This is a genomic window from Pseudomonas sp. W5-36, from assembly GCF_046540455.1.
GTDB classification, from domain to species: domain Bacteria; phylum Pseudomonadota; class Gammaproteobacteria; order Pseudomonadales; family Pseudomonadaceae; genus Aquipseudomonas; species Aquipseudomonas graminis_B.
The window spans coordinates 1-44,624 of the sequence record NZ_JAXCIQ010000030.1 but is presented as its reverse complement, the minus strand read 5'-3'; the positions used below and the strand labels follow the sequence as shown (position 1 = coordinate 44,624).

Here is a 44,624-nt window from a genome sequence, read left to right as displayed (position 1 = left end):
CTTTTGATCGTATGCTTTTTCATGGGCTCGCCCTCGCTGTCGTTGGCTTCTTAAGAATGCCACCGTGGCGCTACTGACGCCTCGGCTTGGGCGAGTCCATCCAATTACGAAATGCGCGCGCGGTGTCAGTAGGACCGGCTTCAGCCGGGAAGAGGCCAGTGCATTAGCTGCATCTCCAGTGGCAGATACGCCAGCTTCACGCCCCTTCCCACACTCATTTGCTAGGCTGCTCTCACCACTTCCGAGAGCGCCGCTTTGTGCCCACTGCCCATTCCGACACTGCCTGCACGCATTTCCTGCGTGAATTCTGGCTGGCCCTCGCTGGCGAGCCTCGCTATCTCGATCATCTTCAGATCAGCGGCGAAGGCGCGCTGGTCTCGGCATTTCCGGTCACCGATTTCGCCACAGCGGCCATCGCTGCCGCGCATCTGGCGGTAGGCGAGTTGATCAATCAGGCCCACGGCACGTTGCCGCCGATCACGGTTGATCGGCGCCTGGCCTCGTTCTGGTTCGCCACGTCTCTGCAGCCCCAAGGCTGGTCGCTGCCGGCGCAGTGGGACGCGATGGCGGGGGATTACCCCGCGGCGGATGGCTGGATTCGTTTGCACACCAACGCGCCGCACCATCGTCAGGCCGCGCTTGCCGTGCTGAACACCGCCCCCGAGCGCGATGCGGTGAGTCAGGCGGTGCTGCGCTGGAAGGCCAGTGAGCTGGAAAGCGCGGTAGTGGGCAACCAGGGTTGTGCCGCCGCGATGGCCAGTGCGCTTGCCTGGCGCGAACATCCCCAGGGCCGTGCCGTCGCTGCCGAACCCTTGCTGCATCGCACCGAAGCGCCAGTGGGACCGGGTGGGCCGCATCAGTCCAAACCTGCGCGACCTGAATGTATCGCCCCACGCGAACGCCCCTTGCGCGGCATCCGCGTGCTCGACCTCACGCGCATTCTGGCGGGCCCGGTGGCGACGCGGTTTCTCGCCGGTTTCGGCGCTGAGGTCTTGCGCATCGATCCCCCTGGCTGGGACGAGCCTGGCACAGTGCCCGAAGTGGTGCTGGGCAAACGCTGCGCGCGGCTGGACCTGCGCGACCCTGCCGATCGCGCAGTGCTGGAGGGCCTGATCAGCGAAGCGGACGTGATGGTTCACGGCTACCGTGCCGATGCCCTCGCGCGGCTGGGCCTTGATGCTGAACGCCGGCGCGCGCTCAATCCCGGTCTGGTGGATGTCTCGCTGAACGCCTACGGCTGGACCGGCCCGTGGCGGGAGCGACGGGGTTTCGACAGCCTGGTGCAGATGAGTTGCGGCATCGCCGACGCCGGCATGATCGCGGCAAGAAGTGATCGACCCGTGCCGCTGCCGGTGCAGGCACTGGATCACGCCACGGGGTATTTGATGGCGGCGGCAGCGGTGCGCGGGTTGACTCAGCGACTGATCACCGGCGACGGCGTTCAAGTCCGGGCATCCCTGGCGCGAACGGCGTTGTCGTTGCTGTCGTTCACGCCCGCCGAGGCGCCGCCTGCAGCCCTGCACCCGCTGAATCCGAGGGATTATTCCCCTGACATTGAGCACACCGCGTGGGGCCCGGCGCTGCGCTTGAAGCCCGCCGGAGTGATTGAAGGTACCCCGACGCAGTGGGATTTACCGGCGAGCGCGCTGGGCAGCGTCGACGCGAGATGGCTGTAACGCACGACGGGTCGAACGTCAGTCAGCCACCCGCAATCATCAAATCCAGGTTCTGCACCGCCGCCCCGGCCGCGCCCTTGCCCAGGTTGTCGAACACGGCGGCGAGCAAAACGTGGCCCTCGTTCTCGAACACCATCAGCCGCAGGTTATCCGTGCCGTTGAGCTGGCGCGGGTCGATCCCGCTCAGCGCGCCTGATTGTTCCATCGGCATCACTTCCACACACCCGCTGCCCTGATAATGCTCAGCCAGCGCAGCATGCAGCGTCTTGCCGGTCACGGCGTGGGGCAGCAAGCGCGTTTGCAGCGCGACGGTCAGCACGATGCCCTGACGAAACGCGCCATAGGCCGGAATGAACACCGGCCGCTCGCTCAAGCCGCTGTATTGCTGGATTTCCGGGACGTGCTTGTGCGCCAGGCTCAGGCCGTAAATCTGAAACGGGATCGCCTGGGCAGCGTCCGGCCCTTCGAATTCATCGACCCCGGCGCGGCCCTTGCCTGAATAGCCTGACACCGCATGAATGCTGATCGGGTAGTCGCGCGGCAGCAGACCCGCCTCCAGCAACGGACGCAGGAGACCGATCGCCCCGGTGGGATAGCAGCCCGGATTGCTGACGCGGCGGGCGGTGGCGATGCGTTGTTTCTGCGCGTCACTCATCTGCGCGAAACCGTAGACCCAGTCGGGGTGGGTGCGGTGCGCAGAGCTGGCGTCGATAACCCGCACGTCGGGATTGGTGATGCTCGCCGCTGCGTCCCGGGCAGCATCGTCAGGCAGGCACAGCACGGCAATGTCGCAGGCGTTGATCGCGGCGGCGCGGCTTTCCGGATTCTTGCGATGCTCGGCTGGAAGGGTGACCACGTGCAGGTCAGTGCGGCCTTGCAGGCGCTGGTGAATCTGCAGGCCGGTGGTGCCTTGGTCGCCGTCGATGAACACAATGGGGGTTGGCATGAGGTTGAAATTCCGCTGAAGGTCGTCAATGACTGACATCTTCAAGCCCTATCGTTGATAGAGAAAGTTGAATTTGATGACGGTACACTTCATCTTTTCTGAAGGAAGGATGGGCCAGTGCGGGAAATCAGTCTGGATCGTTTGCGCACCCTGGTGGCCATCGCCGACCACGGCTCGTTTGCCGAAGCGGCGCGGGTGCTGAATCTCGCGCCGCCGACGGTCAGTCTGCACATTGCCGATCTTGAGCAACGGGTGGGCGGCGTATTGCTCTCGCGCACCCGTGGGCGGGTTCAGCCTTCGGCCATCGGCGATACGCTGATCGAGCGCGCGCGGCGTCTATTGGCCGACGCCGAACAGGCGCTGGAAGACGTCGAGCGTCAGGTCAAAGGGCTGGCCGGGCGGGTTCGACTGGGGGCGTCCACCGGCGTTATCGCGCAATTGCTGCCCCAGGCGCTGGAAACCCTGGAGCAGTTGCACCCCGGCATCGACGTGCAGGTCGCGGTGCTGACGTCGCAGCAGACCCTGCAAAAACTCGCGGACGGCAGCCTGGACATTGGCGTGATTGCGTTGCCCCAGGCGCCGGTCAAGGGCCTGTCGATACAGTCGTGGCGGCGCGACCCGGTGATGGCGTTTCTGCCGGCGCGCTGGGATTGCCCGCCGGTCATCACGCCGAGCTGGCTTGCCGGTCAGCCGCTGGTTCTCAACGACGCCACCACGCGGCTGTCCCGTCAGGTGGCGGAGTGGTTTGCGGGCGAGGGGCCGCAGCCGACGCCACGCATTCAGCTCAATTACAACGACGCCATCAAGAGTCTGGTGGGGGCGGGCTATGGCGCGACATTATTGCCCCACGAAGCCTCCACGCCCGCGCCGGAAAGCCGCATTGTCATGCGTCCGTTGCAGCCGGCGTTGTGGCGGGAGTTGGGCATTGCGCATCGTGCGGGAAGCGTCGAACGCTCGACCCGCAATGTGCTGGCGGTGTTGCAGGAGTTGGAAGCGTTGTAGCTCAACGGGCGGTAAAAACAGACATGTAGCCGACCGGCGCCTGACCCTCTCAGGCACCCGGTCGGCCCAGACGTTGAAGTCACGCCATCAGAATTTGAACGCCTGGCGCCCGATCAGCAGCCACTGGCCTTTCTGTTTCTGCCAGACCTGAAAGTTTTCGATCTCGGTCGGCACAACCTTCCCACTGTTCACGGCTTCGGCGGAAAAGTGATTGCGCACCAGGGCAGTGTCGCCGTTCATGTTGATTGTCTGGTTTTTCATTTCCAGGGTGTTGAAGCCGCTGCGACCGGTTTCGATGTCGGCAATGAATTCATCCTTGTTCTGCACCTTGCCGCTGGAGTGTCCGTAGGTGACGTTGTCCGAAGTCAGCGCGCCCAGGGTGGCAATGTCTTTGTGCAGCATCGCCTGGGTCATGTTGTCGACGGCCTTGGCGACGGCTTGTTCATCGGCAGAAGGGGCGGCGGCCACGAAGCCTGAAAACAGGCACAAGAAGCCGAGGGTCAGTTTGAGTCGGGTCATGAGTGCATCCTTTTTTATTGTTGATGGAAGCGGCATGCAGCGGCCATTTCTGAAGAAAGGTGGCTTTGTACGTCGTCGTACAACTGCGACGCTCAGGCTAGCCCACATCGAGCCTGTTGGAAAGGGAGCGTTTGAAAGTGGGGTGCCGTCGCGTCGCGGCGTGATACAGGCTGGCGAAATACTGCTTTACTGAGGGCTCGCTGCGGCACGTTCAGGCGCTCGGTTCTAGGCCTGCGCCCGTTGAACAATCGATGAGGATGCGCACAGATGACCCGTCTCACCGCCAAAGACTTCGCCCCGGAATTGCTTGAGCTCTACGACTATTACGTTCACGGCAAGATCAACCGCCGGGAGTTTCTCGATCGCGCGGCCGTGTTCGCTGTGGGCGGGCTTGCGGCGACGACCATTATGGCGTCGCTGAGCCCCAATTACGCGCTCGCCGAGCAGGTCGAATTCACCGATCCTGACATCATTGCTGAATACATTTCCTACCCGTCGCCCAAAGGTCACGGCCAGGTGCGCGGGTATCTGGTGCGGCCGGCAAAAGCCGACGGCAAGGTCGCGTCGGTGCTGGTGGTGCATGAGAATCGCGGCCTGAATCCTTACATCGAGGACGTCGCCCGGCGGGTGGCCAAAGCCGGTTTTATCGCCTTGGCGCCTGACGGTTTGTCATCGGTCGGGGGCTATCCGGGCAATGACGACAAGGGCCGCGAGCTCCAGCAGAAGGTTGATCCCGAGAAGCTGATGAACGATTTCTTTGCCGGCATCGAATGGCTGATGGCCCATCACGCGTCCACCGGGAAAGTCGGGATTACCGGGTTTTGTTACGGCGGCGGTGTTTCAAATGCTGCTGCCGTGGCTTATCCGGAGCTGGCGGCGGCGGTGCCGTTTTATGGCCGGCAGCCCAAGGCTGAAGACGTCAGCCGGATCAAGGCGCCGCTGTTGTTGCATTACGCGGAGCTGGACAAGCCGATCACTGATGGTTGGCCGGCGTATGAGGCGGCGTTGAAGGCGGCGGGGAAGACGTATGAGGCGCATATTTATAAAGGCGCCAACCACGGGTTTCATAACGATTCGACACCGCGTTATGACGACGCTGCGGCGACATTGGCGTGGAACCGGACGTTGGATTGGTTCAGGAAATACCTGACCTGACGGTGAAGGGGACTTGACGGTGAAGGGGACTGATTTATTTACAGCGCTTCATCGTAAATTAATCTGTCCCCGGGATACGCGGTGCGGCTGCAATGGTCGGCCTAACGGCCTCCGGTTTCGCCTTCGGCGAGTTACTTGGAAAAGCACCCCAAGTAACCAAGGGTGCTTGCTCCTGGTTTGGCTCCTCCTGCGTCGGAGTCCCCTCACTCCGGTCTCGCTCCGTGGGCCCGCCGCCATCCGCCATCCATGGCGGGGGGCGGCTCTCGCGGCATCCATGCCGCTCGGCCCACTCCGTGTCGTCTGCGTTCGGCCTGCACCCAAGTCGCGATTGGCGGTGTCTGGACTTGCTTCGTAGGAAGATCAAAAGCAGATCAAAAGCTTCCCGGCTGAAGCCGGTCCTACAGTCGAGGTCACCGCGACTCTCATGGGATGCACGCGATGCTTTTTGTAGGACTGGCTTTAGCCGGGAAGAGGCCAGCGTGTTCGCCATCACTTTTTGGTGTGACGCCGGATGCCCTCCCGGCTGAAGCCGGTCCCACTATGTGATCGTGGTGTGCGAGGCGGCACCAAAACCCTGCACGGTGTGCTTTTTTGAGGCGTGCGCTGGCGCTTCCCACGTTACGAAATAGCCTCACACCCAAGCCAATCGGACCTTTCACCCCAGTGGCCCGGCTTTTGCTTTCGTTGAATCCAAACTTGGATACAAGATGGGTGCCCCCATGCATGACCTCCAAAACGCTCATATCGGCTGGACGATCAACGAGTGGCTGATGGCCTACCAGACCGGGCAGTTGTCGCCTGACGTGCTGCTGTCGTTCGCCAGCGCCTACCCGGAAACCGACACCGCCTGGATCGCCCGTGCCAGTCAGGCGCAGATCAGTGAGCAGCTTGAAGCCCTCGCCGAGCGTCTTGCTGCAGTCAACGGCGACATCACCCAACTGCCGCTGTACGGAGTGCCGTTCGCGATCAAGGACAATATCGACGCCGCCGGGTGGCCGACGACGGCGGCGTGCCCGGAGTTTGCCTACACCGCAAGCAAGGACGCGACGGTGCTGGCCCGACTGCGCGCAGCCGGGGCGATTTTGATGGGCAAGACCAACCTCGACCAATTCGCCACCGGCCTGGTCGGCACCCGCTCGCCTTACGGCGCCGTGCCCAACAGCGTCAACCCTGATTACGTCAGCGGCGGCTCCAGCTCGGGCTCGGCGTCGGTGGTGGCACGGGGGCTGGTGGCATTTTCGTTGGGCACCGACACCGCAGGCTCGGGTCGGGTGCCCGCCGGGTTCAACAACATCGTCGGCCTGAAACCGACCAAGGGCCGCTTGCCCAACACCGGGCTGGTGCCGGCGTGCAAGACGGTGGACTGCGTTTCCATCTTCGCGCTGACCGTAGACGACGCGCAGAAAGTCGCCGGCCTGGCCGAAGGCTTCGATGGCGATGACGCCTATTCCCGCCACAACCCGGGCACGGCGCCGGTGGGCTTTCGCGCGGCGATGAAGCTGGCCGTGCCGGACACCCTGGAGTTCTTCGGCGATACGCACAATCAGGCGGTGTTCGAACAGGCGCTGCACCGATTGAGCGACATGGGCGCCGAGATCACCCGCATCGACTTCACCCCGTTCAAGGCCCTGGCCGAGCAACTGTATTACGGCCCGTGGGTGGCCGAACGCACAGTCGCCTTGACCGCGATGCTGGAAACCAACCCCGACGCCATCAACCCGGTGGTGCGTGGCATCGTCGAAAGTGGTCTGGCCTACAGTGCCTGTGACGCCTATCGGGCCGAGTACTTGCGCGCCACATTGAGCCGGCAGATCAACGATGCGCTGGTCGGTTTCGACGCCTTGGTCGTGCCCACGTCCGCGACCCTGCGCACCCAGGCGGAAATGGCCGCCGAACCGGTGCTGTACAACTCGCAGTTCGGCTTCTATACCAACTTCACCAACCTGGCGGACCTCTCGGCCCTGGCATTGCCCGCCGGTCTACGCGCCGATGGCTTGCCGTCGGGGATCACGCTGATTGCGCCGGCCTGGCACGACACTGCGCTCGCCCGGTTTGGCCAGCGCTGGCAGGAAAACGTCGGCTTGCCACTGGGCGCCACAGGTCGCTCACTTCCTTCGCCCACGGCATCGCCAGCGACTGCGCCGCGGGGCAGCGTGCGGGTTGCCGTGGTGGGCGCGCACCTGACCGGCATGCCGCTCAACGCGCAGCTGACCCGTCGGGACGCCGTGCTCGTCGAACAGACGCTCACGGCAGGCGACTACCGGCTCTACGCCTTACCCGGCACTGTGCCGCCCAAACCGGGGCTTGTGAAATCCGCAAGCGGTGCATCGATCATCGTGGAACTGTGGGACATCCCGCTGGCGCGCTTTGGCGAGTTCGTGGCCGAGATCCCTGCGCCGCTGGGCATCGGCACCCTGACGCTGAAGGACGGTCGCAGCGTCAAGGGCTTCATCTGCGAACCCTGGGCGATTGACGGCGCGCTGGACATCACCTCGTTCGGTGGCTGGCGCGCGTACATCGGCAGCCTGAAAAAAGCCTGACCCAACGCCTGACGCGGCCCCGAAACACCGTCGCGTCAGGCGCAAAGATCACCCGACGGAGCACCCCGGCCATCATCCCTTCACAGACACCCAAACGTCGCCCGGACAACATGGCCGAGCGGATCTATCAGCAGCTCAAGGACGACATCTTCGAGTTTCGCCTGCTGCCCGGGGATCGCTTTAGCGAAGGCGAGGTGGCCGAGCGCGTGCAAGCCAGCCGCACGCCGGTGCGACAGGCGCTGTATCGGCTGGAGCGCGAGGGGTATTTGGAGGTGTATTTCCGCAGCGGTTGGCGGGTGAGGGCGTTCGATTTCAATTATTTCGAAGAGCTGTACGACGTGCGCATCGTGCTGGAGTGCGCGGCACTGGCGCGTCTTGAAGCGCTGGATCTGGAGCAACACCCGGTCATCGATGAACTGAAACACACCTGGCTCGTCACCCCCTCTGAGCGCCTGCAAGACGCCCAGCAGGTCTCAGCGCTGGACGAGCGTTTCCATTGCGCGTTGCTGGAGGCGGCAGGCAACACAGAGATGGCGCGCCTGCACCTGGAGATCACCGAGAAGGTCCGCATCATTCGCCGCCTGGATTTCACCCAGGCGGCGCGCATCGAGACGACCTACGACGAGCACGGGCAGATTCTCGTCGCCGTGCTCAATCGCCAGACCGCGCAGGCCCAGCAGTTGCTCACGCGGCACATCGAAATCAGCAAGCAGGAAGTGCGCAAGATCACCCTGCACCGGCTTCACGTCGCCCGGCCTTGAGCTGACGTCTGCTCCTCACATCAACGGCAACCGAAAAAGCACTCAGCGCGGATTGCGCCGCTCTGCGACTTCGGCCAACACCGCCAGGTCCATCTCGCCTTGGCCATGGTCGATGGCATCCTGCAAGTGGGCGCGGATCATCTCGGCGCTCGGCATCTCCACCGACACCTGGCTGGCGGCGGCCAGGACCAGATCCACGTCTTTAAGGCCCAGCACTGCCTTGAATGCCGCCGGCTCGTACGTGCGGTCGCCGATCAGCGCGCCATACCCGGCGTAGACCGGCCCGGGAAAGATCGTCCCCGACGCCAGCTCCACCAGATCAGCGGATTTCAGACCGTGGCGAGTGACCAGCACGGCCGCTTCGCTCATCGCCTCGATGGCCGAGACCAGCATGAAATTCATGGCCAGTTTCATCGCGTTGGCGCTGGAAGGTTTGTCGCCCATCCGCCAGATCTTGCTGCCGATCAGGTCGAACAACGGCTGCACCCGGTCGATGGCCTGGGCAGCGCCGGCAGCCATGATATTCAGCTTCGCTGCGGCGGCCATGTTCGGCCGGCCCATCACCGGCGCGGCGATGTAGTCGATGCCCTGTGCGGCGTGCAGCTCGGCCAGCTCGTCGGCGAAGGTCACGGAAATGGTCGCCATGTTGATGTGGATCAGCGGGCCCTTGAGCTGCTTGAGCAGACCGGCATCCAGCAGCACCGCGCGCAGGGCCTTGTCGTCGGCAAGCATGCTGAACACCACGTCGACGGCGAACGCCTGGGCAGGCTCGGTGACTGCCGTGGCACCTTGCTCGACCAGTGGCTGCGCGGCCTCGGGGGAACGGTTCCATACCAGCAGTTCATGACCGCCTTTCAACAGATTGCCAGCCACGGCCTGACCCATATTGCCGAGGCCCAAAAAGCCGATTTTCATGGGGATGCGCTCCAGTAGAAGGTGGGGTGTGCGGCGCACACTCGTATCACCCACCTTGAGACAGTTGTCTTGGCGAAAACGACGCTATGGGTGACAAACGGCTGCATTGGCCCAGCATTCCAACGCATGGAGGTCACGCGCCGTTGGGTGGCCTGAAGATCGTCAGGGCTACAGGCGCCGCAAGTCAGTGCCAGGCCCTATCGATTCAGCGCGGGACGACCGTCTCTTTTCCGGGAGGCGCTAATCGTATTTTCCGGTCTTGTGGGTCTGGGCAAGAATGAAGTCCACCAAGTTGGAAAATCCCTTGTGTTCTTTACGCGCAGGGAGGTAGAGCAGGTGAACCTGCAGCGGCGTTGGGCGATGATCGCGTAGCACTTCCACCAAACGGCCGGTGGATAAATCATTGATCACTGATAGTTCGGGCTGCAGTATCAGACCTGCGCCGCCCAGTGCGGCCTGACGCAGAGCATGACTGTCGTTGGAAGCAAAGCATCCATCTCCCGTCCAGCAGTAGCCGTCAGCGTTGTGTAACGGCCATTGAATACAGCCATAGACAGACAAGTGTCCAAGACACGAGTGGCGCTCGAGGTCGCGGGGGACCTGCGGCGTGCCCCGCTGCAACAAGTAGTCCGGCGCTCCACAGATCACCATTTGGTAGGGCGGAAGCCGGCGTGCGACCAGCTCTGAATAGGGCAGCGCCCCTACCCGAACGACTAAGTCAAATTGGTCATCGATCAGGTTCACATAAGCGTTGCTCAGAATGAGTTCAATTTTCACGGCGGGATGGAGGCGTAGATAGCGGGTAACCAACGGAGCAATCCATGTGGCTCCCACGCTGTGTGGCGCGCTGATGCGGATCATGCCTCGCGGATTCGCGTGCATGGATTCAATGGTGTTTTCGGCCAGTTTAATCTGGTTGAGTACCCCGCGAGCTGTCTCGCAATACACCTTGCCCGCCTGGGTCAAGCGTTGACTGCGAGTGCTTCGTTCCAGCAATCGCATGCCGAGTAACTCCTCCAGCTGCCGTACGTGCTTTCCCACCATAACCGCAGACAAACCCAGACGGCGAGCAGCGGCACTGAAGTTGCCTGCGTCTACCACCTCAAGCAGCACCTGCATCGACTGCAATTTATTCATATTCCTAACCACCGGTTACAGATGCTCGAACGCTACAGCGCTTTTTCCTTCTTAACCAGCGCTCTAATCTTCGGTGCGTCGCCATTGTTGCCGATGAAGACCCAGGCACTTTAGCGGCCTGGAACCGAATGCTGCCTCATGGCTAGCCTTAGAAGTGTTGTGCGCAAAAAAAGGAATGGACCTGTGAAAATCGTTATTGCTGGAGTGACTGGTTGGGTCGGGCAAGCTATTTTTCGTGAAGCAATCAAAACGCCTGGCGTCGAGGTAGTCGCGGGGCACGGGCGCGAGACTCCCGTGCAGTCCGGCAACGACGGCAAACACGAAGGTCGAGACGAAGCACTGCAACCACAGGTTGGGCAGCAGGCCCAGCGCCTGCGGGTCTGGGGAGTGTTTTTGCCACAGCGTGGCGACCGCCAGTGACAGCATGCCCAGCACGGGCAGGGCGTAGGCCCATGGGGGTGCGCTGCCCCAGGCCAGCGCGTCGTGGGTCGCCAGCATCACGCCCGCCAGACCGATCAGCAATCCGATCCATACGCCGCGGGTCAATCGCTGGCGGAGCACCACGGCCGCCAGCACAGCCATGCCGATTGGCAGCAGATCGGCGAACAGCGCTGCCAGCCCGGCGGGCACACCCAGGGCAATGCCTTCGGTCACACCGAACAGATAACCGGCCATGGCCAGCAGGCCGATGCCGGCGTTTTTCAGCAGCACCGCAGGCGGTGTCTGGCGCAGCTGTCTGGCGACGAAGGGCAACAGAATCAGCGTGACCAGAAGGCAGCGCCAGAACACCACCAAGGAGGCCGGCGCGTAATCGATGGAGAAGCGCGCGCCAATGAAGCCCGAACTCCAGATGATCACCAGCCCGGCTTCGAGCAGCGGCAAGGGCATCGCCCGGCGTGGGGACGGAAGGGCGAGGCTCGCGTTGGTCAGTTCGTTTGAAGTGTTCATGGACCCAACGTAACCAACCGCCGTAATCTAATAAATCAAAATAAACGACAGCAGTGCTTCGGGATCAGTGAACCATGAGTGCCATTCTGGATATCGAACAGGTCCGCACCTTCCACGCCGGTGCGCGCATTGGCAAGTTCAGCGCGGCGGCAGAACAGCTGCACAAAAGCCCGGCGGCGGTCAGCGTGCACGTGCAGCGGCTGGAAGCGGTGGCGGGGGGGCGGCTGCTCAATCGCGACAATCAGTCGGTGTCGCTGACGCCGCTGGGCAAGCGTTTTCTGACCTCCACCGCTGCGCTGCTGAGCACCCACGATCAAGTGCTGGCCGAGCTGCAGGGCACGCAGCTGGCGGGGCGCATCACCCTTGGCGTGCCGGATGAATACGCCACGCACCTGATTCGCGACGTGCTGCCGATTTTCACTGCAGCCTGGCCGAACATTGTTCTGGAGCTGAAGACCGCGCCCAGCTTTATCCTGCGCGATCAGGTGCGGCGGGGTCGGCTGCAGGTGGCGCTCATCGCCCAGCCGGAAGGCCAGTTGGGCGCGGACGATCAGTTGCTGGTGCCGACCACGCCGGTGTGGGTCGGCGCGGCGCATCAATCGGGGGATTTACCGACCCCGTTGCCGCTGGCCGTGCATGCGGTCCACTGCTCGTACCGGCAAGCGATGATCGAGTCGCTCAAGCGCGCCGGCCACCCCATGCGCATCGTGCTCGAGAGCTCGTCCAATCAGGCGGTCAAGGCTTGTGTCGAAGCAGGACTGGGCATCAGCGTGATCGACCGCGCCCGGGTCACCGACGGCATGCGCATCCTCGATGGCCTGCCGCCGATCGCCGACCACGACATCATCGTCGTGCGCTCGTCAGCTTCCCACGGGGATGACGCGGTGGACCTTCTGCGTCGGGCGATCGGGCAGTATTTCCGGCTGTGACGGCGGTGGTCAGTCTTCCGAGCCCTCGCAGAAACGCAGACGGTTGCCGAACGGGTCGGCGATGTCCATGACCTTGCCCCAGTCGAGGTCTTGAATGCCGGGGCGTGAATAGCCGTAGTTTTTCGCCAGCAGTTCGCGCTGCAATTCGTCGATGTCGCTGACCGGCACAAAGATCGTCGAGCCCGGCGTCGCGTCGCCATGGTGCTCGGTCAGGTGGATGACCAGTTGGTCGCGACGGGCCTGGGCGTACAGCGGCAGACCCGGTTCAAAGCGGTGCTCCCACTCCAGGCTGAAGCCGAGAAAATCCAGGTAGAACTCTTTCGCCTTGGCTTCGGAAAAAATACGAATCAGCGGTATCGCCGGGGACATCTGCACAGGGTTCACTCCTTGATGATCTGAGCGGGCGATTCTAGCCCAGACCTCTAAAGGATGGTGTTCACACAGGCCTTTTCCCGGCTGAAGCCGGTCCCACTGACGGACTGCGTGCACCTGTATGACTGGCTTTAGCCGGGAAGGCGTCGGATGCAACGCTGCAAAAATTGAGAGTGTTCACACAGGCCTCTTCCCGGCTGAAGCCGGTCCCACTGATACAGCGCGTGCACTGGGTAGGACTGACCGGAAATGGGTGCAGCAGAAACAAAAACGGCGCCGTGCTGAAGATCAGCCACGGCGCGCGTCGGAGAAGCGGGGGGTGAAGCGGATTAGCTGCGCAGGTCTTTCTTGATTTCGTCTTCGTCCTTGTGAGGCGCCGCAGTCGGCAGCTCGGGAGGATAGAACTCGCCTTTGAGATTCAGTGCGGCAATGCGTACCTTGAGCTTCTCGATCACGAGGTCGATGTCCTGTTGGTCATCGAGATCGTCCACACGCAGCCACAGGTGCGGGAGATTTTCAAAGTAAACGCCGTCGATTTCCACATCGGAGGTCATCTCGCGATCCTGGCGCCACAGGCACTTGCGGTGAACCGTCGCCGGGTCCTGTGGCCAGGTTTCCGACGTGGTCAGCCAGACCTCGTGGTAATCCTGCAGATCGATTTCTTCAACTTTGTCCAGTGGGATAAACGTATTCACATATCACCTGTCAGCCAAGGGGACCGGGCGAGGTCGTTGCGCTGCAGACTGCCCCAGATCCCATACCGTTTGAAAAAGCGCATACCACTATGGCCGCCATTTGGCGGACGAGTTCAACGCCCGCGCGCTATTGCCGCACGGCCAGGCCGTCAACGCAGCGACGTTAATGCAGCGCCGGTTCGCGACTGAACGCGTCAACCGCGCGCACCAGCCCCTTGGCCGCCAGCGCCACCAGCTCTCCGCCTTTTTCCGGCGTGGCCAGCGCAGGGTCTGAGCCCATGCGGCCATCGGGGAAGCGCGCTCGAAAATCCTTTGCTTCGCGGATCGGACCGGTCGGGGCAATCTGCGGCGAGTAGTCCGCCGACTTGATCGACTCCGGATAGGCCCACTGGGTCACCGCGATCTCGGACGGCGTCGCGTGGGAGCCGTGGCCCACCGGAAACTGCCGATGGGCGAGTTCGCCGACGCCCTCCAGGTCCCACCAGTTGGTCAGCTTCAGGGCGAAACCGGCAGAACGCCCGGCGAAGCTGGCTTCTGCGTACAGCTCGGAAAACGCCGCCTCGATCGACGCGACGTTGCCGCCGTGACCATTGAGGAAGAGGATTTTCTCAAAGCCATGACCCGCCAGCGAGCGCGCCCAGTCACCGATGGCGGCGATGAACGTCGAGGGGCGCAGCGAGATCGTCCCGGGAAAGCCCAGATGATGCTGCGCCATGCCGATGTTGAAGGTCGGCGCGATCAGGATATCGGCGCTCTTCTGCGCTTCGTGGGCGATGATCTGCGGGCACATCCAGTCAGTGCCGAGCAGGCCGGTGGGACCGTGTTGTTCGTTCGAACCGATGGGCACGACAATCGTGCGGCTGCGCTTGAGAAACTGTTCGATCTCGATCCATGTGGACTGGTGCAGAAGCATGTCAGGTGCTCTCCTCAGGGAAGGGGGCTTCAGAAAAGTGGGTCATAGCGAAAATCAGTGTGCCCGCGACGCTGTGGCGCAGACGTGCCTACATCACCTGTCGGCGCTCAAGCGGGTTGCGTGTAAGGAAAGCGCGCGATGAAACAGGTGCCCAACTGAGCCGATGAGCTCACGGTCAAAGTACCGTGATGAGCGCTGGCGATCTGCGACGCGATGTACAGCCCAAGACCGAGGCCTTCGCCGCGCCCGCCCGCTTCGGACCGGGTGAACGGCTCGAACAGCAGCGGCATCAGCCGTGGCGAGATGGGCGCGCCGTGGTTCATGACGGAAATGATGACCTGATCAGATTCCTGCCAGATGTGCAGGTCAATCGGCGAGGCGAGTGAGCCATGGGTCACCGCGTTGCCCAGCAGATTGGACAACAACTGGCTGATGCGCAGCGGGTCGCAGTAGACGCTCCCGTTGAGGTCGATGGCTTCGTTGAACGTTGCCTGCGGGTGCGACGCGCGGATCTCGTCCACCGTCGCTTTCAATACGTCGGGAAGATCATCCGTGGCCTGGCACTTCACCGGAATTCCTCCGCCCATGCGGCCCCTGGCGAAGTCCAGCACGTTCTCGATCAGCGCGCCCATGCGGATCGAGCTCTGCCGTATGGCAGCGACCAGCCCCTGCGAGCGCTTGTCCTCGGTTTTGGTCGCCAGCAGGTCGGCGCTCATGCGAATCGCACTCAACGGTGTACGCAGGTCGTGCCCCAGCACCGCCATGAATTGCTCCCGCAACCGTCCGTTTTCGTTGGCGTCGTTCAGCTCGGCGCGGGCGCTGTCCAGGTGGCCCTGAGTGTCCAGACTCATCGCAATCAACTGCGCGAAGAGGGTCAGTGTCTTGACGATGGCAGGATCGCTCAGATCGGCAGGCACTGAGTCGATGGCGCACAGCGTCCCGAAGAAGCGGTCGTCGGGCAGGATGATGGGAATCGAAATGTAGCTTTCCAGCCCATAGGTGAGCGGCGTGTGATGGGTGGCGAAGTGCGGGTCGGCGCTGGCATGGCCGAACACCACGGGCTGGTGATGCTGCCTGATCTCGTGGCAGATGGTTGATTCCAGCACCAGCTCGCCGCCCGGCTTGAGGCCGAAATTGATCGAGTCATCGACGGCGCAGGCCACCCAGTGGCTTTCCGTGACCCTGGCGATCGCCGCGAATCGCATGCCTGTCATGTGCTTGACCATGCTCAGAATGACGGGCACGGCGGGGATCGCATGGATCGCCTCAACATCCAAAGCAAACTCTGGGCGGGTCATCGGATCTGGCTCTGGGGGTTATAGGCATGAAGCGTATCTAAAATCGGCCAACATGGCTAACCCCTCGGTCCCGCACGGGAGATGCCGGCGCAGATTATTGAACCCTCACGCCCCTGCCGGGGTCGTTTTATTGATGCCCTGAGGGCAAATGTCATTTGCGTCCCGTGAGCTGTTTGCTGTCGGTCGACGTGGCGATACTTGTCAGCCTTATGTCATGTCTCTCGAAGCCTGCGCTTCTCCAAGCTGCCTGTTTGTCAGCGCTTTGATTTCTCAAAACAATGGGCCCATGGATGGCCGCCGCGAGGTTGAACGATGATTGCGATGCACCGATTTGCACTGCTGATGACCACTGCTGCGATGCTCAGTGCCTGTGGCGAAACCGCCAAGCTGCCGTTCCAGGCTGGCGTAGGCGCGCAGCCGCAACTGCCCGAGCCCAATAGCACACTGATTCCGACCGTCAAGGTGTCCAAGGCCGTCGGCTGGAAGGGCACCGACACGCCCAAGGCCGCCGAGGGCTTCACCGTCAGCGCACTCGCCGAAAACCTCGATCACCCGCGCTGGCTGTACAGCCTGCCCAACGGCGACGTCCTGGTCGCCGAAAGCAACAAGCCGCCGAAGCCTGACGGCGCGACGGATGGCGGCCCGGGGGTGATGGCATGGATCAAGCGCACGGCTACCGGGATCGTCATGAGCCGGGTCGGCGCCGAAGCCGAGAGCGCTAACCGCATCAGCATCCTGCGCGATGCCGACGGCGATGGCCGGGCCGAAATGAAGAAGGTGTTCATCAGCGGCCTGACGTCGCCATTCGGCATGGTGCTGGTGGGCAACGAGCTGTTCATCGCCAACGCCGACGCAGTGGTCAAGGTCCCGTACAACGACGGCCAGACTGAAAGCACCGCCACGCCGGTGAAAGTCACTGACCTGCCGGCGGGCATCAATCACCACTGGACCAAGAACATCATTGCCAACCGCGAAGGCACCAAGCTGTACGTCACCGTTGGCTCGAACAGCAACGTGGCCGAAAACGGTCTGGAAGCCGAAGAGGGACGTGCGGCGGTCTGGGAAGTGGACGTCAAGACCGGGCAAAAACGCCTGTTCGCCAGCGGACTGCGCAACCCCAACGGGCTGGCGTGGAAGCCGGGCAGCAACGAGCTGTGGACAGTGGTCAACGAACGTGACGAAATCGGCAGCGACCTGGTGCCGGATTACCTGACCTCGGTCAAAGACGGCGCGTTCTACGGCTGGCCGTGGAGCTACTACGGCAATCACGTCGACAGCCGTTTGCAGCCGCCGCGCCCGGACATGGTCGCCAAGGCCATCGCCCCGGATTACGCCCTCGGCACCCACGTCGCGCCACTGGGCCTGACCTGGTCCGACCCGCGCGGCATGCCGGCCAAATTTGCTGACGGCGTCTTTGTCGGCGAGCACGGCTCGTGGAACCGCAATCCGCAGGCCGGTTACAAAGTCGTGTTCGTCGGCTTCAAGGATGGCCGACCTGCGGGCCTGCCGGTGGACGTCCTGACCGGCTTCCTCAACGCCGATGGCGACGCACAAGGCCGTCCGGTCGGCGTGATCCTCGACAAGCAGGGCGCATTGCTGGTCGCGGACGATGTGGGCAACAAGGTCTGGCGCGTCAGTCAGGCCAAGTGATGGCTTAGCAATGAACGGGAAATGCCGGTGATGATCACCGGCATTTTTCGTTCTGGGGATGGTTAAAAAACGTTGGGTCAGACCTGCACTGTTCAGCCGTCCTATAGACCTGCTGCTAGCGTGAAAACCGCCGCGCGCCGGCAACGCACGCGATAACCCCGACGGTCACCCCCAGCATGCCCACGCTGACCTGTTCATGCAGAAGGGTTGCGGCCAGCGTCAGACCAAAAAAGGGCTGCAGCAACTGCAGCTGTCCCACCGCCGCGATTCCGCCCTGGGCCAGACCGCGGTACCAGAACACGAAGCCGATCAGCATGCTGAACAGCGACACGTAGCCCAGACTCACCCAAGCCGGTGCGCTGATGGTGGCCAGAGCTGGCGGCGCGCTGAGCAGGGTCAGGATCAGCATCAGCGGCAACGCCAGCACCAGCGCCCAGCAGATGACCTGCCAGCCGCCGAGCGTCCGGGACAGCGTGGCACCTTCGGCGTAACCCAGGCCGCAGACGACAATCGCCAGCAGCATCAACAGATCCCCCGCCGGCGACGCCGACAACCCTTGGGCACAGGCGAACCCCACTACCAGCGCACTGCCCAGCAACGAGAACACCCAGAACACCGGGCGTGGCCGCTCGCCGCCACGCAGCACGGCGAACACAGCCGTCGCCAACGGCAACAGGCCGACGAACACGATGGAGTGCGCCGACGTGACGTATTGCAACGCCAGCGCGGTGAGCAGCGGGAAGCCGACCACCACGCCGCTGGCAACGATGAATAGCGGCATCAGTTGGTTGCGCTGCGGGCGCTTCTCTCGCAATACCAGCAGCAGACAGACCGCGACCAAGCCGGCAATCGACGCTCTGGCGACAGTCAGAAACAGCGGCGCAAACTCCAGCACGGCGATGCGCGTGGCCGGCAACGAACCGCTGAAAATGATCACGCCCATCAGGCCATTCAGCCATCCGGCAGTGGAGCGCTTTGTCGCCAGGGGCTGGACCATTGAAGAGATTTCCATGGGGTTCTGACTCCTGAGGTGCAGGCGTGAGGACGCCATTGCTGATTGAGGTTGAATTGCCAACGGGTCGATTGCCGTCAAGGCAGCGTAAGGGGCAGAATCAGTACAATCAAAGAATTGTCATGGATACAGCGTCTATGCCCCGCGCCCGCTACAAAACCCTTGTGGACCGATTTGCTGCGCAGATTGCGGCCGGTGAACTGGCGCCCGGGACGCGCCTGCCGACCCATCGTCAGTTGGCGGCGGCTGAAGGCCTGGCGCTGGTCACGGCGTCGCGGGTCTACGCCGAGCTGGAAGCCATGGGCCTGGTCAGCGGCGAAACCGGGCGCGGCACCTTTGTCCGGGAAATCGCCCTGCCGCTCAGCCATGGCGTCGATCAACAGACCAGCACGCCCGGCGTCCTCGACCTCAATTTCAACTACCCGACGCTGCCGGGCCAGGCGGATCTGCTGCGCAACGGCCTTCGCCAACTGGCGTTGTCGGGTGATCTGGAGGCGCTGCTGCGCTATCAACCCCATGCCGGCCGAAGCCATGAGCGCGCGTGCATGGCGCGGCACCTTGCTGCTCGGGGCTTAACGGTCGAGGCCGACGAGGTGGTGATCGTCAGTGGCGCGCAGCATGGCCTGTCGGTCATTGCGATGGCGTTGCTCAAACCGGGCGATGTGGTGGCGGTGGATGCGTTGACCTATTCGGGGTTCAAAGTGGTGGCCGACGCCCTCCGGCTGGAATTGCTCCCGATTTCCCATAACGATCACGGCCCCGACCTGAACGCCCTGGAAACGCTCTGCCAGCGAAGGCGGATCAAGGCCGTCTACACGATGCCGACGCTGCACAACCCCATGGGCTGGGTGATGGACCTGCCGTGGCGCGAACACTTAGTGCGCATCGCTCGGCAGCATGGGTTGCTGTTGATCGAAGACGCCGCGTATGCGTTCCTGGCCGAGGACCCGCCCGCACCGTTGAAGGCCCTGGCACCGGAGCTGACCGTCTACGTCTCGGGTTTCTCGAAAAACATCGCGACCGGGCTGCGGGTGGGTTACGTGGTTGCGCCGCTGCCATGGATTTCGGCGATGGAGCGTGCGATCCGGGCGACGGTCTGGAATACCCCAGGGGTGATGACGTCGCTGGTCTGCGGCTGGATTGGGGACGGCACCGTCGCGCGTCTGGAGGAGGAAAAACGCCTGGATGCGTGGACCCGACAGACGCTCGCCCGGGAGCTGTTAATCGGGTTGAACGTCATCAGTCACCCGGCGTCCTATTTTTTGTGGGTACAACTGCCGGAGGACGCCAGGGCCGACCAGGTGGCCATGGAGTTGCTGGCAAACAAGGTGGCGGTTTCGACTGCCGAACCCTTCGCCACCTCCAGCGTCGTCCCCCACGGAATTCGCCTGGCGTTGGGCTCTGTGGATCTAGAGGCGTTGCGGGTTGCGTTGCAGGCAGTGCGTCGGGCAGTCGGCCGCTACGTGTATTGAACAGTGCGAAAGGTGAGGGCGGCAGCGGGCTTTGTTGAGGCATCGGTAACGGTGTTTCTCAAAGTGCCTACCATTCTTGAAATCGATGGTGAACATCACGGTAGGCGAGTTCTCTTTTTCCCGGAAGGGAGGAGGATGGCCCCATACCGAACTGGCTCTAAAAGGACACCACGCGATGAAAATCTCAACCCTGCTGACCCTCGTCGCCGTGCTGTCCAGCGGATTCGTCGCTACCGGTTCTGCTGTTGCGGCAGGCACTGTTTCGGCGGCGGATGCCGAGGCGTGCCATTTGCTGCCGGTGGTTGAAAGCCGTGTGGCATTGCAGTCTTCCCAACGCGTGGGTGTGCTCTACAGCGAAAACACCGTTGGCACCCTCGAATACCTTGAGCGTTATCACGCGGTGGCGCTGAAGGGCGTCAAGAACGGCGGGCTGGATTCGCGCATTCGCGAGGCGTTCGTCAACAGCTCCGACCCAAAGCTGGCGATGGACTGGCTGAAAGGTTCGTTGCAGAAGCAGTTTGCTTCAGTGACCGTGTACGACAACCTTGACGCGCTGATGCAGGCGCGGCCTGACGTGGTGGTGATGCTCGACACCTACAGCCGTCTGGTATCCCAGCGTAACTCTCAGGTCGAAGCGCGCTTCATTGCCACGTTCTACGATTCGAACCTGCAATACATCGGCAAGGCTGAAGGCTTGGGCGCCCAGGAGCTGAGCTCGGTGTGGGTCCACGGCAAGGCCGCCCCGGAAATCGCCGCGCAGATCAACCAGCAGCGCGACCTGCAGGTCAATGCCCTGAAGCAGTTTGATGTGTCCCTCAAAGCGCTGGTGACCACCGGGAAGACGGCGGAAGTGGCGAGTAATTGATCGCTGCCTACCAGCCTAACGCGGTTTGATAGTGGGACCGGCTTTAGCCGGGAAGAGGCCGGTTTGATCACCCTCAAATTCGCAATGTGACGTCCGACGCTTTCCCGGCTAAAGCCGGTACTACAGACTGCACGCGGTCCCACTGGGTGAATCCGGCCTGAGCCTTTCCCCTGACGCAACAAAAAACCGCTGCGCCCCTCCTCAAGGCGTCAGCGGTTTTTTTTGTGAGGGCGGTTACTTGCTGGCAGGCAGCGCGTAGGCAATCACGTAATCACCGCGATCCTTCGACTGACGGGCGCCGCCGGCGGTGATGACGATGTACTGCTTGCCGGTCTTAGGCGACACATACGTCATCGGGCCGCCCTGGCTGCCCACGGGCAAGCGGGCTTTCCAGGCTTCTTCGCCGTTGGCGCTGTTGAACGCGCGCAGGTAGTAATCCTGGGTACCGGCGATGAACACCAGACCGCCCTGGGTCGACAGCGTGCCCCCCAGCGTCGGCATGCCGATCGGCAAAGGCAGGTGCATTTTGATGCCCATCGGGCCGGTGTCCTGAACGGTGCCGACCGGCACTTGCCAGGCGATCTTTTGAGTCTTCATGTCGATGGCGGTCAACGTGCCGAACGGCGGCGCCTGGCACGGGATGCCCGCCACCGACAGGAAGCGGTTCTTGTTAACGGCGTACGGCGTGCCCTTCAGCGGGACGGCGCCCATGCCGGTATTCAACGCCTCACCGCCCGACGCCGCGATGGCGTCCTTCAGCTGCGGCACCATCTGAATCCACAGGCCCAGGCGCATGTCATTGACGAAGATGAAGCCGTGAACCGGATCGGTCGACAGGCTGCCCCAGTTCATCCCGCCCAGTGATCCCGGGAAACTCAGCGAAATGTCAGTGCCCGGCGCGGTGAACAGGCCGTCGTAGCGCATCTTCTTGAACGAGATCCGGCACAGCAACTGGTCGAACGGTGTGGCGCCCCACATGTCCGATTCGGTCAGCGTCTGCGCACCGATCTGCGGCATGCCCACGGATTTTGGCTGGGTCGGCGAATACGGTTCGTTGGGGATATTCGACGCCTTGACCGGGACTTCCTTGACCTCGGTCAGCGGCTGGCCGGTGTGGCGATCGAGGACGAAAATCTGCCCGGCCTTGGTGCCAATGACCAGCGCCGGCACCTTGCTGTCGTCAGGCTTGGCGAAGTCGATCAGGCTCGGCTGCATCGGCAGGTCGAAATCCCACAGGTCGTTATGGACCGTCTGATACACCCACTTCTGCACGCCGGTGGTGGCGTCCAGTGCCAGCACCGAGGCGCCATAGGTGTGGTCAAGCTCGGTGCGTTTCACGCCATAAATGTCGGTGGACGAACTGCCCATCGGCAGGAACAGCGTGTTCATGGCCGGGTCGTAGGACATCGGTGCCCAGCTGTTCGGCGTGCTGCGCACATAGGTTTTGTCGGCGGCAGGCGCCTGTTTGTCTTCGGGATTGCCCGGATCGAACGCCCAGCGCATCTGCCCGGTGACCACGTCAAAGCCGCGGATCACGCCGCCCGGCATATCGGCCTGCACGTTGTCGGCCACGCGACCGCCAACCACCACCGTGGTCCCGGCCATCAGCGGCGCCGATGACAGTTGATAGTAGGAATCGGGCACGTTGCCCAGACCGGCTTTGAGGTCGACCTGGCCATTGTTGCCGAAGCCCTGGCAGAACTCGCCGGTGTCGGCGTCCACGGCAATCAGGCGCGCGTCGATGGTGTTGGTGACCAGACGACGCTGGCAGTTGGCGCCAGCCGGCACAGCGACCGCCGCCACAGGCGTGCTGCCATCGGTGGGTGGCGCAATGGCGGCGCTGGCATCGAAATAAGCCAGCCCGCGGCAGCGTTGCCACACGGCGGACTTGGCGTTGATGTGGTTCTTCCACAGCTGCTTGCCGGTGTCGGCGTCCAGCGCGATGACGTTGTTGTGCGGCGTGCAGATAAAGACCTTGTCGCCGACCTGCAACGGGGTCATCTGGTCTTCGGCACCATTGCCGTCGCTGATGGCGACGTCGCCGGTGTGGTAGGTCCAGGCCGGCACCAGCTTGCTGACGTTGTCGCGGTTGATCTGGTCCAGCGCGGCGAAGCGGCTGCCGCCTTCATCGTTGCCGTAGTGCGCCCAGTCTTTTTGCGCGTGGGCAGGATCGACTTTGGTCAGCCCCGGGCCAGTCCCCGTAGGCGACACTGACGCATGGGGCTGAAACATGCCCCAGGATCCGGCGACGATCGTCAGCGCCAGCACGCCGCCAACGACATAACCACCGCGACCGGCTGCGTGGCCATTGGCCTTGCGCAGGGAAGGGTAGATCAGCGCGACCAGCAGGCTCAGCACGCCGAGGGCAAACAGCCGGGAAACCAGCGGCCAGAACACCAGCCCGGCGTCCACCAGCGCCCAGATCAGCGTCAGCAGCATCACCGCTGCAAACAGCCACGCGCCTGACAGGCGACGTCGGAACAGCAGGACGGCCGAGACAATCAGGCCCAGGCCGGCCATCAGGAAATACGCACTGCCGCCCAGCGTGACGAGGTAGCCGCCGCCCGCTGCGAAGAGTAATCCGAAAACCAGCACGCCCAGCGCAACGACCCGAATGGGCCAGCGGCTGGCGGCTGCCGAAGAAGGTGAGTGATTCATGAGGCATTCCTGCTGACGCGAAGAAGGGCCGGGGACGACCGATCAAGTGATTTGAGGGCAAGGGTTCACAGCGTGATGGCTGCCAGGCGTATCGCTTACGGCATATCCGTCGTGTAATTAACCGGTTAGTTAATTGCGGCGACGATAGCAAAAAAACGCATTGCCTGCGTCAATTTGTCTCTGTCAGAGGGGCTCGCGCGGAGCGCCTTCAGGCGCTGAACCTGTCAGCGCTGCTGATCCATGAACGCTCGCAGACGCTGTTGCAGGCGGTCCACAGCGTTGTCCATCGAGAGAAACGCGTCGACCGTCATCACTTGCCAGCGCTGGCCTTCATCGCCGAACACCACCTGATCGAATAAACCCTCGGCCACCTCAGCGACGAAGAACCAGGTGTCGAGCCCGTCGACGCCCTGACCCGGGTAGACCTGCTTGTGAGTGAAGGTAGCGGGGTCGAGGACGATGCCGAATTCCTCCATCGTCTCCCGCACGGCGCATTCTTCCGGCGTCTCCTGGCCCTCACGCCCGCCGCCGGGCAGGTCCCACAGGTTCGGCCAGGGGATCTCGGGTTTGTCATCGCGTTGATAGGTGAGCAGCGTGCCATTGCACAGCATCGCGACTTTTGCGCCGGAGAAAGGAGGATGTACGGACATGATTGCGCCTTGTGAAGTCAGTGCGGATAACACTAGCAGTGTCGGCCTGAAACATGCAGCCAACGGCACCCAAACACTGCAGTCATCGAGTGAAACCGGCTTCAGCCGGGAAGGCGTCAGTCGTCGCACTGCAAAATTGATGGTGTTCACGCTGGCCTCTTCCCGGCTGAAGCCGGTCCTACTAAGCATCGCGTGCATCCATGGGTACTAACATTCATGCGAACCACCCACCCCGGGAGAAACGATGAACAACCAGACACTGAAGGACGCTTACACCGGCTATATCGACTGCCTCAATCGCCAGGATTGGGCTGCCTTGGGCGATTTCGTCGGCGAGGACGTGCATTACAACGGCCAGCGCGTAGGCCTGGCCGGCTATCGGCAGATGCTGGAACGGGATTTTCGCGCCATCCCTGACCTGCGTTTTGTCATCGATCTGCTGATCGCAGAGCCACCGCACATCGCCGCAAGGCTGACGTTCGATTGCACGCCGGTGGGCGAGCTGTTCGATGTGCCGGTGAACGGGAAGAGGGTGCAGTTTACGGAGAACGTGTTCTACACATTTGCGGCGGGGCGTATCGTCAACGTCGAGTCGGTGATCGACAAGGCGGCGGTGGCGGCGCAGGTGCTGAAGACCTGAACCGCCGAATGGCCCGGCAGCGCGGCTGACTCACAGGAGAGCCAGACGCGCTGCCGCTCCATCAATGCAACGCGCTGGCGCGATTTTTAGCGACGTCTTCGGCTTTGATCTCGCCGTCACTCTGACCGAACCGACGCAGCACGAAGGTGCTCACGGCGGCCAGTTCAGCGTCGCTGTAACTGCCGGCGAAATCAGGCATGCGCTGATCGACCCGTGCCGCCGTTGGCGTGTGACCTTCCAGCAACGTCGCCATCACGTTCCGGCCTTTGGGGTCGTTGACGGTTTTCAAGCCCGCCAACCCGCCTGCCGGGGACTGCCGGCCACTGCCGTCGATCTGGTGGCAGGCCACGCAGGTGTCGTTGAACAGCTTCTGACCAAGACCCTTTTGCAGTGCGGCATCGTTCATCACCATGCTTGGGCGGGGGATGCCTTCGCTTCGTGCCGGCGTGCTCTTGAGGTACACCGCGATGGCTTTCAGGTCCGCCGGATCGAGGTAGCGCAGGCTGTGCTCGACGGCGTCACCCATTGGGCCGCCCGCGCCGCCGAAACCGGCCGCGTAACCCTTCGACAAGTAGCTGACGATGGCGTCTTCCGGCCAGGCACCGATGCCGTATTTGGCGTCGGAGCTGATGTTGTAGGCCATCCAGTTGCCCAGTTCAGCACCTGCCAGGGAATTGCCGGAGCTCATCGCCTGGAAGAGGTTGCGTGGGGTGTGGCACTCGCCGCAATGGCCCGGGCCCTGCACCAGGTACGCGCCGCGATTCCATTCAGGCGACTGCTTGCTGTCCGGGACGAAGCGTTCGTTGCCGGCGAACATCGCGTTCCAGAACATCATTCCCCAGCGCTGATTGAACGGGAACGAAATCTTGTTCTCGGGCGGCATCTGCTTGACCGGCTCAAGGCTGAACAGGTAGCCCTTGATCGCCAGGATGTCTTCGCGGGACATCAGCGTGTACGAGGTGTAAGGGAAGGCCGGGTAGTAATGCTTGCCGTCCTTGCCCACGCCTTTCTGAAGGGCGTCGACGAACTCGTCGTCGGTCCAGTTGCCGATACCGGTCTCTTTGTCCGGGGTGATGTTGGGCGAATACAGGCTGCCAAACGGCAACTTGAATTCCAGCCCGCCGGCGTACGGCTTGCCGCCCGGCACGACATGGCAGGCCACGCAATCAGCGGCGCGGGTCAGGTATTCGCCCTTGCTCATCGCCGGGGTGTCGCTCGCGTAAACGGTGCTGGCCAGCAAACCGGCCACAAGTCCGAGCGCAGTGTTGAAAACGTTCATGACGCGCTCCTTAAACAGTGAAATAGCCAGAACGGCTCAACGGCAAACGACGCTCACGCACACCGGTCGCGGCGTACACGGCGTTAACCAGCGCGGCCGCAGCGGGCACTGCGCCGGTTTCACCGACACCGCCAGGGGTCTCGACGCTCTCGACGATGTGCACCTCCACCGGCGGCGCGTCGCTCATGCGAATCTGCCGGTACTCGTGGAAGTTGGTCTGCTGCACTTGACCCTTCTCGACAAGGATTTCGTTGAACAGCGCGGCCGACAGACCGAACAGCGTGCCGCCTTCCATCTGCGACGCCACGGAGGTCGGGTTGGTGGCAAAGCCGCAGTCGATGACCGTCACCAGCCGTTTGATGCGCAGGCCTTTTTCGCCTTCCTTCTCCAGCTCGACGATGGTGGCGACGAAGCTGCCGAACACCGCCGTCACCGCCACGCCACGGCCCGAACCGGCAGGCAGTGGCTTGTCCCACTCCACCAGTTGCGCGGCCTTGGTCAGCACCGCTTGCGCGCGGGGTTGCGACTGCATCAGCGCCAGGCGGTATTTCACCGGATCGACCTTGGCGTTGTGGGCCAACTCGTCGATGAAGCACTCGATGGCGTAGGTGCTGCGCAACGGTCCGACGCCACGCCACCACGAAACCGGAATCACCTCGGGGTCGTGACGGATGTAGCGCACCTGCAGGTTGGGCAGGGTGTAGATCGGGTCCTTCGCCACTTCGACGGCATCGCCATCGACGCCGTCAGCCGGCAATGCGCCGATGTAGGCAGCGACCACCGAAGCACCGGCGATGCGATGCTCCCAGCCCACCGGACGCAGGTCTTTGTCCAGCGCCGCATTGAGGCGATCGACGTAGTGCGGACGATAACGGTCGTGGGTCATGTCCTCTTCGCGGCTCCAGATCAGCTTGATCGGGTAGCTGAGCTGGCGCGCGATGTCCACGGCCTGGAAGATGAAGTCAGACTCCAGACGACGGCCGAAACCACCGCCGATCAACTGGTTGTGGATCACCACCTTTTCCACCGGCATGCCGCAGACTTTGGCGGCGCCTGCCTGGGCCATCCCCGGCGCCTGGCAGCCGACCCACAACTCGCACGCGTCGGCGCGCACATGGGCGACGCAGGTCATCGGCTCCAGCGGCGAGTGGGACAGGAAGGGTTGCTCGTAGATCGCTTCGAAGCGGCTGGAAGCGTTTTTCAGCGCGCCGGCGATGTCACCGGACTGGTGCGCGAACACACCATCGCCAGCGCTGACGTCGAACAGCGATTTGTCCAGCTGGGCGGAATCCAGACCGGCGTGGGGGCCGAGGTCCCAGTCGATGTCCAGCGCCTTGAGCGCTTGCTGGCAGGACCAGAAATTGCTCGCCGTTACCGCCACCGCGTTGTCCAGCCGCACGATATCGCGCACGCCAGAGATCTTGCGCGCAGCGTCTTCATTCTTCACGCCGCGCAGTTTGCCGCCGTGAACCGGGCAGGTGAGGGTGGACGCAATCAGCATCCCCGGCACTTGCAGGTCGATGGTGAATTTCGCCGTGCCGTTGACCTTGTTCGGCGTATCCAGTCGCTGGACCGGTTTGCCCAGCAGCTTGAATTCGCTGACGGCTTTGAGCGGGATGTCGGTTGGCAGCGGTAACTTCGCCGCGGCATCCACCAGCTCGCCGTAACCGGCACTTTGACCGTTCGGGCCGATGACCCGGCCGTTCTCGGCATGGCACTGGCTCGGCGCGACTTTCCAGCGCATCGCCGCGGCCTGGATCAGCACGATGCGCGCGCTGGCGCCGGCCTTGCGCAGGGGCTCCCAACTGTAGCGGGTGGAGGTCGAACCGCCGGTGGCCTGGAAGCTCAGCAGCGCGTCGGTGTACAGCGCTGCATTGGGCGGCGCCTCGGTGATGGTGATCTGGCTCAACGGCACTTCGAGCTCTTCGGCGACCATCATGGCGATGCCGGTCTGCACGCCCTGGCCCATTTCGATCTTCGGCGAAATCAGCGTGACGGCGCCGCTGTGATCAATGCGCACGAAAGCGCCATAGCCTTGCTCGGCGTTGTCGCCCAGGCTCGCGCCCTTGACCAGGTCGGCGGCGAAGCTGCGAGTGACGGTCGCCGGCAGGTAAGTGCCAATGACCAGCCCGCCCAGCAGCGCACTGCCTTTGAGCAATCCACGACGCGAGAGCATCGCGGCAGATGATTGTGATTCGGACATGATGACTTCCTTCAGGCCTGGCTGACGCTTTTGATGGCGGCGCGAATGCGGGTGTAGGTGGCGCAGCGGCAAAGGTTGCCCGACATGGCGTTGACGATCTGCTCGTCGTTGGCTTTGGGGTGTTCCTGCAACAGCGCGACGGCCGACATGATCTGCCCCGGCTGGCAGTAGCCGCATTGCACGACTTCATGGTCCAGCCAGGCTTTCTGTACCGCCTGACCCACAGCCTGCTCGCCGACGGCTTCGATGGTCGTGACCTTGCGGCCCGCCACGGCGCTGACCGGCAGCACGCACGAGCGCACGGCCTGGCCGTCCAGGTGCACGGTGCACACGCCGCACTGGGCGATGCCGCAGCCGTACTTGGTGCCGGTCAGGCCCATCACGTCGCGCAGGACCCACAACAATGGCATGTCGTCGGCGACATCCAGGTCGTGCTCCTGGCCGTTAATCATCAATTTCTGCATTGCAACCTCAGAAGGTCATCACGGTTGACGCACTGCGTCACGAGCAGGGTCGTGAGGCGGCATCAAGGCTTCGGTTTGTTTGAAAATAGCGCCGTGCCAGTGGCCAGCGCTTTATAGAGGTCTGCCCGGACATCTTGGTGTTAGACGAGTCAGGGGGATGAATGGTAGTACGTTCATCATTGGAAATGTTTGATTGCGCGGAAAATATTTCTCAGGCGCCGTTAAATGACCCGCGACAACATGACGCGCTCCGGGAAAGTGCATCGCCTGTATCTGCCGCACTCTAAAGGGTATTGGCGAAGCGTTCATCAGTGGCGCATAAAGTTGTGGGTCACGGAATAGGCAAAGGACTATTACGGGAATTGATCTAATAACTATGCGCATCGATGGCGGTGATGGGCTTTATCAATTTTAAGTATTTATCATCGGCGCGGATCACGAACAGAATGGCCCCAGAAGCAAACGACAAGCGCTTTGCTTAATTACGACTGAATGCACTTCTGGAGAATGACCATGAAAGTATTAACCTTTGCCGCCCTGTCCCTTGTCAGTGTGTTCGCCGCTGCCGGCGAACGGCCGGCTACCCACCAGCAGCCCTCGACCCAGGTTGAACAATACAACCGTCACAAAGGCATCGACGTCGCTAAAGTGATCAGCATCAAAAACGCTCAGGACCCACAGAAAGTTGATGGTCCCGTGCAATCCACCATGGTGTATGTTGACCACGCCGGCGTGACCCACAGCCTTGACTACACCATCATGGGCTACGGTCGTCAAAATGGTTAATCGCCAGTGCCCTGGCGGCTTCAATTACAAACGCTATAAAAGAAACGCTGCATTGAATGCAGCGTTTTTTTTTTGCGCGATTATTGAGCTGGAACGTTCCGTTGTATCGTTCGCCATGAACGTGTTCCAGCCGCTTATTTATTTAAAGGCTCATTACGTGTTGGCGCCGATGAGGGTTACGCACGTCGCTGGATGAAGTCCAGAAATGCTCTCAGTGGTGATGGCACATAGCGCCGGCCGGGGTAATACAGAAACGGCCCGCTGAAACGCGGCCACCAGGGTTCGAGTACCGGTTCCAGTGCGCCGCTGTCGAGATGGGGGCGCAACCAGTCTTCGAACAACGAAACGATGCCCAGGCCGTCGATGGCGGTTTGCACGGAGAGGTCCACTGCGCCGCCAATTCGCACGGTGAGTGGGCCGGTCGGGTCGACACAAACTTCTTCCCCGTCACGCTCGTATTCCCACAGTGGAACAGAACCACTGGGGAATTTGCCGCGCAGGCAACTGTGGTTCAACAGATCACGCGGATGCTCGGGCCGGCCCCGGGCGTCGAGGTACGCCGGCGAGGCCGCCGTCGCGAAACGCTGAACGCGCGGGCCGATGGGCACGGCGATCATGTCCTGTTCCAGGCGGTCGTCGTAGCGGATGCCCGCGTCGCAGCCGGCGGCGAGCATGTCGACGAAGCTTTCCTCGGTGATCACTTCCATGCGGATGTCCGGGTGCGCTTGCAGAAACGGGGTGATGATCTCCGGGAGTATCAGGCGGGCGGCGCTGACCGGCACGTTAAGCCGCAGGGTGCCGGAAGGGCGGTCGCGGAAATCGTTGACCACGTCCAGCGCCGATTCGACTTCCCCGAGCGCCGGGACAATCCGTTCCATCAGACGCGCGCCGGCTTCCGTGGGCACGACGCTGCGCGTGGTGCGGTTGAGCAAGCGCACGCCCAGCCTCGATTCCATGCGTCGAACGGCGTCGCTGAGGCTGGATGCCGACTTGCCACTCAGCCGTGCGCCTTCCCGAAAACCGCCCGCGTTGACCACGGCCACGAAGGCCAGCAAATCCTGAATGTCTGTTGCCATTGTCCGCTCACTCGTACAACCCGTGCCGATTGCACCTGATTATCAGCGCATCGGTCAACGCCTATAGTCGTCCTACATTCTTGATCACGAGGCGTTACCCATGAGCCAGGCCAGCAAGGTAGGACAGTTTTCATTCGGCGGTCGCACCGTCAACCGCATGGGCTACGGTGCCATGCAACTGGCCGGGCCGGGCGTTTACGGACCGCCGAAAGACCACGCGGCTGCAATCGCCGTGTTACGTGAAGCGCTGGCGGCCGGGGTCAACCATATCGACACTGCCGACTTCTATGGCCCTCACGTCACTAACCGCCTGATCCGCGAAGCCCTGCATCCTTATAGCGACGAGTTGCTGATCGTCACCAAGGTCGGCGCGTCGCGAGGCACCGACGCGTCATGGAACGCTGCCAATAGCCCGTCGGAGTTGGTGAGCGCGGTGCACGACAATCTGCGCAATCTCGACGTCGAAGCGCTGCACGTGGTGAACTTCAGGGCGTGGGGCACCGGGCATTCCCCGGACCAGCAGTCGATTGCCGAGCAGTTCAGTGCGTTGGCCGAGTTGCAGCGTCAGGGGCTGATTCAGCACCTGGGCCTGAGCAACGTCAGCGCGAAACAGGTCACTGAAGCGCAGAGCATTGCCGAGGTGGTCTGCGTGCAAAACCACTACAACCTGGCCCACCGGGATGACGAGCAGTTGATCGCCGAACTCGGCAAGCAGGGCATCGCCTACGTGCCGTTCTTCCCGCTGGGCGGGTTCACGCCCTTGCAGTCGCAGACCCTGTCGGACGTCGCCACACGCCTCGACACCTCGCCGATGTGCGTGGCCCTGGCGTGGCTGCTGCAGCGTGCGCCCAACCTGCTGCTGATTCCGGGCACCTCGTCGGTGGCGCATCTTCACGAAAATCTAAGCGCCACCGAGCTGGTCATACCGCTAGACATGCTCGCCGGACTCGACGGCCAGGGCGCCTGATTCATTATTGTCAGTAGGACCGGCTTTGGCCGGGAAGAGGCCGGTGTGAACACCCTCAATTTTGCGGGGTGACGACCGACGCATTCCCGGCTGAGGCCGGTGCAGTGCACCCTCAGATTTGCAGTGTGACGACCAACGCCTTCCCGGCTGAAGCCGGTCCTACATCGAGCATACGCGGTGCATCTGGATGAATGCGGTGTCCTCGTGGGACTGGCTTTAGCCGGGAAGAGGCCGGTGTGAACACCCTCAGATTTGCAGCGTGACGACCGACGCTTTCCCGGCTGAAGCCGGTCCTGCAAAGAGCACGCGGTGCTCGCAGGGGACCGGTTCAACAGCCACTCACCGCCTGGATCTTCGTCAATCCAGGTCCGACGCATCATGCCGTTCCGGCACTTGGGTGGCTTCATCGCCCCAGGTCCGGTTGACCCGCATTCCGCGAATGACCGCTGGCCGTTGTGCAACGGTTTCGGCCCAGCGCTGCACGTGGGTGTATTCGTGAGCAGCAAGGAACTCGGCGGCGCCGTACACGGTGTTGCGCACCACTTGTCCGTACCACGACCACACGGCGATGTCGGCGATGGTGTAGCTATCACCGGCCAGGTAAGCGCTTTCGCTGAGGCGGCGATCAAGCACGTCCAGCTGACGCTTGGCCTCCATGGTGAAGCGGTCGATCGCGTATTCGAATTTCTCCGGCGCGTACACATAGAAATGCCCGAAGCCGCCACCCAGATATGGCGCAGCGCCCATCTGCCAGAACAGCCAGTTCAGGGTTTCAGTGCGGCCGGCCAGGTCCTTGGGCAGCAATTCACCAAACTTTTCCGCCAGATACAGCAGGATCGAACCGGACTCGAACACGCGAAGGCCCGGCTCGACGCTGCGATCCAGCAGCGCAGGGATTTTCGAATTGGGGTTGATGTCGACGAAGCCGCTGCCGAACTGATCCCCTTCATTGATTCGGATCAGCCAGGCGTCGTATTCGGCGCCGCTGTGGCCAAGGGCGAGCAGCTCTTCCAGCAGGATCGTCACCTTGACGCCGTTGGGCGTGGCCAGTGAATACAGCTGCAGCGGGTGTTTGCCAACCGGCAGGACCTTTTCATGGGTCGGCCCTGCAGTCGGGCGGTTGATGCTGGCGAACTGGCCGCCGGAGGGCGCTTCGTGTTTCCACACGGTAGGCGGGACGTAGGGTGCCTTGCTCATTGAACACATCTCCTGAGGGTCAGTTTTTACGTGAAGGATCGAGGCGCGCAGGCCCCGATCCGTTCGGTGATTAACGGGCGGACGACAGCGGCGGCGTGCGCGGTGGAATCTGGCGCTTGCTGCCGATGGATTCGAATGCCGAAGCGAAGCGCAGCAGGGCGGAATCGTCGTAGGCCCGGCCGGCGAAGGTCAGGCCCACGGGCATACCAATGTCGGCCATCAGGCCCATCGGCACGGTGACGGTGGGCACGCCGAGGTGGCGGATCGCGAGGTTGCCGTTGGCGACCCAGACCCCGTTGCTCCATGCGATGTCGGCCGAGGCCGGATTGACATCGGCATCGGCTGGCGCGACATCGGCCACGGTCGGAAACAGCACCGCATCCAGCCCGAGCTTCTGCATCCAGTCTTCGAGGTCAATGCGCCGGGTGTGTTCCAGTCCGCGCAGGCCGTCGGCCAGTGTGTCGATCTGCTCCCACGGCGTGATGCCGCGCTCGGCCATCTTCACGTATTCGTCCATGCCGGCGGCGAGATCGCCCTCGCGGTTGGGCAGGGTGCCAGGGTCATGGGGGAAGATCAGCGGGCCGTTGACGTCGGCCAGGCGGTTCAGCTTCGGGTCGCCGTTGGCTTGCAGGAAATCATCGAAGGCCCAGGCAGTGAGGTCCCACAGTTCGTGGTGCAGAAATGCCTTCGAGACGATGCCGCGGTTGTAGACCGTCGGCGCGCCGGGACGATCGCCTTCGCAATTGGAGACCAGCGGGAAGTCCACCTCGATCACTTCAGCGCCCTGGGCTTCGAGTGCCTGGCGCGCCTGTTTCCAGAGGTCGATCACCGACGCGCGGGTGATGATGCGCTGGCCGGTGGGGCCGCCGATGCCTGGTGCTTCGGACGTTCCGGCTTCGGGGTCGGCATTGATGTACATGCGCGGCACGCCGAAGCGTTTGCCGGCCAGGGTTTGCGGGCTGGCGGCGAGCTCGGCGTAGGACGCCGGGCGCACGGTGTCGACAGAGGGAATCGGCACCCACGGCTGCAAGCGCCACAGGTCGCCGCGGGTGTCCGGGTCTTCGGCGACCACCACGTCCAGTACTTCAAGCAGGTCGGCCATGGTTCGGGCGAAGGGCACGACCACGTCCATGGTCGGCGTCAGGGGCCAGTTGCCGCGTACCGAAATCACCCCGCGCGACGGCGTGTAGGCGCACAAACCGTTGTTCGACGCAGGGCCACGGCCGCTCGACCAGGTTTCTTCGGCGAGCCCGAACGCGGCGAAACTCGCCGCCGTTGCAGTGCCGGCGCCGTTGGACGATCCGGATGCAAACGGTGCCGTCAGGAAGCCCGCGTTGTAGGGGCTTTCGGCGCGGCCATACACGCCACGCTGCATGCCGCCATTGGCCATCGGCGGCATGTTGGTCTTGCCCAGACAAATCGCGCCAGCGCCACGCAGTCGCTCGATGGTGAAGGCGTCGCGGTGGGCGACCAGTTCGGCAAACGCCGGGCTGCCCGACGCGGCCGTGAGGCCTTTAACCAGATAACTGTCTTTGGCGGTGTAGGGAATACCGTCGAGAGGCCCGAGGGTTTCGCCTCGCGCGCGACGGTCGTCGGACGCCTGCGCCTCGTCGAGGGCCTGGGGATTGCGCACGACCACGGCATTGAGCGCGGTGGCGGTGTCGGCGCCGTCGTAGGCATCGATTCTGGCGAGGTAGGCCTGGACCAGTTCGACGGCAGTGGTCTGGCCGGCTTCAAGGGCCGCGCGAAGTTGCGCGATGGAGACTTCGGTGACTTCGATCATGGCTGCTCCGACCGTGAGAGGGCCAAGCGGCGGGCAAGGGGACTGTCGAGCAGGCTTTCGAGCAGAGAGCAGGGGCGTCTCAGAAGAAGAGTGGGCATATCGCTTCCCGTTGCGCGGCAGGGCCGGGCTGGTTTGAAACCGATTGAGGCGTGGCTGTGCAACGCAGGCTCAAGTCGGCAGGCGTATTCGTGAGACGCACATTATGCCTACGCCATGTGTTTGTCGCGAGGCTTGCGCTGGGGCGCTTCACCCGGGCCTTGCAGGAAGTTCGGCGGTCGCCGGACACGCGCTATGGCGAAAGGCTTACACGTCATCGGGCAATGTCTCCCTGTACACCGAACCGCGACAAGCGCAATCTAAACACATCAACGGAGGCGCTGGATGTGCTTCTCAGGTCATGGATGATCCGCCATTTGCCGGGACGGCTGCTGACAGGATGTTGGAATGGTGTTGATAGAAAAGAACCCGCTCAGGCGGGTTTTTTATTGCCCTGGATAAAGTGGGCGGCGCTCTCAAGGCAAATTGCGCGGGGCGCCTGGGCCGACTTCTGTGGTTAACTCCTGCGCATCATTTTCGTGGCAGGCCTTGCAATGACTCCCCATCACGGCGCGCACCGGCAAGTCATCGGCATGTGGTTGATGGCGGGCGTGGCGCTGACGTTCGCCAGTCATGACGCGATTTCCAAGACGCTGATCTATTCCCTGCCGGTGATCTTCGTCGCGTGGGCCCGCTACCTCGTTCACTCAACCCTGGTGACCACCGTGCTGCTGCGCAACGGCGGCGCTAAAGTCTTCCACACCCGACGGCCCTGGCTGCACCTGCTGCGGGCGGTGGTGTTGCTCGCCGACAGCCTGTCTTTCCTGTTTGGCCTGACCCACGTGCCGATTGCCGAATCCACGGCGCTGGTGTTCCTCGCACCGGCATTCGTCACGATCCTGTCGCCGCTGATCTTCGGCATCAAGGCGGATCGCTGGCAGTGGGGTTCGGTGGTGCTTGGCTTCATTGGCGTGCTGGTGATCATCAACCCGGCCAGCGATGCCTTCTCCCTGTGGATGCTGTTCCCCCTGGCCACCGCGCTGTTCTTCGCGCTGTATCAACTGCTCACGCAACTGGCGGGGGAGACGGACAGCCCGTCGGTGTGCAGCTTTTACGTCGGCGTTTTTTGCACCCTGATCCTCAGCGCGATTGTGCCATTCTACTGGGCCGATCCCGATTGGCTGCAGTTGGGCTTGCTGCTCGTGCTCGGCGGTCTGGGTTTGTGCGCCCACTTTCTGATGGCCAAGTCCTATCGCTATGCGTCCTCGTCGGTGCTTGCACCGCTGGGTTACCTGCAAATCATCTTCGCAGTGGCTTACGGGATTCTGCTGTTCGGCAACTACCCGGGCACCGCCTCGATGTTTGGCATCGGGCTGGTCTTCCTCAGCGGCCTGATGGTGTACGCCAGACGCCAACCCGTGGCGCCTGCGAGCCAGCTCTGATCAGGTATTAAGAGGGCGTCAGGCGTTTTCATTGCCGGGACGGGTGAAGGAAAAGCGGTGGATATCGACCCGCAGCTGCCAGCCCTGATTCGCCCAATAGGTTGCCGCCGCCGGGTTGGTCTTGAGCACGTCGATGTGGCATTTGTGAATGCCTTCCGCCTCCAGGCTGACCAGGCAGCGCTCGACCAGTGTCTGCCCGATTCCCTGCCGCCGATACTCAGGCAGCACCAGCAAATGCTGCAAATACCCGCGCCGACCGTCATGCCCCGACATGACACAGCCGCAGATGCGCGAATCTTCCTCTGCGACGAAGCTCAATCCGGGGTTGCGCAGCAGATACCGCTCGGTGGACTCGCGGGAGTCGGCGTCACGCAGGGAAATCCCCGGCGTGTCGCGCATCAGTTGGGTGACGGCGTCGTAATCGTCCAGGGTCATGGGGCGGATGATGGGCATGGCTGGCGCCTGAAGTGGAGAGAGGGCAGGGAGCGTAGCAGCGCGATTGGTGGGGTGTCATGTCAGCCGCAGGGTGACGCGGAGCGTCACAGGATGCATTCCCACGCGGAGCACGGGAACGATCGGACATCTTGTGACGCTCATCCCGGCCTCTTCCCGGCTGAAGCCGGTCCCACTAACAGCAGCGGGTGCATTCAGTGAAAGCGGTGGAGACCCCCGACCGTAGGACCGGCTTTAGCCGGGAAGCTTTTGATCTGCTCTTGATCTTGATCTTCCTACACAACCAGCCCAGACACCGTCAATCGCGACTTGGGTGCAGGCCGAACGCAGACGACGGGGAGTGGGCCGAGCCGCATGGATGCCGCGAGCGCGCCGCCAGGACATGGATGTCCGTTCGGCGCGGGCCCACGGAGCGTCGTCGGAGTGAGGGAACCCGACGAAGTCGGGCCAAACCGAGAGCAGGCACTTTTGGTTATTTTTAGTGCTTTTTAAAAGTAACTCGCCGAAGGCGAAACGATCTGCCGTTAGGCAGATGCTCTTGATCTTGACGTAAGTGCGGACTCATCTGATCTGTATTTATAAGCCGTACCTGAATCTGTACTGAAACAGCGTCAGCCCTCAAAATCACTCCAACCCCGGCCGACCGATCGAGCCCGACCGGACGCTATCACCCGGCTCGAATCCTCTGTACCCCCAGCTCACATTGGAGACTCTATGGCCAAGCTCGCCATCTTCCTGTTCGGCTTTCTCGCCCTGACCCTTATGATCGGTGCCCTGGCAACCATCTCGCCCACCTGATTGAGCCGCTGGATCTGCCCACACCCGATCCTCCCCGCTGCACCCCACCCTAACGGCAGACCGACCTCTGCCGTTTTTGCGTACCCACCAAAAACGCACTACGCCGCCATTCATCCGCCAACCCCCATTCCCTCCCTTGACGGCCATTTGCAACGGGACAATACTCAGCGCAGATTCATATAGATGACTAAATAACTACAACAGCGAAGCGCCTCCATGAACCGACTCTCCAGCGATGTCCGCTTGCCGCTTTACCAACGCCTGCGCGACCAGCTCGCCGAGCAGATCGCCAACAACCGCTGGCGGCCGGGCGAGGCCATTCCCACCGAAGCTGCGCTGTCCAGCGAGTACTGCCTGTCCACCGGCACCGTGCGCAAAGCCATCGACATGCTGGTCAACGAAAACATCCTCGAGCGCCAACAGGGCCGGGGCACCTTCATTCGCCGGCCACAGTTCCAGTCCTCGCTGTTCCGGTTCTTCCGCTTTCAAAACGTTTCCGGCGAACGCCAGGTGCCCGAAAGCCGCATCCTCTCCATCGAAGCCGTCACCGCGCCCTCGGCCGTTTCCCAGGCCCTCGGTCTGCCGCTGGATGCGCCGGTGATTCGCCTGATCCGCCTGCGGCTGCTCGACGCTCAGCCCGTGCTCGCCGAAGAAATCTGGCTGCCCCAGGTGCAATTTCAGACCCTGCTGGAAATCGACCTCAGCCGCCAGGGCCCGCTGCTCTATCCAATCTACGAAGAGCAATGCGGCCAGGTGGTGGCCTACGCCGAAGAAACCCTGACCGCCGAAGCCATCAACGAGACCCACGCCCGTTTGCTGCAGGTGCCGGTCAACAGCCCGGTGGTGGTGATCGAGCGTCTGGCGCGCAACTACGCCGGCGAGCCGCTGGAATGGCGCCGTTCACGTGGCCATGCCAGCCACTTCCGCTACAGCGTCGACATCCGCTGACCCGCGCCGTCGAGCGCCAACAGCTGCACCCGAGCCCGTCACGCAGAACGGGCACCACAACACCTGCCGCTCCACCCTCATAAGGACAAAAACCATGTTCAACTGGTATCGCCACGTCACCCCTCGGGAGCGCAAAACGTTCTGGGCCTGCTTCGGCGGGTGGTCGCTGGACGCCCTGGAAGTCCAGATGTTCGGCCTGGCGATCCCGGCGCTGATCGCCGCCTTCGCGTTGACCAAGGGTGACGCCGGGCTGATCAGTGGCGTGACGCTGATCACCTCGGCCCTCGGCGGCTGGGTCGGTGGCACGCTGTCCGACCGCTACGGCCGGGTGCGCACGCTGCAGTGGATGATCCTCTGGTTCTCGTTCTTCACCTTTCTGTCGGCGTTCGTGACCGGCTTCAGCTCGCTGCTGATCGTCAAGGCGCTGCAGGGCTTCGGCATCGGTGGCGAGTGGGCCGCAGGCGCCGTATTGATGGCCGAGACCATCAACCCGAAATACCGCGGCAAGGTCATGGGCACCGTGCAGAGCGCCTGGGCGGTGGGCTGGGGCCTGGCCGTCGGCGTGTTTACCCTGATCTATTCTTTTGTGCCTCAGGACATGGCCTGGCGGGTGATGTTTCTGGTCGGCCTGCTGCCGTCGCTGCTGATCATCTGGGTGCGGCGCAACGTCGAGGAGCCGGACAGCTTCCAGCGCCTGCAGAAAGAAAACGCCATTCCGCAGAGTTTCTTCACGTCACTGGCCGGCATCTTCCGCCCGGAACTGATCCGCGTGACGCTGCTGGGCGGATTGCTCGGCCTCGGCGCCCACGGCGGATACCACGCGGTGATGACCTGGCTGCCGACGTTCCTGAAAACCGAACGCAACCTCTCGGTGCTCAACTCCGGCGGCTACCTGGCGGTGATCATCGTGGCGTTCTGGTGCGGCTGCATCGCCAGCGGCTTTCTCATCGACCGCATCGGCCGTCGTCTGAACATCGTGCTGTTCGCCCTGTGCTGCGTGATCACCGTGCAGTGCTACGTATTCCTCCCGCTGACCAACACGCAGATGCTGTTCCTGGGTTTCCCGCTGGGCTTCTTTGCCGCCGGCATCCCGGCCAGCCTCGGCGCGCTGTTCAACGAGCTTTATCCGGCTGACGTGCGCGGGGCAGGGGTGGGCTTCTGCTACAACTTCGGCCGCGTGCTGTCGTCGGTCTTCCCGTTTCTGGTGGGCCACATGAGCGAATCGATGTCGCTGGGTTCGGCCATCGGCATCGACGCCGGGATCGCCTATGGCGTCGCCGTGATTGCCGCGTTGTGCCTGCCGGAAACCCGCGGTCGCAGCCTGGAAGCCAGCCCCATGGCCAGCGCCGCCGCTGAGACACGCAGCGAAACCGCCCGCGCCTGAGTTTTCCTTCCGCGCGCCGCCTGTTGCGTCGCGCACCTTTTGACAGATGAGATCCATGTCCGACCTTTTTTCCGCGCTTCCTCCGTCCATCCTTGGTATCGACGGTCACGCACACATATTCAGCAGGAAGCTGGACCTGGCATCGGCACGACGCTATTCACCCGACTACGACGCCACGCTGGCGATGTACCGACATCAACTTGATCAGCACGGCCTCAGCCATGGCGTGCTGGTGCAACCGAGTTTTCTCGGCACCGATAACCGCTACTTGCTCGACGCCCTTCAGCAGGCGCCGGGTCAACTGCGCGGTGTGGTGGTGGTCGAGCGTGACATCAGCCGCGCCGCGTTGGACGAGATGGATAGGCTGGGCGTCGTCGGCGTGCGTCTGAACCTGATGGGCAAGGCGCTGCCGGACTTTTCCGAGCCGCAGTGGCAGGTGTTTTTCGGGCACATCGCAGCCTTCGGCTGGCACGTTGAAGTGCACCGCCACGTCGCCGATATGCCGGCGCTGCTGGCCGGGCTGATGCCCTTCGGGATGAAGATCGTGATCGACCACTTCGGCCGGCCAGATGCCCGACTGGGCCTCGAACAGCCCGGCTTTCGCCAGATGCTGGAGCTGGGCCGCAGCGGTCAACTGTGGATGAAGGTGTCGGGCATTTACCGTCTGGAAGGCAGCGCACAAGAAAACCTCGATTTCGCCCGTGCCGCGCTGCCGTTATTGATCGATGCGTTCGGCAAGCAGCGTCTGGTCTGGGGCAGTGACTGGCCGCACACTCAGCATGAACACGCGGTGAGCTATGGCTCGGTGGTCGAGCAGTTGCAGGCCCTGGGCTGCACCGCGCAATTGATGCGCTCGCTGCTGATCGAGGCACCCCGGGTGCTGTTTGATTTCGCGCTGATCCAAGCCTGATCCAGAGAAATCAGGCGGTATATCAACGTGATCAAGGCCGGCTGATGTGCGGCCGGTCGGGATCGTCCCCCGGGCTGTGGATACTGATCCGTCTCGCCTTGGCCCCTTGGGGTTCGACGCGCAGCAGGAAGACGATCAGCAAACCATTCTTGAACGTCGCACCCTGTACCTCGATGTGATCGGCCAGATGGAAGACCAGCCGGAACGGGCCGTGGGCGATGCCTTGATGCAGGTAGGTCACGCCGCCGTCGGTGTGCGCCTCACCCCCGCAAACCGTGAGGACGTTTCTTTCCAGGGTCAGGTCAAGGTCGGCAGCGGCGAGCCCGGCCGTGGCAATCACGATCCGGTAATGATCGGTGCCGTATCGTTCGACGTTGTGCGGGGGGCCGCTGGCGTTGATCTCGCTATGCAGCGCAGATTCGAAAAAATCATTGAAGCGATCAAAGCCCACTGATTGCCGGAACAGCGGGGCCAGTGAAGCGGTGGTGGCCATGCCAAAATCTCCTGGATGTTGCCACGGTGATCAAAACGCCGGTCGACGCCGGCTCTGCACCTGATGCTGCAATCTGCACGTGATGCTCTACGTACAGTTAGGCCCAAGCGCCGGAAAATACAAGCATCCGGGTTAAATACTCCGCTAACAGAATCACTCTATGGTCGCCAAAACATTTGCCTATTAGACGATTGGCCCGAGTCGGCTAGTCTTGTGCGAGTGTTAGCGTTAGCCGTCTCGTAGATGGCCGAAAAGTAAAAAGTAAACAAGAAGGTGATTAGACCATGTCGACTGAATCGAAATGCCCGTTCAACCACGCAGCCGGAGGCGGGACGACGAACCGTGACTGGTGGCCGAACCAGCTGAATCTCAAGATTCTTCATCAGCACTCCTCCTTGACTGACCCGATGGGCGAGGGCTTCGACTACGCCAAAGCATTCAAGAGCCTCGATTTTGCCGCGGTCAAACGCGACCTCCTTGAGGTCATGACGCAATCCCAGGACTGGTGGCCTGCCGACTTCGGGCATTACGGTCCACTGTTCGTTCGCATGGCCTGGCACAGTGCCGGGACCTATCGCACCGGTGACGGCCGTGGTGGTGCAGGGGCCGGGCAGCAGCGGTTTGCGCCGCTCAACAGCTGGCCGGACAACGTCAACCTCGACAAGGCACGCCGCCTGATCTGGCCAGTGAAGCAAAAATACGGCAGCAAGATTTCCTGGGCCGACCTGATCGTGCTGACCGGTAACGTGGCGCTGGAATCCATGGGCTTCAAGACCTTCGGTTATTCCGGCGGGCGCGCCGATGTCTGGGAACCGGACGAGGACGTGTATTGGGGCGCCGAAACCACCTGGCTCGGCGGTGAAGACCGTTACGGCGCGCACAAAGACATGCAACAGCCGGGCGAGGGCACGCTGGTTGCCGAGCCGGAGCATCACAGCGAAGAACAGACCCGCACCGCCAACGGTGAGCGCAATCTCGAAAACCCGCTGGCGGCCGTGCAGATGGGCCTGATCTACGTGAACCCTGAAGGCCCGGAAGGCGTGCCGGACCCTGCCGCATCGGCGCGGGATATTCGCGAGACCTTCGGCCGCATGGCCATGAACGATGAGGAAACCGTTGCCTTGATCGCGGGTGGCCACGCCTTCGGCAAGACCCACGGTGCCGGGCCGGCGGACAACGTCGGGGCAGAGCCGGAAGCCGCAGGCCTTGAAGAACAGGGCCTGGGCTGGCGTAACAGTTTCGGCTCCGGCAAGGCCGGCGACACCATCACCAGTGGTCTGGAAGTGACCTGGACCTCGACCCCGACCCGCTGGAGCAACGAATACCTGGAAAACCTGTTTGGCTTCGAGTGGGAGCTGACCAAGAGTCCGGCCGGCGCCCATCAGTGGCGGCCGAAGAATGGCGAGGGTGCGGGCAGGATTCCTCATGCCCATGACCCGTCCAAGCGCCAGGAACCGCGCATGCTGACGTCCGACCTGGCCCTGCGCGTGGACCCTGCCTACGAGCTGATCTCCCGTCGCTTCCTGGAAAACCCCGACCAGTTGGCCGACGCGTTCGCCCGCGCCTGGTTCAAGTTGACCCACCGTGACATGGGGCCACTGGCCCGTTACCTCGGCCCGGAAATGCCAGGCGAAGAATTGCTCTGGCAGGACCCGATTCCCGAGGTCAACCACCCGCTGGTGGACGCCAGCGACATTGCCGCACTGAAGGAAAAAATCATCGCGTCCGGGCTGTCGGTTTCGCAACTGGTCGGCACTGCCTGGGCGGCGGCGTCCACCTTCCGTGGCTCCGACAAACGTGGTGGCGCCAACGGCGGCCGTCTGCGTCTTGCCCCGCAGAAAGACTGGGCGGTCAACCAGCCGGCCAATCTGGCGGTCGTGCTGGAAGCACTGGAGCGTGTCCGCGATGAGTTCAACAGCGCCCAGTCCAGCGGCAAGCAGATTTCGCTGGCTGATCTGATTGTTCTCGGCGGCAGCGTCGGTATCGAACAGGCGGCGAAAAATGCCGGTCATCACGTCACCGTGCCGTTCACCCCGGGGCGTGCGGATGCTTCGCAAGAGCAGACAGACGTCGAGTCCTTTGGCTTCCTCGAGCCCATCGCCGATGGTTTCCGCAATTACCTCAAGGGCCATTACCGCGTTTCGGCGGAAAAACTGCTGGTGGACAAGGCCCAATTGCTGAACCTGACGGCACCGCAGATGACCGTCCTGCTCGGCGGCCTGCGCGTGCTGGACATCAATGCCGGCCACAGCCAGCACGGTGTCCTGACCGAAAGGCCAGGTGTCCTCACCAACGACTTCTTCAAGCATCTGTTGGACATGGGGGTGGAGTGGAAGGGCGTGTCGGGCGGCGACCAGCTGTTCGAAGCCCGCGACCGCAACACCGGCGCCGTCAAATGGACCGGCACCCGCGTCGACCTGGTGTTCAGTTCACACGCCCAGTTGCGGGCCGTGGCTGAGGTGTACGCCAGTGAGGACGGGCAACAGAAGTTCGTCGAGGACTTCGTCGCTGCGTGGACCAAAGTGATGGAGCTGGACCGCTTTGATCTTGCCTGAGGTGCGTGCTTCATAGCCCTCGACCTGTAAGACCCAACGCCTCCCTTGTGGAGGCGTTGTTGTTTGCGCGGCCGGGTGCATCCGCGTTGGATGAACAGGACATAGCGTGAAATACACCCTCACAGGCATGGCTCATGAAGCGGCTACCGTGGTTTGTGCATCCACAGTCGAGGTAGTCAGCATGGTCACGAAAGCGCGTTCGCACAGCTTGCGCATAGGGCGGTATTCCGAAATGGGGAGGATCTATCTGGTTACCTCCCGGCTTGACCGTATGAGAGATGATTTTAGTGATTGGCGGGTGGGTCGGCTGCTCGTAAAGGAAATGAGAGAGGTGCACGAGTGCGGATTTGCAAAAACGCTGGCGTGGGTTGTGATGCCTGACCATTTTCACTGGTTAGTGAAGCTTCATCATGGCTCGCTTGCGGGCATTGTTCAGCGAGTCAAGTCGAAGACCGCCATTGCGGTGAACAGGGTCACCGGCAATCAGGGGCGACTGTGGCAGCCTGGATATCACGATGCAGCCGCACGCCATGAGGATGATCTGATTCACTTCGCCCGCTATATCGTGGCCAATCCTCTCCGGGCAGGGTTAGTCAGCCGGGTCGGAGATTATCCACTATGGGACTCCATTGGGTTGCCAGGTTCAGGGGTGGAGTTCGGAGAGTCCGGGAGTGAGTTTCTTAAGCTTTTATTAGGAATCAACAATGATCTGCCTGAGTCATTGCCCATCAATGAGTCTTCGTGAACAAGGTGGGCCGCCACCGCGGTCACTCCCACAGGTCCCCCGAACTGGCCGAAATATCGAGCCGAACCACCATCCCGTGGGAGTCGAGCTTGCTCGCGAAGACTTACTTTCAGTCACCAGAAAAGTGGCTGAATGCCCCGGCCCCTTCGTGAGTAAGCTCACTCCCACAAGTCCCCCGAACTGGCCGAAATATCGAGCCGAACCACCATCCCGTGGGAGTCGAGCTTGCTCGCGAATACTTACTTTCAGTCACCAGAAAAGTGGCTGAATGCCCCGGCCCCTTCGTGAGCAAGCTCACTCCCACAGGTCCCCCGAACTGGCCGAAATATCGAGCCGAACCACCATCCCGTGG

At 62.5% G+C, this 44,624-nt stretch carries 38 protein-coding genes and 1 pseudogene; 19 read left to right on the top strand and 20 right to left on the bottom strand.

The window, feature by feature from the left end; translation table 11 throughout:
- Positions 1 to 296: 296 nt before the first annotated feature.
- Positions 297 to 1,676 (top strand): CoA transferase, encoded by a 1,380-nt coding sequence (locus tag SLW74_RS26960; protein ID WP_410930669.1) that lies wholly within the window; start codon positions 297 to 299, stop codon positions 1,674 to 1,676.
- Positions 1,677 to 1,698: 22 nt separating this feature from the next.
- Here the strand turns inward: SLW74_RS26960 and argC are convergent, their stop codons facing one another.
- Entirely contained in the window at positions 1,699 to 2,622 is a 924-nt protein-coding gene (gene argC / locus SLW74_RS26955) for an N-acetyl-gamma-glutamyl-phosphate reductase (protein ID WP_410930665.1), read from the bottom strand.
- Positions 2,623 to 2,739: 117 nt separating this feature from the next.
- Between argC and SLW74_RS26950 the strand changes: the two genes are divergently transcribed.
- Complete coding sequence (locus tag SLW74_RS26950; RefSeq protein ID WP_065988646.1) at positions 2,740 to 3,624, top strand: LysR family transcriptional regulator; 885 nt, start codon at positions 2,740 to 2,742, stop codon at positions 3,622 to 3,624.
- Between the two features lie 87 nt (positions 3,625 to 3,711).
- On the opposite strand, the gene SLW74_RS26945 is transcribed toward SLW74_RS26950, so the two are convergent.
- Entirely contained in the window at positions 3,712 to 4,143 is a 432-nt protein-coding gene (locus tag SLW74_RS26945; RefSeq protein WP_065988645.1) for a nuclear transport factor 2 family protein, read from the bottom strand.
- Between SLW74_RS26945 and SLW74_RS26940 the strand changes: the two genes are divergently transcribed.
- From SLW74_RS26940 to SLW74_RS26925, 4 genes are all read left to right on the top strand, one after another.
- Positions 4,142 to 4,336, top strand: coding sequence for a hypothetical protein (locus tag SLW74_RS26940; RefSeq protein ID WP_410930664.1), 195 nt, complete (start codon positions 4,142 to 4,144; stop codon positions 4,334 to 4,336). The two genes, SLW74_RS26945 and SLW74_RS26940, sit on opposite strands and share 2 nt — an antisense overlap.
- A gap of 74 nt (positions 4,337 to 4,410) precedes the next feature.
- Entirely contained in the window at positions 4,411 to 5,298 is an 888-nt protein-coding gene (yghX, locus tag SLW74_RS26935) for a YghX family hydrolase (protein ID WP_410930663.1), read from the top strand.
- A 719-nt stretch (positions 5,299 to 6,017) separates the two neighbouring features.
- Positions 6,018 to 7,838 carry an allophanate hydrolase gene (gene atzF / locus SLW74_RS26930; RefSeq protein WP_410930662.1) on the top strand — a complete coding sequence of 607 codons (1,821 nt, stop codon included), beginning with the start codon at positions 6,018 to 6,020 and terminating at the stop codon, positions 7,836 to 7,838.
- A gap of 110 nt (positions 7,839 to 7,948) precedes the next feature.
- Positions 7,949 to 8,599 carry a GntR family transcriptional regulator gene (locus SLW74_RS26925; RefSeq protein ID WP_410930661.1) on the top strand — a complete coding sequence of 217 codons (651 nt, stop codon included), beginning with the start codon at positions 7,949 to 7,951 and terminating at the stop codon, positions 8,597 to 8,599.
- A 42-nt stretch (positions 8,600 to 8,641) separates the two neighbouring features.
- Here SLW74_RS26925 and SLW74_RS26920 read toward each other — a convergent pair whose 3' ends face one another.
- From SLW74_RS26920 to SLW74_RS26910, 3 genes are all read right to left on the bottom strand, one after another.
- Positions 8,642 to 9,514 carry an NAD(P)-dependent oxidoreductase gene (locus SLW74_RS26920; RefSeq protein WP_410930660.1) on the bottom strand — a complete coding sequence of 291 codons (873 nt, stop codon included), beginning with the start codon at positions 9,512 to 9,514 and terminating at the stop codon, positions 8,642 to 8,644.
- A 240-nt stretch (positions 9,515 to 9,754) separates the two neighbouring features.
- Positions 9,755 to 10,651 (bottom strand): LysR substrate-binding domain-containing protein, encoded by an 897-nt coding sequence (locus SLW74_RS26915; protein ID WP_410930659.1) that lies wholly within the window; start codon positions 10,649 to 10,651, stop codon positions 9,755 to 9,757.
- A gap of 63 nt (positions 10,652 to 10,714) precedes the next feature.
- On the bottom strand, positions 10,715 to 11,539 hold the full coding sequence (locus SLW74_RS26910) for a DMT family transporter (RefSeq protein WP_410930668.1): 825 nt from the start codon (positions 11,537 to 11,539) through the stop codon (positions 10,715 to 10,717).
- A gap of 134 nt (positions 11,540 to 11,673) precedes the next feature.
- On the opposite strand from SLW74_RS26910, the gene SLW74_RS26905 reads away from it, so the two are divergent.
- Positions 11,674 to 12,528, top strand: coding sequence for a LysR family transcriptional regulator (locus SLW74_RS26905; RefSeq protein ID WP_410930658.1), 855 nt, complete (start codon positions 11,674 to 11,676; stop codon positions 12,526 to 12,528).
- 9 nt (positions 12,529 to 12,537) lie between these two features.
- Here SLW74_RS26905 and SLW74_RS26900 read toward each other — a convergent pair whose 3' ends face one another.
- The 4 genes from SLW74_RS26900 to SLW74_RS26885 all read right to left on the bottom strand — a co-directional run bounded on the left by SLW74_RS26900 (position 12,538) and on the right by SLW74_RS26885 (position 15,806).
- Positions 12,538 to 12,936: a glyoxalase superfamily protein gene (locus tag SLW74_RS26900; protein WP_410930667.1), complete on the bottom strand. Its 399-nt coding sequence runs from the start codon at positions 12,934 to 12,936 to the stop codon at positions 12,538 to 12,540.
- Between the two features lie 293 nt (positions 12,937 to 13,229).
- Complete coding sequence (locus SLW74_RS26895; RefSeq protein ID WP_065988636.1) at positions 13,230 to 13,595, bottom strand: hypothetical protein; 366 nt, start codon at positions 13,593 to 13,595, stop codon at positions 13,230 to 13,232.
- A 163-nt stretch (positions 13,596 to 13,758) separates the two neighbouring features.
- Positions 13,759 to 14,508, bottom strand: coding sequence for a creatininase family protein (locus tag SLW74_RS26890; RefSeq protein ID WP_192130134.1), 750 nt, complete (start codon positions 14,506 to 14,508; stop codon positions 13,759 to 13,761).
- A gap of 107 nt (positions 14,509 to 14,615) precedes the next feature.
- Positions 14,616 to 15,806 (bottom strand): ATP-binding protein, encoded by a 1,191-nt coding sequence (locus tag SLW74_RS26885; protein WP_410930657.1) that lies wholly within the window; start codon positions 15,804 to 15,806, stop codon positions 14,616 to 14,618.
- A 312-nt stretch (positions 15,807 to 16,118) separates the two neighbouring features.
- On the opposite strand from SLW74_RS26885, the gene SLW74_RS26880 reads away from it, so the two are divergent.
- Positions 16,119 to 17,456 carry a PQQ-dependent sugar dehydrogenase gene (locus SLW74_RS26880; RefSeq protein WP_410930656.1) on the top strand — a complete coding sequence of 446 codons (1,338 nt, stop codon included), beginning with the start codon at positions 16,119 to 16,121 and terminating at the stop codon, positions 17,454 to 17,456.
- Between the two features lie 115 nt (positions 17,457 to 17,571).
- Here SLW74_RS26880 and SLW74_RS26875 read toward each other — a convergent pair whose 3' ends face one another.
- Positions 17,572 to 18,468 (bottom strand): DMT family transporter, encoded by an 897-nt coding sequence (locus SLW74_RS26875; protein WP_410930655.1) that lies wholly within the window; start codon positions 18,466 to 18,468, stop codon positions 17,572 to 17,574.
- 137 nt (positions 18,469 to 18,605) lie between these two features.
- Between SLW74_RS26875 and SLW74_RS26870 the strand changes: the two genes are divergently transcribed.
- Positions 18,606 to 19,940, top strand: a complete 1,335-nt coding sequence (locus SLW74_RS26870; protein ID WP_410930666.1) for a PLP-dependent aminotransferase family protein — start codon at positions 18,606 to 18,608, stop codon at positions 19,938 to 19,940.
- Positions 19,941 to 20,115: 175 nt separating this feature from the next.
- The gene (locus SLW74_RS26865; RefSeq protein WP_296308444.1) at positions 20,116 to 20,805 is read left to right on the top strand and encodes an ATPase; all 690 of its coding nucleotides are present in this window, start codon (positions 20,116 to 20,118) and stop codon (positions 20,803 to 20,805) included.
- Positions 20,806 to 21,039: 234 nt separating this feature from the next.
- Here SLW74_RS26865 and SLW74_RS26860 read toward each other — a convergent pair whose 3' ends face one another.
- Together SLW74_RS26860 and SLW74_RS26855 are read right to left on the bottom strand one after the other, a co-directional pair.
- Positions 21,040 to 23,463: a glucose/quinate/shikimate family membrane-bound PQQ-dependent dehydrogenase gene (locus SLW74_RS26860; RefSeq protein WP_410930654.1), complete on the bottom strand. Its 2,424-nt coding sequence runs from the start codon at positions 23,461 to 23,463 to the stop codon at positions 21,040 to 21,042.
- Between the two features lie 224 nt (positions 23,464 to 23,687).
- On the bottom strand, positions 23,688 to 24,113 hold the full coding sequence (locus tag SLW74_RS26855; RefSeq protein WP_410930653.1) for an NUDIX hydrolase: 426 nt from the start codon (positions 24,111 to 24,113) through the stop codon (positions 23,688 to 23,690).
- Positions 24,114 to 24,357: 244 nt separating this feature from the next.
- Here SLW74_RS26855 and SLW74_RS26850 point away from each other — a divergent pair, with 244 nt between their 5' ends.
- Positions 24,358 to 24,753, top strand: coding sequence for an ester cyclase (locus SLW74_RS26850; RefSeq protein WP_410930652.1), 396 nt, complete (start codon positions 24,358 to 24,360; stop codon positions 24,751 to 24,753).
- A 61-nt stretch (positions 24,754 to 24,814) separates the two neighbouring features.
- Here the strand turns inward: SLW74_RS26850 and SLW74_RS26845 are convergent, their stop codons facing one another.
- From SLW74_RS26845 to SLW74_RS26835, 3 genes are read right to left on the bottom strand one after another with little or no spacing between them, the layout of a single operon-like run.
- The gene (locus SLW74_RS26845) at positions 24,815 to 26,032 is read right to left on the bottom strand and encodes a c-type cytochrome (protein ID WP_410930651.1); all 1,218 of its coding nucleotides are present in this window, start codon (positions 26,030 to 26,032) and stop codon (positions 24,815 to 24,817) included.
- A 10-nt stretch (positions 26,033 to 26,042) separates the two neighbouring features.
- On the bottom strand, positions 26,043 to 28,235 hold the full coding sequence (locus tag SLW74_RS26840; protein WP_410930650.1) for a molybdopterin cofactor-binding domain-containing protein: 2,193 nt from the start codon (positions 28,233 to 28,235) through the stop codon (positions 26,043 to 26,045).
- A gap of 11 nt (positions 28,236 to 28,246) precedes the next feature.
- Positions 28,247 to 28,699 carry a (2Fe-2S)-binding protein gene (locus tag SLW74_RS26835; protein WP_065988623.1) on the bottom strand — a complete coding sequence of 151 codons (453 nt, stop codon included), beginning with the start codon at positions 28,697 to 28,699 and terminating at the stop codon, positions 28,247 to 28,249.
- A gap of 513 nt (positions 28,700 to 29,212) precedes the next feature.
- On the opposite strand from SLW74_RS26835, the gene SLW74_RS26830 reads away from it, so the two are divergent.
- Positions 29,213 to 29,485, top strand: coding sequence for a DUF2790 domain-containing protein (locus SLW74_RS26830; protein ID WP_065988622.1), 273 nt, complete (start codon positions 29,213 to 29,215; stop codon positions 29,483 to 29,485).
- A 176-nt stretch (positions 29,486 to 29,661) separates the two neighbouring features.
- Here the strand turns inward: SLW74_RS26830 and SLW74_RS26825 are convergent, their stop codons facing one another.
- The gene (locus SLW74_RS26825) at positions 29,662 to 30,561 is read right to left on the bottom strand and encodes a LysR family transcriptional regulator (protein ID WP_410930649.1); all 900 of its coding nucleotides are present in this window, start codon (positions 30,559 to 30,561) and stop codon (positions 29,662 to 29,664) included.
- Positions 30,562 to 30,661: 100 nt separating this feature from the next.
- Between SLW74_RS26825 and SLW74_RS26820 the strand changes: the two genes are divergently transcribed.
- Positions 30,662 to 31,528, top strand: coding sequence for an aldo/keto reductase family oxidoreductase (locus SLW74_RS26820; RefSeq protein WP_410930648.1), 867 nt, complete (start codon positions 30,662 to 30,664; stop codon positions 31,526 to 31,528).
- Positions 31,529 to 31,885: 357 nt separating this feature from the next.
- On the opposite strand, the gene yghU is transcribed toward SLW74_RS26820, so the two are convergent.
- Both yghU and SLW74_RS26810 read right to left on the bottom strand, forming a co-directional pair.
- Positions 31,886 to 32,725 carry a glutathione-dependent disulfide-bond oxidoreductase gene (gene yghU, locus SLW74_RS26815; RefSeq protein WP_410930647.1) on the bottom strand — a complete coding sequence of 280 codons (840 nt, stop codon included), beginning with the start codon at positions 32,723 to 32,725 and terminating at the stop codon, positions 31,886 to 31,888.
- A gap of 70 nt (positions 32,726 to 32,795) precedes the next feature.
- Positions 32,796 to 34,508, bottom strand: coding sequence for an amidase (locus SLW74_RS26810; RefSeq protein WP_410930646.1), 1,713 nt, complete (start codon positions 34,506 to 34,508; stop codon positions 32,796 to 32,798).
- Between the two features lie 590 nt (positions 34,509 to 35,098).
- Here SLW74_RS26810 and SLW74_RS26805 point away from each other — a divergent pair.
- A complete protein-coding gene (locus tag SLW74_RS26805) occupies positions 35,099 to 35,986 on the top strand; it encodes a DMT family transporter (RefSeq protein WP_410930645.1) in 888 nt (295 codons plus the stop codon).
- An 18-nt stretch (positions 35,987 to 36,004) separates the two neighbouring features.
- On the opposite strand, the gene SLW74_RS26800 is transcribed toward SLW74_RS26805, so the two are convergent.
- On the bottom strand, positions 36,005 to 36,439 hold the full coding sequence (locus SLW74_RS26800; RefSeq protein WP_410930644.1) for a GNAT family N-acetyltransferase: 435 nt from the start codon (positions 36,437 to 36,439) through the stop codon (positions 36,005 to 36,007).
- Positions 36,440 to 37,453: 1,014 nt separating this feature from the next.
- Between SLW74_RS26800 and SLW74_RS26795 the strand changes: the two genes are divergently transcribed.
- Genes SLW74_RS26795 through SLW74_RS26785 form a run of 3 tightly spaced genes read left to right on the top strand, consistent with a single transcriptional unit; the run spans position 37,454 to position 40,479 of the window.
- Positions 37,454 to 38,185: a GntR family transcriptional regulator gene (locus tag SLW74_RS26795; RefSeq protein ID WP_410930643.1), complete on the top strand. Its 732-nt coding sequence runs from the start codon at positions 37,454 to 37,456 to the stop codon at positions 38,183 to 38,185.
- Positions 38,148 to 39,569 carry an MFS transporter gene (locus tag SLW74_RS26790; RefSeq protein ID WP_410930642.1) on the top strand — a complete coding sequence of 474 codons (1,422 nt, stop codon included), beginning with the start codon at positions 38,148 to 38,150 and terminating at the stop codon, positions 39,567 to 39,569. The genes SLW74_RS26795 and SLW74_RS26790 overlap by 38 nt, the downstream gene beginning before the upstream one ends.
- A gap of 55 nt (positions 39,570 to 39,624) precedes the next feature.
- A complete protein-coding gene (locus tag SLW74_RS26785) occupies positions 39,625 to 40,479 on the top strand; it encodes an amidohydrolase family protein (RefSeq protein WP_410930641.1) in 855 nt (284 codons plus the stop codon).
- A 31-nt stretch (positions 40,480 to 40,510) separates the two neighbouring features.
- Here the strand turns inward: SLW74_RS26785 and SLW74_RS26780 are convergent, their stop codons facing one another.
- Positions 40,511 to 40,972 (bottom strand): Hsp20 family protein, encoded by a 462-nt coding sequence (locus tag SLW74_RS26780; RefSeq protein WP_065988612.1) that lies wholly within the window; start codon positions 40,970 to 40,972, stop codon positions 40,511 to 40,513.
- A 284-nt stretch (positions 40,973 to 41,256) separates the two neighbouring features.
- On the opposite strand from SLW74_RS26780, the gene katG reads away from it, so the two are divergent.
- Both katG and SLW74_RS26770 read left to right on the top strand, forming a co-directional pair.
- Positions 41,257 to 43,527 carry a catalase/peroxidase HPI gene (katG, locus tag SLW74_RS26775; RefSeq protein WP_192130153.1) on the top strand — a complete coding sequence of 757 codons (2,271 nt, stop codon included), beginning with the start codon at positions 41,257 to 41,259 and terminating at the stop codon, positions 43,525 to 43,527.
- 181 nt (positions 43,528 to 43,708) lie between these two features.
- A pseudogene (locus tag SLW74_RS26770) lies at positions 43,709 to 44,164 on the top strand (REP-associated tyrosine transposase); the annotation flags it as partial.
- Positions 44,165 to 44,624: the final 460 nt, after the last annotated feature.

Excerpts from the sequence above, each read along its gene's own strand:
- SLW74_RS26850 (WP_410930652.1), top strand. The coding sequence starts at position 24,358 with ATGAACAACCAGACACTGAAGGACGCTTACACCGGCTATATCGACTGC.
- SLW74_RS26820 (WP_410930648.1), top strand. The coding sequence starts at position 30,662 with ATGAGCCAGGCCAGCAAGGTAGGACAGTTTTCATTCGGCGGTCGCACC.
- yghU (WP_410930647.1), bottom strand. The coding sequence starts at position 32,725 with ATGAGCAAGGCACCCTACGTCCCGCCTACCGTGTGGAAACACGAAGCG.
- SLW74_RS26915 (WP_410930659.1), bottom strand. The coding sequence starts at position 10,651 with ATGAATAAATTGCAGTCGATGCAGGTGCTGCTTGAGGTGGTAGACGCA.
- SLW74_RS26790 (WP_410930642.1), top strand. The coding sequence starts at position 38,148 with ATGCCAGCCACTTCCGCTACAGCGTCGACATCCGCTGACCCGCGCCGT.
- SLW74_RS26795 (WP_410930643.1), top strand. The coding sequence starts at position 37,454 with ATGAACCGACTCTCCAGCGATGTCCGCTTGCCGCTTTACCAACGCCTG.
- SLW74_RS26825 (WP_410930649.1), bottom strand. The coding sequence starts at position 30,561 with ATGGCAACAGACATTCAGGATTTGCTGGCCTTCGTGGCCGTGGTCAAC.
- SLW74_RS26785 (WP_410930641.1), top strand. The coding sequence starts at position 39,625 with ATGTCCGACCTTTTTTCCGCGCTTCCTCCGTCCATCCTTGGTATCGAC.
- SLW74_RS26845 (WP_410930651.1), bottom strand. The coding sequence starts at position 26,032 with ATGAACGTTTTCAACACTGCGCTCGGACTTGTGGCCGGTTTGCTGGCC.
- SLW74_RS26880 (WP_410930656.1), top strand. The coding sequence starts at position 16,119 with ATGATTGCGATGCACCGATTTGCACTGCTGATGACCACTGCTGCGATG.
- SLW74_RS26835 (WP_065988623.1), bottom strand. The coding sequence starts at position 28,699 with ATGCAGAAATTGATGATTAACGGCCAGGAGCACGACCTGGATGTCGCC.
- atzF (WP_410930662.1), top strand. The coding sequence starts at position 6,018 with ATGCATGACCTCCAAAACGCTCATATCGGCTGGACGATCAACGAGTGG.
- SLW74_RS26890 (WP_192130134.1), bottom strand. The coding sequence starts at position 14,508 with ATGCTTCTGCACCAGTCCACATGGATCGAGATCGAACAGTTTCTCAAG.
- SLW74_RS26875 (WP_410930655.1), bottom strand. The coding sequence starts at position 18,468 with ATGGAAATCTCTTCAATGGTCCAGCCCCTGGCGACAAAGCGCTCCACT.
- SLW74_RS26810 (WP_410930646.1), bottom strand. The coding sequence starts at position 34,508 with ATGATCGAAGTCACCGAAGTCTCCATCGCGCAACTTCGCGCGGCCCTT.
- SLW74_RS26840 (WP_410930650.1), bottom strand. The coding sequence starts at position 28,235 with ATGTCCGAATCACAATCATCTGCCGCGATGCTCTCGCGTCGTGGATTG.
- SLW74_RS26870 (WP_410930666.1), top strand. The coding sequence starts at position 18,606 with ATGCCCCGCGCCCGCTACAAAACCCTTGTGGACCGATTTGCTGCGCAG.
- SLW74_RS26905 (WP_410930658.1), top strand. The coding sequence starts at position 11,674 with ATGAGTGCCATTCTGGATATCGAACAGGTCCGCACCTTCCACGCCGGT.
- SLW74_RS26805 (WP_410930645.1), top strand. The coding sequence starts at position 35,099 with ATGACTCCCCATCACGGCGCGCACCGGCAAGTCATCGGCATGTGGTTG.
- argC (WP_410930665.1), bottom strand. The coding sequence starts at position 2,622 with ATGCCAACCCCCATTGTGTTCATCGACGGCGACCAAGGCACCACCGGC.
- SLW74_RS26940 (WP_410930664.1), top strand. The coding sequence starts at position 4,142 with ATGAGTGCATCCTTTTTTATTGTTGATGGAAGCGGCATGCAGCGGCCA.
- SLW74_RS26855 (WP_410930653.1), bottom strand. The coding sequence starts at position 24,113 with ATGTCCGTACATCCTCCTTTCTCCGGCGCAAAAGTCGCGATGCTGTGC.
- SLW74_RS26885 (WP_410930657.1), bottom strand. The coding sequence starts at position 15,806 with ATGACCCGCCCAGAGTTTGCTTTGGATGTTGAGGCGATCCATGCGATC.
- SLW74_RS26860 (WP_410930654.1), bottom strand. The coding sequence starts at position 23,463 with ATGAATCACTCACCTTCTTCGGCAGCCGCCAGCCGCTGGCCCATTCGG.
- SLW74_RS26830 (WP_065988622.1), top strand. The coding sequence starts at position 29,213 with ATGAAAGTATTAACCTTTGCCGCCCTGTCCCTTGTCAGTGTGTTCGCC.
- SLW74_RS26920 (WP_410930660.1), bottom strand. The coding sequence starts at position 9,514 with ATGAAAATCGGCTTTTTGGGCCTCGGCAATATGGGTCAGGCCGTGGCT.
- yghX (WP_410930663.1), top strand. The coding sequence starts at position 4,411 with ATGACCCGTCTCACCGCCAAAGACTTCGCCCCGGAATTGCTTGAGCTC.
- SLW74_RS26780 (WP_065988612.1), bottom strand. The coding sequence starts at position 40,972 with ATGGCCACCACCGCTTCACTGGCCCCGCTGTTCCGGCAATCAGTGGGC.
- SLW74_RS26945 (WP_065988645.1), bottom strand. The coding sequence starts at position 4,143 with ATGACCCGACTCAAACTGACCCTCGGCTTCTTGTGCCTGTTTTCAGGC.
- SLW74_RS26910 (WP_410930668.1), bottom strand. The coding sequence starts at position 11,539 with ATGCCCTTGCCGCTGCTCGAAGCCGGGCTGGTGATCATCTGGAGTTCG.
- SLW74_RS26800 (WP_410930644.1), bottom strand. The coding sequence starts at position 36,439 with ATGCCCATCATCCGCCCCATGACCCTGGACGATTACGACGCCGTCACC.
- SLW74_RS26865 (WP_296308444.1), top strand. The coding sequence starts at position 20,116 with ATGAAAATCTCAACCCTGCTGACCCTCGTCGCCGTGCTGTCCAGCGGA.
- SLW74_RS26925 (WP_410930661.1), top strand. The coding sequence starts at position 7,949 with ATGGCCGAGCGGATCTATCAGCAGCTCAAGGACGACATCTTCGAGTTT.
- katG (WP_192130153.1), top strand. The coding sequence starts at position 41,257 with ATGTCGACTGAATCGAAATGCCCGTTCAACCACGCAGCCGGAGGCGGG.